General features: G+C 58.1%; 49 protein-coding genes and 3 tRNA genes (1 of these 52 cut by a window edge). 29 read left to right on the forward strand and 23 right to left on the reverse strand.

The genetic code is table 11. The features are described 5' to 3' along the window. Window positions 1–4: 4 nt before the first annotated feature. The 6 genes from HMPREF1292_RS02095 to HMPREF1292_RS02120 all read right to left on the reverse strand — a co-directional run bounded on the left by HMPREF1292_RS02095 (window position 5) and on the right by HMPREF1292_RS02120 (window position 5,738). Window positions 5–77, reverse strand: a tRNA-Arg gene (locus tag HMPREF1292_RS02095). Between the two features lie 157 nt (window positions 78–234). Then, complete coding sequence (locus HMPREF1292_RS02100) at window positions 235–1,818, reverse strand: DASS family sodium-coupled anion symporter (RefSeq protein ID WP_023018533.1); 1,584 nt, start codon at window positions 1,816–1,818, stop codon at window positions 235–237. A 66-nt stretch (window positions 1,819–1,884) separates the two neighbouring features. Continuing rightward, window positions 1,885–3,249, reverse strand: coding sequence for a magnesium transporter (gene mgtE / locus HMPREF1292_RS02105; protein ID WP_021353155.1), 1,365 nt, complete (start codon window positions 3,247–3,249; stop codon window positions 1,885–1,887). 146 nt (window positions 3,250–3,395) lie between these two features. Beyond that, window positions 3,396–4,136, reverse strand: coding sequence for a hypothetical protein (locus tag HMPREF1292_RS02110; protein ID WP_023018534.1), 741 nt, complete (start codon window positions 4,134–4,136; stop codon window positions 3,396–3,398). A gap of 29 nt (window positions 4,137–4,165) precedes the next feature. After that, window positions 4,166–5,554: a heparan-alpha-glucosaminide N-acetyltransferase domain-containing protein gene (locus HMPREF1292_RS02115; RefSeq protein ID WP_023018535.1), complete on the reverse strand. Its 1,389-nt coding sequence runs from the start codon at window positions 5,552–5,554 to the stop codon at window positions 4,166–4,168. A gap of 95 nt (window positions 5,555–5,649) precedes the next feature. Then, window positions 5,650–5,738 (reverse strand) — tRNA-Ser (locus HMPREF1292_RS02120). A gap of 80 nt (window positions 5,739–5,818) precedes the next feature. Here HMPREF1292_RS02120 and hisC point away from each other — a divergent pair. The 3 genes from hisC to HMPREF1292_RS02135 all read left to right on the forward strand — a co-directional run bounded on the left by hisC (window position 5,819) and on the right by HMPREF1292_RS02135 (window position 7,680). After that, window positions 5,819–6,853 (forward strand): histidinol-phosphate transaminase, encoded by a 1,035-nt coding sequence (gene hisC, locus HMPREF1292_RS02125; protein ID WP_023018536.1) that lies wholly within the window; start codon window positions 5,819–5,821, stop codon window positions 6,851–6,853. Then, on the forward strand, window positions 6,853–7,272 hold the full coding sequence (locus HMPREF1292_RS02130; protein ID WP_023018537.1) for a phage holin family protein: 420 nt from the start codon (window positions 6,853–6,855) through the stop codon (window positions 7,270–7,272). The genes hisC and HMPREF1292_RS02130 overlap by 1 nt, the downstream gene beginning before the upstream one ends. A gap of 186 nt (window positions 7,273–7,458) precedes the next feature. Continuing rightward, window positions 7,459–7,680, forward strand: coding sequence for a hypothetical protein (locus HMPREF1292_RS02135; RefSeq protein WP_023018538.1), 222 nt, complete (start codon window positions 7,459–7,461; stop codon window positions 7,678–7,680). Between the two features lie 167 nt (window positions 7,681–7,847). On the opposite strand, the gene HMPREF1292_RS02140 is transcribed toward HMPREF1292_RS02135, so the two are convergent. Further along, window positions 7,848–7,935: transfer RNA gene (locus HMPREF1292_RS02140), tRNA-Ser, on the reverse strand. A gap of 105 nt (window positions 7,936–8,040) precedes the next feature. Between HMPREF1292_RS02140 and HMPREF1292_RS02145 the strand changes: the two genes are divergently transcribed. Then, window positions 8,041–9,003 carry an NAD(P)H-quinone oxidoreductase gene (locus HMPREF1292_RS02145; protein ID WP_034645533.1) on the forward strand — a complete coding sequence of 321 codons (963 nt, stop codon included), beginning with the start codon at window positions 8,041–8,043 and terminating at the stop codon, window positions 9,001–9,003. On the opposite strand, the gene HMPREF1292_RS02150 is transcribed toward HMPREF1292_RS02145, so the two are convergent. Beyond that, complete coding sequence (locus tag HMPREF1292_RS02150) at window positions 9,000–10,235, reverse strand: aminotransferase class V-fold PLP-dependent enzyme (protein WP_023018540.1); 1,236 nt, start codon at window positions 10,233–10,235, stop codon at window positions 9,000–9,002. The two genes, HMPREF1292_RS02145 and HMPREF1292_RS02150, sit on opposite strands and share 4 nt — an antisense overlap. A gap of 222 nt (window positions 10,236–10,457) precedes the next feature. On the opposite strand from HMPREF1292_RS02150, the gene HMPREF1292_RS02155 reads away from it, so the two are divergent. Genes HMPREF1292_RS02155 through HMPREF1292_RS02165 form a run of 3 tightly spaced genes read left to right on the forward strand, consistent with a single transcriptional unit; the run spans window position 10,458 to window position 13,145 of the window. Next, window positions 10,458–11,309: an ABC transporter permease gene (locus HMPREF1292_RS02155; protein ID WP_152514631.1), complete on the forward strand. Its 852-nt coding sequence runs from the start codon at window positions 10,458–10,460 to the stop codon at window positions 11,307–11,309. A gap of 45 nt (window positions 11,310–11,354) precedes the next feature. Further along, complete coding sequence (locus tag HMPREF1292_RS02160; RefSeq protein WP_023018542.1) at window positions 11,355–12,140, forward strand: ABC transporter ATP-binding protein; 786 nt, start codon at window positions 11,355–11,357, stop codon at window positions 12,138–12,140. 60 nt (window positions 12,141–12,200) lie between these two features. Continuing rightward, entirely contained in the window at window positions 12,201–13,145 is a 945-nt protein-coding gene (locus tag HMPREF1292_RS02165) for a glycosyltransferase (protein ID WP_023018543.1), read from the forward strand. Between the two features lie 76 nt (window positions 13,146–13,221). On the opposite strand, the gene HMPREF1292_RS11340 is transcribed toward HMPREF1292_RS02165, so the two are convergent. The 3 genes from HMPREF1292_RS11340 to HMPREF1292_RS02180 all read right to left on the reverse strand — a co-directional run bounded on the left by HMPREF1292_RS11340 (window position 13,222) and on the right by HMPREF1292_RS02180 (window position 15,209). Beyond that, a complete protein-coding gene (locus HMPREF1292_RS11340; protein ID WP_023018544.1) occupies window positions 13,222–13,758 on the reverse strand; it encodes a hypothetical protein in 537 nt (178 codons plus the stop codon). Window positions 13,759–13,794: 36 nt separating this feature from the next. Then, window positions 13,795–14,262 (reverse strand): GtrA family protein, encoded by a 468-nt coding sequence (locus HMPREF1292_RS02175; protein ID WP_023018545.1) that lies wholly within the window; start codon window positions 14,260–14,262, stop codon window positions 13,795–13,797. 68 nt (window positions 14,263–14,330) lie between these two features. Then, window positions 14,331–15,209: a hypothetical protein gene (locus tag HMPREF1292_RS02180; protein ID WP_152514650.1), complete on the reverse strand. Its 879-nt coding sequence runs from the start codon at window positions 15,207–15,209 to the stop codon at window positions 14,331–14,333. Window positions 15,210–15,254: 45 nt separating this feature from the next. Between HMPREF1292_RS02180 and HMPREF1292_RS02185 the strand changes: the two genes are divergently transcribed. From HMPREF1292_RS02185 to HMPREF1292_RS02215, 7 genes are all read left to right on the forward strand, one after another. Next, the gene (locus HMPREF1292_RS02185; protein ID WP_021353564.1) at window positions 15,255–15,503 is read left to right on the forward strand and encodes a hypothetical protein; all 249 of its coding nucleotides are present in this window, start codon (window positions 15,255–15,257) and stop codon (window positions 15,501–15,503) included. A gap of 8 nt (window positions 15,504–15,511) precedes the next feature. After that, the gene (locus HMPREF1292_RS02190) at window positions 15,512–16,927 is read left to right on the forward strand and encodes an FAD-binding oxidoreductase (protein WP_023018546.1); all 1,416 of its coding nucleotides are present in this window, start codon (window positions 15,512–15,514) and stop codon (window positions 16,925–16,927) included. Window positions 16,928–16,994: 67 nt separating this feature from the next. Continuing rightward, on the forward strand, window positions 16,995–17,756 hold the full coding sequence (locus HMPREF1292_RS02195) for a decaprenylphospho-beta-D-erythro-pentofuranosid-2-ulose 2-reductase (protein ID WP_023018547.1): 762 nt from the start codon (window positions 16,995–16,997) through the stop codon (window positions 17,754–17,756). A gap of 30 nt (window positions 17,757–17,786) precedes the next feature. Next, window positions 17,787–19,700, forward strand: a complete 1,914-nt coding sequence (locus tag HMPREF1292_RS02200) for a galactan 5-O-arabinofuranosyltransferase (protein ID WP_023018548.1) — start codon at window positions 17,787–17,789, stop codon at window positions 19,698–19,700. Between the two features lie 90 nt (window positions 19,701–19,790). Continuing rightward, window positions 19,791–23,126: an arabinosyltransferase domain-containing protein gene (locus HMPREF1292_RS02205; RefSeq protein ID WP_023018549.1), complete on the forward strand. Its 3,336-nt coding sequence runs from the start codon at window positions 19,791–19,793 to the stop codon at window positions 23,124–23,126. Window positions 23,127–23,129: 3 nt separating this feature from the next. Further along, window positions 23,130–25,154, forward strand: a complete 2,025-nt coding sequence (locus HMPREF1292_RS02210) for a DUF6541 family protein (RefSeq protein ID WP_023018550.1) — start codon at window positions 23,130–23,132, stop codon at window positions 25,152–25,154. A gap of 24 nt (window positions 25,155–25,178) precedes the next feature. Next, window positions 25,179–26,111 (forward strand): GDP-mannose 4,6-dehydratase, encoded by a 933-nt coding sequence (locus HMPREF1292_RS02215; protein ID WP_023018551.1) that lies wholly within the window; start codon window positions 25,179–25,181, stop codon window positions 26,109–26,111. A gap of 60 nt (window positions 26,112–26,171) precedes the next feature. On the opposite strand, the gene HMPREF1292_RS02220 is transcribed toward HMPREF1292_RS02215, so the two are convergent. The 5 genes from HMPREF1292_RS02220 to HMPREF1292_RS02240 are packed head-to-tail and all read right to left on the reverse strand — an operon-like array spanning window position 26,172 to window position 30,440. Next, window positions 26,172–26,579 (reverse strand): DUF2304 domain-containing protein, encoded by a 408-nt coding sequence (locus tag HMPREF1292_RS02220; RefSeq protein ID WP_021352076.1) that lies wholly within the window; start codon window positions 26,577–26,579, stop codon window positions 26,172–26,174. After that, window positions 26,580–27,272 carry a glycosyltransferase family 2 protein gene (locus HMPREF1292_RS02225; protein WP_021352075.1) on the reverse strand — a complete coding sequence of 231 codons (693 nt, stop codon included), beginning with the start codon at window positions 27,270–27,272 and terminating at the stop codon, window positions 26,580–26,582. It lies immediately after the preceding gene. A gap of 16 nt (window positions 27,273–27,288) precedes the next feature. Then, window positions 27,289–28,629, reverse strand: a complete 1,341-nt coding sequence (locus HMPREF1292_RS02230; RefSeq protein ID WP_023018552.1) for a hypothetical protein — start codon at window positions 28,627–28,629, stop codon at window positions 27,289–27,291. A 12-nt stretch (window positions 28,630–28,641) separates the two neighbouring features. Further along, window positions 28,642–29,535 carry a glycosyltransferase gene (locus HMPREF1292_RS02235; RefSeq protein ID WP_023018553.1) on the reverse strand — a complete coding sequence of 298 codons (894 nt, stop codon included), beginning with the start codon at window positions 29,533–29,535 and terminating at the stop codon, window positions 28,642–28,644. Next, window positions 29,535–30,440: a hypothetical protein gene (locus HMPREF1292_RS02240; protein ID WP_023018554.1), complete on the reverse strand. Its 906-nt coding sequence runs from the start codon at window positions 30,438–30,440 to the stop codon at window positions 29,535–29,537. Before HMPREF1292_RS02240 ends, HMPREF1292_RS02235 begins: the two co-directional genes overlap by 1 nt. A 182-nt stretch (window positions 30,441–30,622) precedes the next feature. Here HMPREF1292_RS02240 and HMPREF1292_RS02245 point away from each other — a divergent pair, with 182 nt between their 5' ends. Next, window positions 30,623–31,237, forward strand: a complete 615-nt coding sequence (locus HMPREF1292_RS02245; protein WP_021352071.1) for an ADP-ribosylglycohydrolase family protein — start codon at window positions 30,623–30,625, stop codon at window positions 31,235–31,237. Between the two features lie 45 nt (window positions 31,238–31,282). Here HMPREF1292_RS02245 and HMPREF1292_RS02250 read toward each other — a convergent pair whose 3' ends face one another. Then, window positions 31,283–33,268, reverse strand: coding sequence for a M13 family metallopeptidase (locus tag HMPREF1292_RS02250; protein WP_023018555.1), 1,986 nt, complete (start codon window positions 33,266–33,268; stop codon window positions 31,283–31,285). Between the two features lie 28 nt (window positions 33,269–33,296). On the opposite strand from HMPREF1292_RS02250, the gene HMPREF1292_RS02255 reads away from it, so the two are divergent. Both HMPREF1292_RS02255 and HMPREF1292_RS02260 read left to right on the forward strand, forming a co-directional pair. Further along, window positions 33,297–34,016 (forward strand): hypothetical protein, encoded by a 720-nt coding sequence (locus HMPREF1292_RS02255; RefSeq protein ID WP_023018556.1) that lies wholly within the window; start codon window positions 33,297–33,299, stop codon window positions 34,014–34,016. Between the two features lie 2 nt (window positions 34,017–34,018). After that, complete coding sequence (locus HMPREF1292_RS02260) at window positions 34,019–34,873, forward strand: PrsW family intramembrane metalloprotease (RefSeq protein WP_023018557.1); 855 nt, start codon at window positions 34,019–34,021, stop codon at window positions 34,871–34,873. On the opposite strand, the gene HMPREF1292_RS02265 is transcribed toward HMPREF1292_RS02260, so the two are convergent. The 3 genes from HMPREF1292_RS02265 to HMPREF1292_RS02275 form a co-directional block, all read right to left on the reverse strand. Continuing rightward, entirely contained in the window at window positions 34,874–36,472 is a 1,599-nt protein-coding gene (locus HMPREF1292_RS02265) for an aldehyde dehydrogenase family protein (protein ID WP_021352067.1), read from the reverse strand. Window positions 36,473–36,554: 82 nt separating this feature from the next. Next, entirely contained in the window at window positions 36,555–37,307 is a 753-nt protein-coding gene (locus tag HMPREF1292_RS02270) for a S1 family peptidase (protein WP_232218000.1), read from the reverse strand. A 169-nt stretch (window positions 37,308–37,476) separates the two neighbouring features. Beyond that, window positions 37,477–38,418, reverse strand: a complete 942-nt coding sequence (locus HMPREF1292_RS02275) for a trypsin-like serine protease (protein ID WP_023018559.1) — start codon at window positions 38,416–38,418, stop codon at window positions 37,477–37,479. Window positions 38,419–38,545: 127 nt separating this feature from the next. Here HMPREF1292_RS02275 and HMPREF1292_RS10985 point away from each other — a divergent pair, with 127 nt between their 5' ends. Then, the gene (locus tag HMPREF1292_RS10985) at window positions 38,546–38,719 is read left to right on the forward strand and encodes a hypothetical protein (protein WP_023018560.1); all 174 of its coding nucleotides are present in this window, start codon (window positions 38,546–38,548) and stop codon (window positions 38,717–38,719) included. Between the two features lie 136 nt (window positions 38,720–38,855). On the opposite strand, the gene betT is transcribed toward HMPREF1292_RS10985, so the two are convergent. Then, complete coding sequence (gene betT, locus HMPREF1292_RS02280) at window positions 38,856–41,021, reverse strand: choline BCCT transporter BetT (protein WP_024272634.1); 2,166 nt, start codon at window positions 41,019–41,021, stop codon at window positions 38,856–38,858. A 242-nt stretch (window positions 41,022–41,263) separates the two neighbouring features. Here betT and betA point away from each other — a divergent pair, with 242 nt between their 5' ends. Next, window positions 41,264–43,036 carry a choline dehydrogenase gene (gene betA / locus HMPREF1292_RS02285; protein WP_034645552.1) on the forward strand — a complete coding sequence of 591 codons (1,773 nt, stop codon included), beginning with the start codon at window positions 41,264–41,266 and terminating at the stop codon, window positions 43,034–43,036. Between the two features lie 16 nt (window positions 43,037–43,052). Here betA and HMPREF1292_RS02290 read toward each other — a convergent pair whose 3' ends face one another. After that, window positions 43,053–44,651 (reverse strand): PepSY domain-containing protein, encoded by a 1,599-nt coding sequence (locus tag HMPREF1292_RS02290; protein WP_023018562.1) that lies wholly within the window; start codon window positions 44,649–44,651, stop codon window positions 43,053–43,055. A 226-nt stretch (window positions 44,652–44,877) separates the two neighbouring features. Between HMPREF1292_RS02290 and HMPREF1292_RS02295 the strand changes: the two genes are divergently transcribed. The 7 genes from HMPREF1292_RS02295 to HMPREF1292_RS02325 all read left to right on the forward strand — a co-directional run bounded on the left by HMPREF1292_RS02295 (window position 44,878) and on the right by HMPREF1292_RS02325 (window position 52,556). After that, complete coding sequence (locus HMPREF1292_RS02295; protein WP_034645558.1) at window positions 44,878–45,828, forward strand: hypothetical protein; 951 nt, start codon at window positions 44,878–44,880, stop codon at window positions 45,826–45,828. A gap of 168 nt (window positions 45,829–45,996) precedes the next feature. Next, window positions 45,997–47,652, forward strand: coding sequence for a sodium:solute symporter family protein (locus HMPREF1292_RS02300; protein ID WP_023018564.1), 1,656 nt, complete (start codon window positions 45,997–45,999; stop codon window positions 47,650–47,652). Window positions 47,653–47,670: 18 nt separating this feature from the next. Continuing rightward, window positions 47,671–48,003, forward strand: coding sequence for a hypothetical protein (locus HMPREF1292_RS02305; RefSeq protein WP_023018565.1), 333 nt, complete (start codon window positions 47,671–47,673; stop codon window positions 48,001–48,003). Window positions 48,004–48,017: 14 nt separating this feature from the next. Continuing rightward, window positions 48,018–49,244 carry a galactose-1-phosphate uridylyltransferase gene (galT, locus tag HMPREF1292_RS02310; RefSeq protein WP_023018566.1) on the forward strand — a complete coding sequence of 409 codons (1,227 nt, stop codon included), beginning with the start codon at window positions 48,018–48,020 and terminating at the stop codon, window positions 49,242–49,244. After that, window positions 49,237–50,538, forward strand: a complete 1,302-nt coding sequence (galK, locus tag HMPREF1292_RS02315) for a galactokinase (protein ID WP_023018567.1) — start codon at window positions 49,237–49,239, stop codon at window positions 50,536–50,538. The genes galT and galK overlap by 8 nt, the downstream gene beginning before the upstream one ends. Before the next feature lie 139 nt (window positions 50,539–50,677). Then, window positions 50,678–51,094 carry an aspartate 1-decarboxylase gene (panD, locus tag HMPREF1292_RS02320; RefSeq protein WP_034644993.1) on the forward strand — a complete coding sequence of 139 codons (417 nt, stop codon included), beginning with the start codon at window positions 50,678–50,680 and terminating at the stop codon, window positions 51,092–51,094. A 1-nt stretch (window position 51,095) separates the two neighbouring features. Continuing rightward, window positions 51,096–52,556: a DASS family sodium-coupled anion symporter gene (locus HMPREF1292_RS02325; protein WP_023018569.1), complete on the forward strand. Its 1,461-nt coding sequence runs from the start codon at window positions 51,096–51,098 to the stop codon at window positions 52,554–52,556. Window positions 52,557–52,572: 16 nt separating this feature from the next. Here HMPREF1292_RS02325 and HMPREF1292_RS02330 read toward each other — a convergent pair whose 3' ends face one another. Then, a complete protein-coding gene (locus HMPREF1292_RS02330; protein WP_034645561.1) occupies window positions 52,573–53,880 on the reverse strand; it encodes an anaerobic C4-dicarboxylate transporter in 1,308 nt (435 codons plus the stop codon). A gap of 535 nt (window positions 53,881–54,415) precedes the next feature. On the opposite strand from HMPREF1292_RS02330, the gene HMPREF1292_RS02335 reads away from it, so the two are divergent. The 3 genes from HMPREF1292_RS02335 to HMPREF1292_RS02345 all read left to right on the forward strand — a co-directional run. Next, window positions 54,416–56,053 carry an HNH endonuclease signature motif containing protein gene (locus tag HMPREF1292_RS02335; protein WP_023018571.1) on the forward strand — a complete coding sequence of 546 codons (1,638 nt, stop codon included), beginning with the start codon at window positions 54,416–54,418 and terminating at the stop codon, window positions 56,051–56,053. A gap of 353 nt (window positions 56,054–56,406) precedes the next feature. Beyond that, window positions 56,407–57,072 (forward strand): MOSC domain-containing protein, encoded by a 666-nt coding sequence (locus tag HMPREF1292_RS02340; protein WP_034644995.1) that lies wholly within the window; start codon window positions 56,407–56,409, stop codon window positions 57,070–57,072. Between the two features lie 126 nt (window positions 57,073–57,198). Further along, window positions 57,199–57,671: the start of an MFS transporter gene (locus tag HMPREF1292_RS02345; RefSeq protein WP_023018573.1), read on the forward strand. It continues 892 nt past the right edge of the window; 473 of the gene's 1,365 nt are visible here — the first part of the coding sequence; the start codon lies at window positions 57,199–57,201; its stop codon lies beyond the right edge, outside the window.

The following is a 57,671-nucleotide window of genomic DNA, read 5'->3' on the forward strand; positions in this document are numbered from 1 at the left end:
TGTGTGCGCCCGGAGGGATTCGAACCCCCAACCTTCTGATCCGTAGTCAGATGCTCTATCCGTTGAGCTACGGGCGCTTCCCGCTACACTTTGAGAAAACCTTTCGATCACTCTCCTGTGCAACGAGAATATACTCTACTAACCATTCCAGCTTTTACCAAATCGCCAGCATAAAGGCCCAAAACGAACAATTACTGCACAGCTAAAGCCCGGTTACGGGCAACTACCATGCAACTACAGCACGATATCGAAAACTGGGATGGCAACGAAGTAGACCACCAGCGTCGTCAAGATCACGGCCACGACGTTCAGCCACACGCCACCCTTGATCATGTCGCCGATGCGCACGTAGCCAGAACCGAAAGCAATCGCGTTTGGCGGGGTAGCCACCGGCAGCATGAACGCACAAGTTGCCGCCAGCGCAACCGGGATGGCCAGTACTAACACGTTGTGCTCGGCATTTGCAGTCAGGCCAATGCCGACGGCAACACCACCCATGATCGGCAGGAACGTCGCCGCGGTTGCCGTGTTAGAAGTAAATTCCGTCAAGATCAGCACCAGACCAGCGACGGCGAAAATCAGCAGGAACAGCGGCAACGAGCCCAGCCCTTTGGCGATCTCACCGATCCACAGCGACAGCCCCGTCTTCGTAAACATGGACGACAACGCCAGACCACCACCGAACAGCAGCAGCACATCCCACGGCAGCTCGTTCGCGGTTTTCCAATCCATCAGGCGGGTGCCCTTTTTATCTGCCGGGAGAGCAAACATCAGCAGGCCTGCAGCGATACCGACGATGGCGTCCTCGTAGCCGGTTTCAATTTCTAGCCACTGATCTAGAATCAGCGGCACTAGAATCCACGACACCGCAGCCAACACAAAGATGATGCTGACGCCGATCTGCGGGCCGGTCCACTTGCCCATCTCGTGCAGCTCTTTTTTAATCAGCTCACGGCCACCGGGGATTTCCGTCATCTCTGGTTTGAATACCGTCACCAGCACCGCCCAGGCGATGAACACGAAAACCACCGCGATCGGCATACCGACCATCATCCACTGTGCAAACCCGATGGTGTAGCCGTGCGCCTCGCTCATATAACCAGCCAGCAGCGCGTTCGGCGGAGTACCAATCAAGGTGCCCAGCGAACCAATCGACGCCGAATACGCAATGGCCAGCATCAAGCCGGTAGCAAATTTCGCCTGCTTGCGCATGCCACCAACCACGTCTGCGGTCAGTTGCAGCACCGACATACCAATGGGCAACATGACGACGGCCGTGGCGGTATTGGACACCCACATGGACAAAAAGCCGGTAGCCAACATGAAGCCCAAAATCAGCTTCTTCGGCGAGGTGCCTACCAACAACACCACCATGAGCGCGATGCGACGGTGCACGTTCCAACGTTGCAGGCCGAGTGCGATCAAGAAGCCACCCAAGAACAGGAAGATAGTCGCCGAAGCATAAGGCGTGGCGACGTCAGAAAACTCGCCAACCTGGAACAGTGGGAACACCACTAGCGGAACCATCGCGGTCGCGGCCAACGGAATGGCCTCTGTCATCCACCAGCTGCCCATCAGCACCGTTACCGCGGCTACCAACCGCAACGACTGCAGATTGTAATCAACTTCCGGGTCCGCACCAGCGGATTGGCTCAGCGTTTCCACCGCATTCGACGGAAAAATCAAATACACCAGAACCGACAGCGCAATACCAACGAGCAAGCCGGTGTACTGGCGGGTGGTTTCGCGACGCTCACGAACCTCGGAGTCCTGGCCTTCGGCCTTCGAGGTGCTCTCGTGTATGTGAGGAGTACTCATACGAGTCCATTTCTTGATCTATGACATACGGGCTAGGGTGCCTAAATCCTAACCCATGAGCAACGCCTAAATCCCCAAAATGGTTTTCGCAATCAAGAAATAGATAATCAGGCCCGTCGCATCGCAGAACGTCGAAATGAACGGGTTAGAAAATACCGCAGGGTCCGCGCCGACGGTCTTGGCGACGATCGGCATCGCGCCACCGACGGTTGCAGACATCGCGCACACACTCAACAGCGTCAGGCCGATCACGAATCCAATATCCGAGCCATAGACCAGCGTCGCCAAGACCAACCCCAGCGTGCCCAAGGTGATGCCAAGCATCAGGCCCACACGCAGCTCACGCCACATAACCTGGGCGATATCGCGTTTTCGCACATCGCCCAGCGCCAACGCGCGGGTGACCGTCGTCGCAGCCTGGTTACCCGTGTTACCGCCGGTACCGGTCAGCAGCGGAATAAACAGCGACAGCACCACGGCTTTTTCCAACGTGCCTTCAAAAGCATCCAATACCTGCACTGTCAGCAGTGCAGACACAGCCAGCACCAGCAGCCAGACGATACGCGAACGCATGATCTTCACCAGTGGCGTCGACATGTACGGCTGCTGCAGTGGCTCAGCACCACCGGCACGGGCGGAGTCCTCGCTGTCTTCTTCCTCCACGATGTCCTGCGCATCGTCGAAGGTCAGAATGCCCACCAGGCGGTCAGTGTGATCGACAATCGGCATCGCCAGCAAGTCCAATGGCAAGAACCAACGCGCGGTTTCCTCGGCGTCGTCGTTCGCATGGGCAAAAATCGGATCCGCCATCACAGACTTCACCTTGCGATCCCCATGCGCCAAGAACAGCTCACGCAAGGAAGTCACGCCCACCAGGCGGCGATCCCGGCGCGTCACCGGAATGGAATACAGCGTTTCCAGGTCATCAGCCTCTTTGCGCAGCAGCGTCATGGCCTCATTTACCGTCATATCCTCATGGATTTCCGGCACCTCTGGCGACATGCGGCGGCCAATCGATCCCTTGGGGTAGCCCAAGATGACGCCGGTGACATCGCGTTCGGTTTTATCCAGGTTCTTCAGCAGCCGGTCGGCGATTTCCGCTGGCAGCTCGTCGATCAGCGAAACCCTGTCATCCGGGTCCAGCTCATCGAAGAAGGAATAGACGTCTTTATTGCCCAGCGCGCCAATCACGTCGGCCTGATGAGCAGCGTCCAAAGCATCGAAAACCGCGATGGAACGATCCCGCGATAGCAGACGCAGCACTACCGCCGCACGGGTGGCGTTCGAGCGTTCTACCAGCGCAACAATGTCTTTGATCTGAGGTTCGTCCAGCAGCTTGCGTAATCGCAGCGCCTCCCGCGGAGGTACGTCGTCATGACTCCTCAGCAGACCTTCTAGTTCGTCAATTGCTTCTACTGCTGCATCGTGCATAACGCACCTCCCTTACAGGATTATTGAGCGCCTCTATAGGCCGGACTAAACCCCTGGGCATGCGGTATACCCAGTAAGCTCCGGCTAGAATATACCGGTTGGGCGGTTATCAAAAATCCTGCCGGGGTGCTGGTACAACGCTACCGCTAGCCCGCCACAGCTTTTACTGCGGTTTCAAAATTCACCAGTCCCTGTGCCGGGCTGGCAAAACCCACCATGGTCACGCTCATACGGTCATCGCCCGTCGCGATCAGCATGAATCCACATTCGTTCACGTCGGCAACCCAGACTTGCCCATTCCAGTGCGGGCACATGGGCTGGGTCCGATCACTAAGCACCAATCCGTCGGTCACCCCCGCCATCACCTCTTCGTGCAGGGTGGCTAGGCGGCGCTTGCCGACGACATCGAGTACCTCACGCGCGGCAAACTCGTCGAGTCGCTCTTGCCCGGCGGCCCGCTGTGCATCGCCGTCTTGTAGCTCCGCCATCCGCACCAAGCTTGCGCCGCAGGGCCAGTGCAAGTGCGCGTGGTCCAAAGTCACGATTCCGAAGCGCAGAAACGGGGTGGGTTCTTCCACCAGGTCTTGCGCCGCATACCAGCCGGCTTGCCATTCCACTTCTGCCACGGCGTGCAGGCTGGCGATAGTGATGTCGGTACTGAACTCCAAGGCCTTCTTAATGCCGTCCAGGCGCACACGCCCGTCGCCAAGACAGGCAACATCGTCGACATGGCAGGCGATCACCATCTGGCCATGGTGGTCAAAGCCGTGGGCGGCTACCGCGATAGACACGGTGGCATCTACATCCAGCGGGACCAGTGAAAGCGTGCCAGCGCCACCCAGAATGCGTCTGGTTAGGCTTTGCGCACATATTTCCGGCGTGAGCATACAACCTCCATCTTTAAGGTATGGCTACCCTATTGCATGCTGACCTCTTTACGCAACACTGCTTTGTTAATAAGCCGCGCCACAACCCATTCCAGCGGACCACGTCGGAAAAACACCTTCCACACCGCCGCGAACACAATCAGCCCCAGGGCATTCCACGCGGCGGTAGCCCAATTATGGATCTGACCAGTGTCTTTCACATCCAGCTCATCGGGATCGAACTCGTCGTCACCCAGAACCCAGCCTTTGGACTTGCCATCCCAGAATTCCGCGGTCAGCTCGTCATATTCCTGCCAGGTATCCGCTTCTTGAATAATTTTTTGGTAACGCTGAAAGCTCGGGTCAGGTTCGTCGGGTTTGGCAGGCTTGTTAATTTCGTCAGGTTTCTCAGGTTTGTCAGTTTCGGCTACACTTTCGGATTCCGTACTTTCATGCACGCTGCCCTCAGCGGGCTCAACCCGCGAATACTGCACCGGGCCAGTACCGCTGATATCGAAAGTCTTGCCCGCATCCAACGGAATGCCACCGAGCATGAAAAAGCCCGCGATAAACACGTGTGCGACGTACGTCGTCAAGGCCATCGCACCCACCGCGCGCAACGGATAGGCAAGAATATTCGCCCAGCGCACCTGGCACAACAGGCAGCACAGGCAGATCACCGCGATGGCGCAGGTGATGCTCGCCAACAGATCACCGAACAATCCCGTGTGCGGCTCGAAGCTCTGCGTCAACAGCAATTGCACAAGCGGTTCTTTATCAAACTGCGGCTCAGTGTAGTCGGCAAGCGGGTCATACGGAAACACCGCGGCATTGTTCACACGAATAACAAACCCCACGGCCGCAAGCAGCAACGCAGGAACCACCGCAATGGCCTGGGCCTTCGTGTTGCCCACCAGGAAGCGGTGCACCAGAACGCCCACGGCACCGTAGGTCAGCCACGCCAGCACCGGGTACGGCGGCATGAACAGCTCAAAACCGAATGGCACGAGATCCACCAGCACAAACCCCACCGAAGAAACCGTCGCCAGCACCGCGATAACCACGGAAATCACCCAGGTTTTACAACGAGGCAACCAGAACAACAGCAGGTAAATCACGGCAATGGTGCTGAGCACGATCGCGATGGTGGACTGCACCATCGACATCAACGTGCCCGCGACCAAAAGAATCACACCCCGCACCAGCGTCGCCAGGCGCGTGCGCACAGGGTCATCGGCCCCGCGCTCGTGGAAAAGGCCCAAAGAAACGCCCGCCAGCACCGCGAACAGTGCCGAGGGGTAGCCGGCAAAAGCGGTGCTCGTGTAGTCCGCAACAACCCCGCCATCAAAACCGGTGGGGCCCAGGTGCGCAAACACCATGCCGACGATGGCGAGGCCGCGGGCTAAATCAATGCCGTCAAAGCGAAAAGCTGCTTTCATGCGCTAAGCATAGATCAAGCCAGCGTGAGCCATGCAACCGAAAATTACGCGATACCAAAAGCCCCGGTAAGAAAAATCCTACCGGGGCCAAGCTGCGGAGATGAGAGGATTCGAACCTCCGGCCCGCTGTTAAGCAGGCAACTCATTAGCAGTGAGTCCCATTCGGCCACTCTGGCACATCTCCAACGCGATCTAGCATAACTGTTAGCATGCCCTCGCGCAATTAATCCCGTGCGCCCGCTAGATGAGACTACACTTACACGCATGTTGCGAGAAGATCTGGAATCACTGCCCGCCTACGTCCCCGGTAAACGCATGCCGGATGCAGTCAAGCTTTCTTCTAACGAATCTGCCCACTCACCACTGCCGAGCACCACCCAGGCCATCGCCGAATCCGCTGCGCAATCCCACCGTTACCCGGATATGGGAGCCGTGGAGCTGCGCAAGAAGCTCGCCGCACATCTGGGGCTTGCCGACGAAACCAGCGTCACCGTCGGCACGGGTTCTTCCGCATTGTGTCAGCAGCTAGTGACCATCACCTGCCAGCCGGGTGATGAAGTCATCTTCCCGTGGCGCAGCTTCGAGGCCTATCCGATTTTCACGCAGGTCACCGGTGCCACTGCCGTGCCGGTCCCCTTGCGCGAGCTGCGTAATGACCTCCCCGCCATGGCCGACGCCATCAGCGAACGCACTCGCCTGATTTTCGTGTGCAACCCGAACAATCCCACCGGCACCACCATCAGCACCGAGGAATTCCGCGAGTTCATGGACCGGGTGCCCGCCGACGTCGTCGTCGCGCTAGACGAGGCTTATGTGGAATACAACACCGCCGATAACACCCCGCTGGCCACCGAAGCCGTGCAGCAGTACCCGAACGTGATCGGCCTGCGCACGTTTTCGAAGGCCTACGGGTTGGCGGGTTTGCGCGTCGGCTATGCCTTCGGCAACCCAGAAATCATCGCTACGCTGGGCAAAGTGGCAATTCCCTTCAGCGTGTCCGCAGTAGCGCAAGCTGCAGCAATAGCTTCTTTGGAGGCTGCCGACGAGCTCAACGAACGCATCACCGAAACTAATCAGCAGCGCGACCGGCTTGCCGACGAGCTGGCGCTCACGCAATCTTTCGCTAATTTCGTGTGGGTTCCGGCCGAATCTTTACACGACAGCCCACAAGAAGTGGCTGCACAGTTGGCTGAATCTGGGGTTCTGGTGCGTGCTTTCGACGAAGGTCTGCGCATCACCGCCACCACTGCAGAAGAGACCGACGCCTTGCTTACCGCGTGGAAGAAGGTGCGTGCATAATGCGTGCGCTCGCGCTGCTACTCAATATCATCACCATTGCCGCGGCCCTCGCCGTGACTGTTTGGCTGGTACCGGGCGTGAATTACACGGGCCCGAATAAACTGCTTGTCGACGAATCCTTCGATCCTGCTATCGCGCTGGGTATCGTCGCTATCGCGTTCATGCTGGTCAACTCCACCGTCGGCCCGATCGTGCGCACAGTGGGCGCACCGATTAACTGCCTGACGCTCGGTTTGTTTTCTTTCGTCGTCAATATCGCGATCCTGTGGCTGGCTTCGGTGATTACCAACGCCATCAACATTTGGGGTATCACTTTCACCATCGACGGTTTCTGGTCCGCCGCCTTTGGCGCCGGCATTTTCGCTTTCGCGCGCAGCATCGTTGCGATGATCACCAACCCGGTACGCGCCCGGGGATAAAGTGACGACGCTGCGCAGATGAAACCGCTAGTCAAACCCCGTTCTGCCCTGGTAAAGCCGCTACATCTTAGCGTTAGCACAAACAACGCAACAGGGCAATGAAGTCAAATCAGCATTGACTTCATCACAGTTTGCGGACAATATTGACTTCACCAAGGTTTGCGGAGGACCGAAAGGAGAACATCAATGTCTAACTTCACTGAGCCCAAGAGAATCATTCGATCATTCGCTGCGGTCATCGCCGGTAGCTGGATCTACTGCCTAGTCCTAGCACCAGCTTTTTCTGCACAAAATTATGCCGATGTCGCGGCGGAAAAATCAAAAGAAATCGGTATCGGATTCACAGTCGTGGCACTGCTCGTAGGAGCAATTTGGTTCTTTATCGCCACTAAAAAATCAAGATCCTAGCGCTCTGTCCCTTGGTGTTATGCCCGGGGATTTTTCTTTGCCTGGAATCCAAGCCAAGTCAGGCGAATTCTTGCTCAGGGTATTGCACATAAAAACAATCGGTAGCACCTGAGATAGAAACAACCGGTGGCACCTAAAATAAAAATAGGCGCCACCGGCATGTCCACTGGCGGAGGCGGCGGGATTTGAACCCGCGGTGAGTTTCCCCACGCTGGTTTTCAAGACCAGTGCATTCGGCCGCTCTGCCACGCCTCCAGCGACATTAACCTACCATGGAATTCTATGACTCCGAAAAAGTCCCAGAAAAATGTAACCACCAACACTGCAAAAGCCACCACAGACGCGACTATCCCGGCCGCCATGCACGCCATCGTGCAAACCGATGCCGACGACCCACAGTCGCTAGAACTCACCCAAGTGGACGTGCCAACCCTGCGCGCGGGCGAGGTACTGGTCAAGGTGGCAGCATCTGGCGTGAACCGTGCGGACTTACTCCAGGCCAAGGGCGCATACCCACCACCACCGGGGGCATCCGAACTCATCGGCCTGGAAGCCGCCGGCACCATCGTCGACGCAGGTGATACCGGCCGCTTAGTAGGCGAAGAAGTCGGCGCGTTGCTCGCCGGTGGCGGTTATGCGGAATACGTCGCTGTGCCCGAAGGTCAACTCACGCCAATCCCAGAGGGCTATTCCCTGGAAGATACTGCTTCTGTCGTGGAGGTAGCCTGCACTGTCTGGTCCAACCTGGTGATGACGGCTGGCCTGCGCTCTGGCCAAACCATTCTGATTCACGGCGGCGGTGGCGGCATCGGCACCTTCGCCATTCAGGTCGCGAAAAAACTGGGCGCGAAAGTCGCCGTCACTGCAGGCTCGGCGGAAAAGCTGGAAACCTGCAAGAAATACGGCGCGGATATCTTAATCAACTACAAAGAAGAGGATTTCGTCGACAAGCTGCAAGGCTCCTGCGACGTCATCTTGGACATCATCGGCGCGAAATACCTGAAGCAAAACCTGAAATCGCTGGCCAAAGACGGCAAGCTGGTGATCATCGGCATGCAAGGTGGCACGAAAGAAGAAATCAACCTGGGCGCGGTGCTGGCTAATCGCCTAAGTATTTTCGGCACCACACTGCGTTCCCGCGACACCGAGGCAAAAGCCGAGATCGTGCGCGAAACTGTTGCCAACGTCTGGCCTTGGCTTGCCGACGGCTCCATCACCCACCACCGGCACGCCAGCTACCCGCTTGCCGACGCCGCTACCGCGCACCAAGCACTCGATTCTGGCGAAGTCACCGGCACGCTGGTGCTCACGCAGAACAGTTAAGCCAGCGAAGCCACCACGCGCGTGAGGTGCGCAATATCGGCCTCAGTATTAAATGGTGCGGCGGAAATCGTCACCGCGCCACCGATCTCACCGACCCCCATGTTTTCCAGCAGCGGGGTATTCGGCGCGATGGTCGTCACCAGTCCGTTATCGAATAGGCGTTGATGCACCGTCGCCGCCGGTACTCCGTGCACGGCAAACGACAAACGCGGCAGCCGGTCCGCCGTCGACCCAGCTGCGGCCTCACCAGTCACACCAACGATGTGTGCGGCGGGCAACGTGCCCAAAAACGTATACATCTGGTTGGTCAGCCGCGCCATGTACGCATCCAACTCCGCCATGGACTGCTGCACACGCTTGCGCCGTGATCCAGCAGCCGCAGAACCCAGCCGCGCCACGTGATCCACCGCCGGGCTGACGCCACCGGCCAGACCAGCAGAAAACGGAGATTCCAGCTTCGCGTAGGTATCACAGTCTTGTGTCGGTGCAATCGGCGCAATGCGTTTAAACATCGCGGTATCGCGGAAGACCAGCGCCGCTAGCTGCGGGCCACCAATCTGCGCCAGGTCGATAGCCAAGATATTGCAGTCCCAGTCATCAGCCACGATCGGCCGGTACATCGCGATGCTGGAGACGTCGACAAGCGTCCAGGCCCGCGAACGCGAACGCACGTGCTCCACGATCTCACTGACCGGCGCGACGGTGCCCAGCAAATCATGCGCGGCGGACAGTGCGACAAAGCGCGTGTGGCCGTCGACCAGATCTTTATACTGAAACGCCGGCAACTCGCCCGTGGCTAAATCCGGCAAGGCCCAGCGGGTGTCGTCGACAAGCCCAGAAAACGGGGCAGAAACCTCCGGGGCATCCAAACCCGACAACACCACCGAGGTGCCACGGCGCGCGAGCATCGGCTCCATCGCCCGCGCTAAAGACTGATACAGCACCGGCAGGCTCGAACCCAGGACGACGCGATCGGCGCGCACCCCCAGCAAATCCGCCACGGCTCCACGGGCATTCTCGATGTACACATCGCCTTCTAACCGCCCGGCATGCTGGCGCTGCGAATGGCTCCCGGTCGGGCCGGTACTCACAGAGGTGGCATTACGGAAAGCGCGGGCAACACCCACCGCCACGCGTTCCGGGACCTGCGGAGTGGCATGCGCATTCAGATACGTCCAGCCCTCAGATAGCGTGGTGTACAAACCACGCACGCTGTAGACGTCATAAGCCATGCCTGTCTCAGCTCCCTTCTGCCTTGCCCGCTAATACTGTATACCGAAAATTGCGGCGCATTCAATCCTCCTGGCCGAAGCCTGTCACCCAAGAAATTCCCAGCTCACGCAAAGAATAACGGCAGGCTGGTGCGCGTTGTAGCCTCGCCAGCCAGCATGCAACTGCTAAGGTTTGCCCTTGTGCAGGACAACAATACGCAGCTTGACCAAGATATTGCCCGGATGACCTCTGGCGCCGACGGCGATGCACCCCAGTCTAAGTCCATGACCTTCGGGGCTGCCTGGCGCGATCTGTCACATGGCCTGAAGCAGCACGAATTGTGGCTGCTGCTGGGTTTGCAGGATATGAAGCAGCGCTACCGACGCTCGGTATTAGGGCCGTTCTGGATCACCATTGCTACCGGCGCTATGGCTACTGCGCTGGGTTTTTTGTATTCCATGCTGTTTGATATCCCCACCGCGGAATTCTTGCCACACGTGACTGTGGGCTTGATCATGTGGACGTTCATTTCGGGCTGCCTGAAAGAAGGCGCGTTGATCTTCATTGACAATGAGGGGCTGATCAAACAGCTCCCCGCCGCGATTTCTGTGCACGTCTACCGGCTGGTGTGGCGCCAGCTGTTGTTCCTGGCGCACAACATGATCATCTGGGTCGCGCTGATCATCATCTTCCCGCGCCACCTGGGCTGGGAGCTGCTGCTGGCGATTCCCGGGCTGGTGTTGTTAGTGCTCAATGGCGCGTGGGTATCGATGTTCTTCGGCATCGTCGCCACCCGTTTCCGTGACGTCGCCCCACTGCTGGAAGCCCTGACCCAGCTGCTGTTTTATGTCACCCCCATCGTGTGGACGGTGCGCACGCTGGAAGAACAAGGCGGCGACGGCATCGAAGGCCCAGCCCGCCTGGTGGAGCTGAATCCACTATTCCACTACCTCGAAATCGTCCGCGGCCCGCTGATCGGCCAGCCTGTCGACGCCTACCACTGGTGGGTTGTGCTGGGCTGCACCGTCGCCGGATTTGGTCTGGCGTTGCTGGCGATGAAGCGCTGGCGTTTCCGCGTTAGCTACTGGGTTTAATTTAGCTGGGTTTCATCCTGCGGGATTGTTTAAGGAGTTTCCACCATGGTCTCAATCGATACCTACAACGCCTGCGTCGATTTCCCGATCTTCGATGCCAAGTCGCGCTCACTGAAAAAAGCAATGCTGTCCACCGCCGGCGGCGCGTTGGGCAAAAACGCCAGCAACACCGTCGTCGTCGAAGCGCTGCGTGACGTCAACTTGCACCTGCGCGAAGGCGACCGCGTCGGGCTCGTCGGCCACAACGGCGCAGGTAAATCTACCTTGCTGCGCCTGCTGTCCGGCATCTACGAGCCCACCCGTGGCAGCGCCGATGTTCGTGGCCGCGTCGCGCCTGTTTTTGACTTGGGCGTGGGCATGGACCCGGAGATTTCGGGTTACGACAACATCATCATCCGCGGGTTGTTTTTGGGCCAGTCGCGCAAGCAGATGGAAAAGAAAATGGACGAGATCGCGGAGTTCTCCGAGCTCGGCGACTACCTGCGCATGCCGCTGCGTACCTATTCCACGGGTATGCGGGTGCGCTTGGCGCTGGGTGTGGTCACGTCCATTGAGCCGGAAATTTTGCTTCTCGACGAAGGTATCGGCGCCGTGGATGCCGCCTTCATGGCCAAAGCCCGCGTGCGCCTGCAAGAGCTGGTCAAACGCGCCGGTATTTTGGTGTTTGCTTCGCACTCCAACGATTTCTTGGCGCAGTTGTGCAACACGGCGTTATGGGTGGACAAGGGCGAGATCCGTTCCGTGGGCCGCGTGGAGGACGTCGTCGAGGATTACGAAGGCGTCGATGCCGGTAATTACGTGCGTGATCTGGTACGACGCTTCCAGAACTAAGCGTTTCCAGAGCTAAACGCTTCCAGAGTTACCCCCAACCTCAGCAATAGGATGGATTCCATGACAGCTTCTTCTGCTTCGCCAGAGCCGACCTCTACGTCGTCGCTGCACCGTACAGGCACGACCGCCGCGGTGATCGTGACCCACCGGCGTGCCGAATTATTGCGCGCCTCGCTTGAGCAGGTGGTTGCGCAAACGCACCCGGTTGACTGGATCATCGTCGTCGACAATGGCGCGGAAGCTGCGGTGGAAACGCTTGTCGACGAATTAGCTGGCGCGCGTGGCCACTATTTGCCGAGCCACACGAACCTAGGTGGTGCCGGCGGTTTCGCTTATGGTTTTCTCACGGCCCTCGCGCTGGGCGCGGATGCCATTTGGTGTGCCGACGACGACGGCCGCCCCGCCGATAAGCACGTGCTGGACAAGCTGTATTCCGTGGCCGAATCCCACGGGCTGCACCAGGTCAGCCCAGTCGTGTGCAATATCAACGATCCGCAGCGCCTGGCCTTTCCGCTGCGGCAGGGCCTGGTTTGGCGTCGGCGCGTGGACGAGTTGGACGGCGAGTTTTTGCCGGGCATCGCCTCGCTGTTTAACGGCGCGCTGATTTCGGCTGCCGCCATGGAACAGATCGGTGTGCCGGATTATCGTCTGTTTATCCGTGGAGATGAGGTGGAATACCACCGCCGCCTGGTCAATTCCGGTTTACGTTTTGGCACGTGCCTGACCGCGGCGTATTTACACCCGGATGGTGCCGACGAGTTCAAGCCGATTCTCGGTGGCAAGATGCACACGCAATTTCCCGATAATCCAGGCAAGCGATTTTTCACCTACCGCAACCGCGGTTATATCTTGTGGCAGCGTGGAATGAAGAAGCTGTTGCCGCAGGAGTTCGCCCGCTTTGGGTGGTTCTTCTTGGTGCAGCGCCGTGATTTCGCTGGTTTTAAAAACTGGTTGCGCCTGCATAATCGGGGACGCACGGAAGATTTCCGTCGACCTCAGGGTTAAGAAAACTGTTACCTGGGCTTTGCAGGTAGCGCTATGACACCGCTGTCGGCTGCCCGGGTCGGGAACATCGATTAATTTAAACTGTCCAAGGTTTGCCGTAGTTTATATCTGGGCTGCTGGCATGAGGAAACGGGGCAAGAAGATAAGCACTCATCCAAGGACACGGAACCCTCCAGAGATGAAGATCCTGCCGATTCCACACTATGCCACCATATTCATCTCCGGTTTCAGCTTGCGCTGGCCAAGGCCGTGGCACACCCACATAATTCATTGGAATAGTGGCTCTACGCCCCACCGGATCCATCCACTCAAAGTCTTCCTCCCAGCCCTCGCAAGTAATACCACTGAAATACACAAAAACTTCTTTTGGTGTGCCGGGGACTTCGTGAGGATTTTCCAGGATTAATTCTTCATACCAAATATCATGCTTAACTTGCTTACCTCTTTCTATCCAATCCAACACCTCATTTTCACTAAAACTGGCGCCAGCAAGGACCTGCTTACCCCACCTCATATCCATATTATCCAGCGGCTTTCGGTTGACATAAGCAAGAAAAATCTTGTCAGGTGGAGCAGGCTGCACAGTATTTTTCATTGATTCCATCGACTCCATCAAGGAACCTCACAATCTGACGTTGGGGGTTGCGCGTTAAATCGGCTCAGCGTTTTTAAAAATAAACAGGCGCTGCACGAAGAAGTTGATGACCGTGGCAGTACCCTGCGCGATCACGAACGAAACCGCCAGAGCAATCGAATCTGCCCAGCCGAAAACTTCCGAAAACAACTCGAAAAGCAGGCGCGAACCACCGACGTTAATCAGATAAGTCATCGTGTACAGCAACGCCACCGCCGCGAAGCGTCGGAAAGATTTCTGCGCCCGGAACGTCCACGCGCGGTTCAGCAAATACGCCGTCAGCGTGCCAAAAATAAAACCAACGGTACGAGCCCAAAACGGAGCCAACGCTTCCAGGCCGATCTGCAGAATCCACGTCAACGAAAAGTCCACGATCGCGGCGACGATGCCCGTGAGCAAGAATTTCAGCGACTGTGTCTGCAGCTTCTTCGAATCATCCACCGACGACGAACGCAACGCCTGCACCGCGGAAAACTTAGGCATGAAACTCACTCGACTTTCTCGGCAAACAATCTGCCAGCAACGGCAAACAACAACTGCACAGATCCTACCTAACCGGCAGCATCGGCACCGCGCAACACCACGCGATACACATCCAACCGGTCCACCGGTGCCACCGCCGCCACACACTGTGCCAACACGGAAAGCGAATCTGCGCATAACTGGCGTGGCTTAGCGCTCTGGCCTGTCTGGCCTGATTGCCCAGAATGCCCCAGCGCAGCAAACAGCACCCCAGCGATCTCGTCGGTCATTTCCGACCCACCCATGCACGAAAGCCCCAGCACACAAGCCCAAAACGCTTCCCTGCGCCGCGGCTCGGTTTCCAGCGGCAACTGTTCCAACCGCGCGCGCACCTGTGCATCGACCGTGCACTCTCGGCGCACGTCAATCGCCTGCAACAACGGCACCAGATCCGTCACGCCGGAGCGGCGAATCAACGCCCCAACTTCCGGGTTTACCTCCGCCAACACCTGATCAATGGCATCCGGCCCCGTCAACTGCGCGTTAATCGCGGTGAGATCAAATTTACTGCCCAAAAACGAACCCGAGCCACCAACGCACAACGCCACCGGGGTTTCCTTATCGCGCGGGTACGTCTCCACGGTCTGTAACTGAAAGACCCACAGGCCCCAGTGAAAATTCAAACCGGCGTGCTCTCTGCCCAGGTATTCACCAACCAGGTGCTGTGGGTCGAGCCGGGAGGTTTCTACACGCAAGCTCGTCGGCAAGCGACCCGTCGTCGTGAAGTGCCAGGGGGTTTGCTCATCACGCAGATCAAAACAAGTGGCCAACACGTCGGCAAGCTCCGCCAAATCCAGTGATTCGGAGACCCCGATATGGCGGTGAATTTCATAATCGTCACGCACCAGGGAGGCACGCACGATGACAGTCCGCTCCCGCAAATACACGACGTTGCTGTGCCTGCGCATACGCCCCAGGGTAGACGAGCAGGCCAGAACACGTAGGCTTAAAGCATGTTCGGAAAACGGAAAAAAGACTCCTATGACGCCGAAAATGACCGTCTGAACGGCTCTTATATTGCATCGCAGGAAACCAACCTGCCGCTCAATGAGTTCATGACGCGGCTGTTCGCCGAGGAGCTTCCCATGTTGGATAGCACCTCCCGGCGCGAGGTCTATCGCCTGTTGCGCGAATACGACGGAGACACGATCACCTCACAGGACGAGTTGCCTGCCCCCATCCGCCATTTGATGGACTTATAGTAGTAATTATGGAATTACACACCAGCGAAGCCACCCTGCACGGCTGGGGCCGCACGGCCCCGACCCGCGCGCAAGTTCTGAGCACGGAAGACCTCGACACCATCGTCGCGGCCGTCAAGCAGGTTGCCGACGACAACGCTGACAAGCCCGACCACCTCAAGCGCGGCGTCATCGCCCGCGGCATGGGCCGCTCCTACGGCGACCCGGCCCAAAACGCGGGTGGTTTGGTCATCGATATGCAGCGCTTCAACAAGATCCATTCCATCGACCCGGACACCGCCTTGGTGGTCGTCGATGGTGGCGTGACCCTGGATCAGTTGATGAAGGCCGCCCTGCCGTATGGCCTGTGGGTTCCCGTGCTGCCTGGTACGCGCCAGGTGACCATCGGTGGTGCGATCGGGCCGGATATTCACGGCAAAAACCACCACTCGGCTGGTTCTTTTGGTGACCACGTCGTATCCATGGATCTGCTGGTAGCCAGTGGCGATATCCTGACGCTGAAGCCGGAAGGCTCCGAGGATGATCCAGACGGCGAGCTGTTCTGGGCGACGGTTGGCGGCATGGGATTGACCGGCATCATCGTGCATGCAACGATCCGCATGACCAAAACCGAAACCGCGTTTTTCATTGCCGATGGCGATTTGACCAGCAACTTTGATGAGACCATCGAGTTTCATGCCGACGGCTCCGAGCACAACTACACCTATTCCTCGGCCTGGTTCGACGCCATCAGCCCGGAACCGAAACTAGGCCGCGCCGCGATTTCCCGTGGCAGCTTGGCGACGTTGGATCAACTGAAAGAGCTTTCCCCGAAGCTGGCGAAGGACCCGTTGAAGTTCAGCGCACCGCAGCTTGTGACCGTGCCAGATATTTTCCCAAACTTCACCATGAATAAACTGACGATGAAAGCCGTCGGCCAGGCCTGGTGGCTGAAATCCGGTGAATACCGCGGCCAGGTGCAGAACCTGACGCAGTTTTATCAGCCGCTGGATTTGATCGGCGAGTGGAACCGCGGCTATGGTTCGCGCGGCTTTTTGCAGTACCAGTTCGTGGTACCACGCGAAGCCACGAGTGAATTGAAGTCCATCGTCCGTTCCATCCAGGCCTCGGGCCACTACAGTGCACTGAACGTCTTCAAGCTCTTCGGCGAAGGCAACCGCGCTCCGTTGTCCTTCCCGATGCCGGGCTGGAATATTTGTGTGGACTTCCCCATCAAACCGGGCCTGGGGCACTTCTTGGACGAGTTGGACAAGCGCGTGCTGGATTTCGGCGGCCGCTTGTACTTGGCAAAGGAATCGCGTACCTCGGCGGAGAAATTCCACCAGATGTACCCACAGATGCAGTCGTGGTTGGATACCCGTAATCAGATTGACCCGACCGGCGTATTCGCTTCGGATATGTCTCGTCGTCTGGAACTGCACTAAACCCACAAGCTACGCTAAGCCCACAAGCTGCATTAATCCCCAAAAATTTTTTAAGGACCCTATTTTTATGTTGAATGCTGTAGGTCAAGCCCAGCACATTTTGTTGCTCGGCGGAACCAGTGAAATTGGCGTCGGCATCGCCCGCGAATTGCTGGCGGCCGGCCCAGCCAAGGTCACTCTGGCTGCGCGTAAGGATTCGCCGCGCGTGGCTGATTCTAAGCGCACCCTGGAAAATGCCGGTGCCAGCGAGGTCAACGTCATTGATTTCGACGCCACCGATTACGATTCCCACCCTGGCGTGTTGGACGAAGCCTTTGCTGCCGGCGATGTGGATGTCGCGGTGGTTGCCTTCGGCACCTTGGGCGACCAGGAAGAATTGTGGCAATCCCACGAAGCCGCGGTGGCTTCGGCCCAGGTGAATTACACCGGCCCAGTGTCGGTGGGCGTGGCACTCGGCCAGAAAATGCGCCAGCAGGGCCACGGCACCATCGTCGCGTTGTCGTCGGTGGCGGGTATGCGTGTGCGTCGTTCCAACTTCGTCTACGGTGCCGCCAAGGCAGGCATGGACGGGTTCTACGTCAACTTGGGTGAAGCCCTACGCGATTCCGGCGTGAACGTGCTGGTCGTGCGCCCAGGCCAGGTACGCACCAAGATGTCAGCGGAAGCCGGCGAGGCCCCTCTGACCGTCAACGTCGACGACGTCGCCAAGGCCACCGTCGAGGCGATCAAAGACGGCAAGGACAATATCTTCGTCCACCCGCTGTTCCGCTACGTCTCGCTGGCGTTCCAGTTCATCCCACAGGCGATTTTCCGTCGCCTGCCGTTCTAAGCTTCCTGCCTGCCCGACAAGAAACCCTGAATGAACAAACCAGACCAACTCACCCGGCCCCAGATTTTCACGGCCCTAGCCTGCACGGGGCTGGGCAGTTTTGTCGTCGCACTCGTCGCCTGGATCATCCTGGATCGAACGAATCTACCGGCTTTTAATACCTCTATGGTCACCCGCGCGCTGGCCACCGCATTCGCGGTCGGCTTGCTCGTGCTGGTGGCCGTGTTGTTGTGGCAGTGGCGCAAAACTGACAACCGCGCACAGCCCCAATGGCGTACCGCGCTGACTTACCTAGTCAGCTATCTCTCGCCTGCCGGGCTGACCATCGCTACGCTGGGTATTCCGCTTTCTGCCACTCGCCTGTGGCTTGACGGCCTGCAAGTAGACCAGCTGTTCCGCACACAGTTCCTCACCCGCACCGCCACCAACTTGGGCTACCAGGACATGAATTACCTGGATATGCCCACTTACTACCCACTGGGCTGGTTCTGGGGTGGCGGGCGTTTGGCGAACCTGCTGGATATGCCCGGTTGGGAGGTTTATCAGCCGTGGGCGCTAGTGTCCTTGGCGACGGCCGCCGCGCTGCTCGTTCCCGTGTGGCAAGCCTTAACCGGATCGTTGCCCCTGGCGACGACTTTGGCGCTCGCGAATACTGCGGTGACGCTTTCTATGGCGGCAGATGAACCTTATGCTGCCATCGTCGGCATGGGTATCGCTCCGGCGGTAGTGATGGCTGCCCGCGCAGTGCGTGGCTCCTGGTTGGCTGTCGCTGGTGTGGCGGTCTACCTGGGAGTTTCCGCCACAATGTACACGCTGTTCGTCGGCGTGACTGCACTGATCACCATTGTGCTGACCATCCACTATTTCTGGACCAGCCAACCGGGTCGGCGCAACCTCGGACCGTTTATCCGCCTGGCGGTCATGGGGCTGGGCTCTATGGCTATCGCTGCCATCTCATGGGGCCCATACCTGTATTTGGTAGCCACGGCAGACTACAAACCGTCGTCAGTCGCTCAGCACTTCCTGCCGTCCGAAGGAACGCAGGTTCCGCTGCCATTTTTCGAGTTTTCCGCGCTCGGCTTCTTCAGCTTGCTCGGCTTGCTCTACTTGGTGCTGCGCAGCAAGCGCCGTCCGTTGTTAATCGCCACCATCGTGCTCTACGGCTGGGTGCTGGCCTCAATGTTGATGACGCTGTTGGGCTCCACGCTGCTGGGCTTCCGCATCGAACTACCGATCGCACTGATCTTGTCAACCGCAGGCTTTTTCGCCTTCGCCGATGCCGACCGCACCGCGGTGGTGCGCTTTTTCGAGTCTCGGAAGCTCACGTTGTCCGCCCGCCAGCTCTCCGGCGCTTTCACAGTGCTACTGGTGGCAATCAGCATTGGCTATGCGCAGCAGATTTCCGTAACCAACGAAGATGAAATTGACCACGCCTATACCGACACTGACGGCTACGGCGAACGCGCCGACCAATTCGCCCCAGGTTCGGCGAAATACTTCCAGAAGATCGTCGCGACGCTCGGTGCTGCAGGCCACTCCCCACAGCAAACGGTTGTGCTAACCGACGAAAACCTGCTGCTGTCTTATTACCCGTTCTATGGGTTCAATGGTTTCACCTCGCACTATGCCAACCCGATGGGGCAATTCACAGAGCGCAACGACACCATCAAGCATTGGGCGGAAGCGTCATTCGAAGAGCTTTCCGACCCCCAGGATTTCGCCGCCGCTCTGGAGGATGAGCAGTGGAAGGGCCCGGATGTTTTCGTCTTCCGCGGCGATAAAAACGACGAGGAATACAAGACGCACATCGCGGTGGATCTGTACCCGAATAACCCGAATGTGGCCTATCAAGGGGTATTTTTCAACGCCGAGGTTTTCGCAGACCAAAGTTTGTGGGATGTCGAACAGATCGGGCCTTATGTGGTGATTAATCGCACCAAGTAAGCACACCCAATAGTGCGCTGGTCACATGGGCCAGAACAAGGGCCCAGTCAAGACCAATTTTCGGCTGCGGCTGGGCTAAACTGACACGTTGTGTCACCTCAACCTCTCAACCCCCAGTCAGTCGGAACCGAGGAATCAGCACAGCGAGCAGCCAGTGCCCACAGCGCCTCGAACCCCACCGCAGCCGCACATGCAAAAAAGCTCCAACTCACGGCGATCATCACCGGCGTCGTGGGCTTTTTGCTGTTTATTGCCACTCCGCTGCTGCCGGTCACCCAAACGCAATCCTCGTTTGCTTGGCCGCAAAATGACTCACTGAATTCCGTCAACGCACCACTGATTTCCGTGGCCCCGGAATCTTTCCATGCCACGATTCCGGTTTCTGCGCTGGATCAGCTGCGCGACGAACAAACCCTGGTGTTAGGCACGGTCCCGGAGGATTCCACTGAGGCCTCCAACCGCGGGCTATTCGTGCGTTCTACCGATGGTGGCTTGGACGTTTTTGCGCTCGACGAGGTGCTACTGAGCCTGCAGGAATCGCAGGTCGCTGCGCTTGCCGACGACGCACTGATCGATATTGCGGTTACTGCAGACGGTGCTGAGGTAGCCGTCGGCAAGCATTCCGCGGAGACGGAAGATGATCTGCGCCCGCAGGTCACCGGCATTTACACCGAGATCGAGGACACTCCGGAAAATGTGGCCACGCTGACCGCAGCAGGCCTGGATGTGGACGTGGAGATCAACTCGCGGTTTACCTCCACCCCAACGCTCGCGAAATCGCTGGCGATGGGGCTGGGTGTGTTCTTCATGGTGCTTTCGCTGATCGCTTTGGCGCGGATGGATCTGCTGGATGGCCGAAAGGACCTGCGGGTGCTGCCGCCGCATTGGTTTAAGTTGCGCCCGCTGGATGGCCTAGTGGTGGCGGTGCTGGCGTTCTGGCACGTTTTTGGTGCAAACACCTCGGACGACGGCTATATCCTGACGATGGCGCGGGTGACTGAACACGCCGATTATATGGCGAATTATTACCGCTGGTATGGCGTGCCGGAATCACCGTTTGGTACCCCGTACTACGATCTGCTGGCGCTTTTTGCTTCGGTATCCACGAACTCGCTGTGGATGCGCCTGCCTGCGCTGCTGTGTGGTCTGGCGATCTGGTGGGTACTTTCCCGCGAGATTCTGCCGCGCCTGGGCGAGATGGTGAACGAACGACGCGTGGCACATTGGACCGCCGCGCTAGTGTTTTTGGCCTTCTGGTTGCCTTTCAACAACGGTATCCGCCCGGAGCCATTCGTCGCCCTGGGAGTGGTGCTCACCTGGGTATCTTTTGAGCGGGCGATTGTGGCTCAGCGTCTGCTGCCTGCGGCGATTGGCACCTTCATCGCAACGGTCACCTTGGCCGCGGGACCGACGGGACTGTTTGCGGTCGGTTCGTTCCTGATCGCGCTGCCTTATTTGCTGCGGATTCTGTTCTACCGCCTGCAGTTGTTGGAAGGTGGCAAGCTGACGGCCGCGGCGATGATCGCACCGTTTTTGGCTGCCGGAACCATGATCATGGTGATGATCTTCAACAACCAAACCATCGCGACGGTCATGGAATCTACCCGCGTGCGCGGCGAGGTCGGTCCGTCGTTGGAGTGGTTCTTCGAGTTCGTCCGCTACCAGACCTTGTTTGAACAAACCGTGGATGGCTCGTTTACCCGCCGCTTCGGCCCGGTGGTGATGTTCGCCTGCATCGCCCTGATTCTGTACGCATTTGTGCGGGACCGGAAGATGGCGAATGGCCCGGCGTTGCGCCTGGTGTTGATCGTCTTCGTCTCGCTGTTCTTCCTCATGTTCACCCCAACGAAGTGGACCCACCACTTCGGTATTTATGCCGGTATTGCCGCCGCAATCGCCGCACTGGGTGCAGTGGTGCTTTCGCAGGTAGCGGTGCGCTCCCGGCGCGCTCGTGTGCTGTCGATCGCAGGCGTGTTGTTCCTGCTGGCGTTCACTCTGGCCGGTTGGAATGCCTGGTGGTATGTGTCGTCGTTTGGTATCCCTTGGTGGGATCGCACGATCCAGTTGCGCGGTGTCGAAGCCACCAACGTTGTGTTGCTGTTGGCTCTGATCGTGTTGCTGGTCGGCGTCGTTTATTCTTTCCGCTCACCGAAACCAGAACGCAATACGCGTTGGGCTGGTGTAATGGCGGCACCAATCGCGGTGGTTTCTGCGCTAGCGGTTGCGCTGTCGATGGCGTCATTCGCGAAAGCTTTTGTAGATCAATACCCGTCGTATTCCATCGGCAAAGGAAATCTGCAGGCGTTGACGGGGGACCATTGCGCGCTTGCCGACGACGCCTTGTTAGAAACCAATACCAATGATTCGTTCTTGCGTCCGGTTAATGGGGAACTCGGCGAATCGCTCGAGGCTGGTGACTCGCGCGGTTTCACCCCAAATGGTGTGCCTTCTGAGATCGAGCCGGATGGTGGCGATTCAGCTGCTGTCGGTGTGATCGGTGATGCCGATTCGCCAACCAGCGCGGGCCAGGGTTCGGAATCGACTGAGGAAACCGAGGACGGTACCCGTGCCGATGCCGGCGTAAACGAATCCACCATCCGTCTGCCATTCAACCTGGACTATAACCGGGTGCCAGTGTTGGGTTCGTGGGTGGATAAATCCGAGCCACAGGCAGCCGCAGAGCTGAGCACGGGCTGGTATGAACTGCCGGAACGCCGCGAGTCGGCCCCGCTGCTGGTGGTCTCTGCCGCTGGTCGCATCGCCCACCACGACATCAACGGCATCGAGCAAGAAGGCGAAGAGCTGTTGCTGGAATACGGCACCCGCGGTGCGGATGGCAAGGTCAAAAACACCAAGAAGGTGGAGATGATGGACGTCGGCCAGCGCCCGGACTGGCGCAACCTGCGCTTCCCACTGGAGGAAATCCCCGAAGACGCCGACGTGGTGCGCTTGGTGGCCGAGGACTATTCGCTGGACCCGGAAGACTGGATCGCGCTGACCCCGCCACGCAACCCGGAGTTGGAGCCGGTGAGCCAACGTTTCGACGGCGATACCCCGGCACTGCTGGACTGGTCGACGGCCTTCCAGTTCCCGTGCCAGCGCCCGTTTGACCACTACGCAGGCGTCACAGAGATCCCAGAATTCCGTGTGTTGCCGGATTCGGATGCGCAATCCCAGCTGGGTGGTTTCCAGGACTACTACGGTGGTGGTGCGATGGCCACGGCAGAAGCTGTGAACTGGTCCTATGAAATCCCCGGCTATTTGGATGGCGACTGGAACCGCGACTGGGGTGCGGTGCACAAATACGAGCTGCGACGCGATTCTGCAGGCAATGCCCCGGATGAAGCTACGATCGACTACAGCGAGCACACCCGCAGCGGTCTGTGGCACAGCTCGGATATGAAAATCCGTAAAGAACGGAGTTAAGCAATGGACGCAGCGATTTTCGTCGCCAGTCTCATCGCCGTGGTGATCTTGCCCGGGTTGCTGGTTGGCTGGCGGGCTCGCCTGTCAGTGCCAGTTGCTCTGCTGGCGGCACCGGCGATTACGTTTGGCATCGTCGCTGCTGGTGTACAAATAAGCAACGTGTTTGGGGCTGGCTGGCGCTTGCCGACGGCCGCGATCACCTTGCTGGTTGCCGTTGTGCTGGCGGAATTGTGGGGGCGTCTGGTGCCCGTACCGGTAGCGTCGACGCTAGCGCCGACGCGTCGTCGTTGGGAAGCAAAAGATTGGCTTCCGGTTGCCGGTGTGGGCGCGGGTGCACTGAGCATCGGCGGAATGTACTGGAATTACTTGGCGGATATGCCACATGGCATCAACAATGTCTTCCAAGGCTGGGACGCGCACTGGCACGCGAATGTGCTGGCGTTTATCAGTGAGGAAGGTATTGCGGCTCCGGGCGAGATGGGCGCGTTGCATCACCAGTTCACTGGCGCCCCGATGTACTACCCCACCGCGTGGCATTCGGTCGTTTCCATTCCTGCGCGCTGGGTGGATCTCACCACGATGGCCGAGTACAACCTCGGGTCCGGCATCATGCTGGCTTTGGTGACTCCTTGGGCAGTGGCTGCATTGGCTGGCCTGCTGGGTGGGCGTGCAGTGGCCGGCATCGCTGGAGCCGGCACCGCGTTTTTCCCGGCACTGCCATGGATCGAGATTCGTGTGGCAGCAATCCCCGCTGCTACCTCAATGATGCTGGGGGTCATGGCGGCGATGTTGACGATCCATTGCCTGCGCGATCGCCGAGCCATCCCGTTTGCCATCTTCGCGTTGTTTGGTGCACTGAGCAGCCAGCCCCAGGGTTTGTTGGTGGCGGTGTTCCTGGTGGTGTTCTACTGGCTTTTCCATGCGCTGTTCGCACCGACGCGCTCACGCTTGGGTGATTTCTTAACTTTGGCCGCGGTGGGCCTCGGTGCAGTGGCTACCGCCATTCCGGCTGCTGTGTTCCTGTTTGGCAACGAGGATGCAGAAGATTTCGGTGATTTCGCCCGTACCTTCGAGGTCCAGGGGATTGACCGAGCCGAAAGCTGGCGCTTAGCTGCGGGATTGCTCACGAGGCACACGAATGAATTTGGCCCTACCTGGCATTTGCTGATCATCGGTGGCATTGGTGCGCTGGTTTTGCTGGCTCGCAAAACCGTCTGGCCTATTTTGCTGTGGGCTTTTGGCGTGGCCTTGTCTGCGCACGCCATGAAGTATTTTGAAACCCCGGTGGGAGATTTCCTACAAGAGATTGTGAGCCCGTTTTATTCGGATGCCCGGCGCATCAACGTGTGGGTATCCATTCTGGTGGCGGCCACAGCTGCTCTACTGCTGGGGTGGATCATCCACAAAGTAGCCGCGGCGATGAACAAAGACCGCATCCGTAAACTACCCGTCACAGTCGGGGCCACCAGCGTCGTTATCGCTATCGTGGCGGGTACTTCCCTAATCACGTTACAAGAACCGGCCCGGGCACTATCCCAAGATTCGCGCTCTGGCCGCCTGGTGAGCGAGCGCGACCTGCGCGCCTATGATTGGTTGGCTGAACAGCCGAAAGCCTATGACGGGCACATTTTTGTGAACCCGGATGAAGGAAGCGGCTGGATGTATGCCTATAACCGGCTTCCTAGCACCGCACGGCATTATTTCTATACCGGTGCCGTAGAACCGGAGCTGACCGCGCTTTTCCACACCCTGGACCAGGCGGGTTCGGGTACTAACGACGGCCAGGAAGTCGACGCCATCCTCAAACGCATGAACATAAACTATGTGTTCATCAGTCCACCGAATTTTTGGGGTCCAGAAAAGCAACCACCCAATGACGTCTTGCTGAACTTGCGAGATACCGCGCCTGGACTCACCGAAGTGTACCGCCACCGCGAAGTCACCATCTACGCCGTCGACGAAATGTTTAGTGCCGCAGAATTGGAAAAGATCCTGGAGAATAGCCCATACCCGCCGCAGACACCATAGGGCGGAAGGCGTAACCTTAGGGGCATGAAGGCTTTGGTTACCGGCGGCGCCGGATTCATCGGTTCTACATTGGTCGATCAACTTTTGGCACGGGGCGACGAGGTTGTCGCCCTAGACAACCTCAGTCGGGGTAACCGTGCCAACTTAGAACTGGCGCGCGACCATGACGGTTTCAGTTTCGTGGAAGCCGACATCATCACCGGCGATCTCGAAAGCATCTGTGCAGAACATGAGCCAGAGGTAATTTTCCACCTGGCCGCGCAGATCGACGTGCGCCACTCCGTGACGGATCCATTGCACGATGCGCAAGCCAATATTATTGGCACGATTCGTCTGGCCGAAGCCGCACGGAAAACGGGGGTCCGCAAAATTGTTGGTACACCATCCGGTGGTTCTATTTATGGGGTTCCGGACGACTACCCAGTTGATGAATCCACAGCAATTGATCCGCACTCGCCGTATGCGGCCAGCAAGGCAGCTGGCGAGATTTATTTGAATACCTACCGGCACCTCTACGGCCTGGAGTGTTCGCATATTGCACCGGCGAATGTCTACGGCCCGCGGCAAGACCCGCACGGGGAAGCCGGCGTAGTAGCGATCTTCGCGCAGCGGTTGTTGTCCGGTGAGCCCACGAAAGTCTTCGGCACCGGCAGCAATACCCGGGATTATATTTTCGTCGACGACGTGGTCGCGGCCTACCTGGCGGCTTCTGGCACCGCAGGTGGTGGCGAGCGCTTCAATATCGGTACGGGTGTGGAAACTTCAGACCGACAGCTGCACACCTTGGTTGCCGCGGCCGCTGGGGCCCCGGATACCCCAGAATTTGCCCCGGCGCGGCTGGGCGATGTGCCACGCAGCTGCCTGAACCCAGCCAAAGCTGAGCAGTTGTTAGGTTGGCGCCCGCAGGTAGATATCGCAGAAGGTGTGGCGAAAACCGTGGAATACTTCCGCAGCTAGGACCAGTCGCAGCTAGGACTGGTAGCTACTAAGCCCGGTCACCGCTGGGCCTAATCATTATTAGGCCCGGTTTTCTCTGGCACCAGTTGGCTCCGCATTATCCGCATCATTCAAATCATCCGCGTCATTCAAATCATCCGGAGCCTGGGCATTGCTCAATGCCACCGCACGCGCCAGCCGGGCAAAGCGTAGTTCTTGTTCGCGGAAGCGCAGATACGAGCTGACCGTGACAAACACGAAGGCTACGATCAGCGCATAAAGCATCAAATCGGTTCCCCGCTGCACGCCCACCAGTTGCGCCACCCACGTCGTCGCGTCGGGGAACAGCACCGCGAAAATAGCAAGGATCAGAAATGTCACGAAGCCGATTTTCACGCCGGCTTTCGCGCGTGCCTTGCGGCGGTTGCTCAGGAAATACAGCGTCAACGCGGCAACCGCGATGACCAGCAGAATTTGAATCAACAACATTTAATCCAGCCTCTTTCCCAGTAGCCCGTCGGCAAGAATATTGACACCATTGAACAGTGACTGGCCCTTCGACATGGAATATTCGGTGTACAGCACGTCGACGGGTTCTTCGCCCACAGCCCAATCGCCGCTGCCCATAATGTCCACGAATTCACTGGCGTGGCTCATTCCGTTCATGCGTAGTTGCAGTGCATTGCCGAAGCGATGCCCCATCACGCGCAAGCCATTGTGGGCGTCGCTTAAGCCCAGGCGTTTTAACTTCGGCGACAGTGCCACCACGATGCGCAACACGATGCGCTTCAGCAGCGGAACCTGGGAAGATTCGCGTTCGTAAGCGCCAAAACGCGTACCAACAACGATGTCTAGGTCATCTTGGCGCAACCGGGCAATCATATTCTCCACGTCGTGGACCTGGTGTTGCCCGTCGGCGTCGAAGGTCACAAAAATGCGTGCACCGGGTTGTGCACGCGCGTATTCCACGCCGGTTTGGATCGCCGCCCCCTGCCCCAAGTTCACTGGGTGTTGCACCAGGTGCGCGCCGCCAGCCAGGATTTGTTCTGGTGAGCCGTCCTTGGAGCCATCATCAACCGCGACGATATTTGGAAAGGTCTTTCGCGCGTTTGCGATTACGTCACGGATCACCGTCGCTTCATTGAAGCACGGGATCACCAGCCAGACATCGGAATATTTCATCAAGCGTTACTATATCCTAATCAGACGCATATTTTGGACGAAGCCGGGCGAGTGTGGCGACATGCCAGGCCACCCCAGCCAAGGGGCCAACCGCGAGGGCCAACGCGGAACGGGTCACCAGATCCAACGGCACCAATAGCAGCAATATATAAGCAATCGCTGCTGCCCACCAGCCGAGGGTATACGAGCGGTGCCGCTGGTGCGCGAGCACCGCCGAACCGGTCAGCATCAACAGTGCAGTTCCCACCGATGCCGCTGTCAATACCGCGAGCACTGAGCCGGGCAAAATGAAATCATCATCCAAAAAGAGGCCAAACAACCACGGCCCAATTGCCCAGGCTAAACCTGCCCCGACAATACCGAGCCCAACCAGACCTGCCACCGGGGCACGCAAAGCCCCGAGTGGTTGTTCGCGGCGGCGCAAAAAGAACATGACGACGGCGGATTGGAATGCTGTCAGTGGTACCAGAAGTGGGGCGCGGGTAAGCATCACACAATACAGCAAGGCAGCGATAGGTACCGCGGTGGTCGTCGGTGAGATCGACAGGCTGAGATCCACGAGGGCCGGAAATCCAGTGACCATCAGCGCGGTGGCGACGGTAGCGGCCATGGCAGCCAGGCTGTTGCGCCACAGCTGCCGACCCGTGACATCGACCTCGGCGTGCACGATGCTCCGCCGGTCGCGGGAGGCGGCGATGACGATGATCCACGAGATCGCGCCGCAAACCGTCGCAATCATGAAGCCAATTTGGTAGCCCGCTGGTGGGATCATCTGCACGGTCAAATAATCCAGGGATAATAACCCGGCGATCGCCAAGCGGAGCGCAGCATCCATCCCCAATAAGGCGGCGTAGCGGTTCCACCGGTTTGTGCCTGATAACAAGCCTGCGACGGTTTGTTGCACGAAGATACTCGCGATGCCGACGGCCATGAGGATGCCCGCCCACCACGAATGTTCTGGCGCCACCGACGGCGCCCACCACAGGGCCGTCAATGCCGCTAATGCGCCCAGGCCAATACCGGTGATCCCGCCTGTGCGCAGTGGATTTGCTGGCTTGTTCGGGCGCGCAGCCGTGGTAGCGGCAGGTGCGGCTACTGGTTGTGCGTCTTGCGCTTTCTGCCCTTCCTGCGGTTCCTGAGCTTCTTGTGTTTTTTGTTCTTCCTGGTTTTGCGCCTCCCCCACCGCCCGAGTGGTTTCTTGCAGCATGCCGTTGGCCACAGCCGCGACCGCAAAGAACGACGACCAAAACACCAACCAACGGTCAGCCCCATCAGTGCCCAGCACGGCAGCGGCCAACACCATGACCACATATCCGCTGGCGGCAGCAAACACCATCGCCACAGTCATCCAACGCACGAATTTGCTCCTTTAGCTGTTTCCTGCCCCGGCTTCTGACCGGAACAACACCCGATACGCAAATCGCAGCAGTGGCGGCGGAAGTACCCGGAAAGTATTACGCGCGAAAAAATTAAACACGGCCCGGGGCCACGAGATCAAACCATAGCTGACCAAGTTACGCTGCAGCCGCCATTCGGAAACAAACGCCTTTTTGTGCAAGCGGCGTTGAAACATTGCATCGTTCACCCGAAAGTACAATAAAGGTTCCACTAAGTTCGCGGCCTTTGCCCCGTGTGCCAGCATGCGTGCAAGAAAGTCATAGTCTTCCAACAGCGCCACCGGACGATAGCCACCAACTGCGCGTGCGAGTTCTGTTCGCATGATGACCGTCGGATGGTTGAACGGCGTCACCGTTTTTACTTTCTTGGCAATTTCCTCGGTGGGCGTTCCCGGACGACGCGCCACGATAAGTTCTTCCGGCTCACCGTCACCATCCCCATCGAATTCATACATGGCCGCACCTACTAGGTCCAGGTTATCGTAGGCAAGCGCGGCCAATTGGAACTCGAAGCGGTGCGGCAAGCACACATCATCGGCGTCCATCACTGCGGTGTAGGTGGTTGTGACCTCATCCAAGCTACGTTGGCGCGCAATGGCAGCCCCACAGTTTGCTGGCAAACGAAACAGCGTGATGCGATCGGCATATTCCGCCAACACCGCGTCCAGCTCCTGCCCAACGGGGCCATCGACGGTAACGAGGATTTCTTCCGCCGGGCGCGTCTGGTGCAGTAAAGAATCCAGGCACGCACGCAAGGCATCGGGCTGGTCCCTGTGATAAACCGACATGATCACGCTGAGATCGGTCTGCAGCCGCGGAGCACTTGGCTCATTTGGCGCATTCGGCTCGTTTGGCTCAATTGGCATCAGCGAATTCCCCACAACTCCGCAATTTCCCGGACTGCCGCACGCGCCGTGGTAGGCGTGGCAACGTGGCGGTGTGCGGTAAGTTGCTGCCGCACCACCCGCTTGCCGACGCCCGCAACCGCAGAAGAATCTGCACTCCCGAAAGTGAGCACCAGTGCGTCAACCAGGTCAGCGTGCTCCAGCAACAAATCGGCCCCAGCCCACTTGCCCCACGCGAGCAATTCGTTGCTTTCTGCAGTGGTTTCCGCGGAAGCACGCACTGCCTCCACCGCACGGCGTACAAATGCACTAGCTTCTGCAACAGAAGCCTCCGGCAGCAAAGGAAAATGCACGCTGAAAATTGCCCGCTGCGAATAACCAGCCAATGCGGCGATCTCCGGCTCCCACGACATTTCGCGGGCAGCACCGGCATACCACCAGCCACCAACCACCGCGACGGCCACCCCACGTGGGTTTTCTGGCAGGTACCACCGGCCAAACTCATCGTCCCGTGTCTCGATTCCTTGGGCATAGGCCGTAACTGGCAACGAATGATCCACTGCGCTTCCCAGCATGATCATCGCAGCGTGGGTGATGCGGTCCGGCAGGCGGGCCAGATAATTTTCGATTTCTGCGCGCGCGTCGGCAAGCTGGTTACTGGGGCGGTCAGTTCCCGACTGGGCTGCGTCGGCCTGTGCAGATGCAGCATACTCAGAGGCATTTTTCCCGGCCTCTGCCTCCCAACCAGCGGGTTTATCGTAGTGAGCATCAATAAACGACGCCAGCTGCTCCAAGCGTTCGCTTTCCGGCATCTCGCGCTCGTGGCCCCCGATCTGAAAATCGTCGTACATGCGTGCTTCTTCCGCACTTAAACCTTCTGGGCGCTGCTTGCTGACGTTTTTATTGATCGCACTATTTTCCGTCATGGGTTGTAGTTTACGTGGCTAGTCCAGCTGACTAGTCCAGCCGGCTAGTCCAAACTTCTAATCCAGGCGTCGGGTCCAGCCGTCTAATCCAGGCGTCGGGTCCAGCCGTCTAATCCAGACGTCGGGCAGGCCTGGCTCGGTACTATGGGGCCCAACAGTGATCCATGTGAAAGGAGTCCCTGATGACCGCAGTCGCAGAAATTTTTAATGCGAAGTTACAGCCAGGCAAAGAAGAAATCGCCGCACAATACGGCAATATCACCGATTTGCAGGGCTTTTACCGCCTGGTGGACCCGGCCGGGGAAGTCGGCATCGAGGTCTATGTGGGCACCGACGATTCCGAACAGCTCCGCCAACTATCACTCAGCTACCGCGCCGCAGACAACCTGGACCCACGCGCGGCAGATAACCCGATCGTGTCCATGCAACATTCTGTACTGGGGCAACGCTCCGTAGCCTACGGACTATGCGATTCCGTCGCCGTCGAACAGTGGGTACGCGCCATGATGACTGGGCAGCGGGGTGCGGCGTTTTCCAACGGCATCATCCCGATTTTCGCCATCCGCGGCACCGGAAAATCCCCCGATGCCCACATCAGCGCAGTACACCTAGACAAGGGCACCGTTGATTTCGCGGAAGGCACCGTCAACGTCGACGGTGAAGTGAAAAACTTTGAGCTGCACTTCCGCACAGAATTAACGCCCAGCGAGCAAGATGAAAAAGACACCTATGGCTTGCTGGGCGTGCACCGCGACAATGGCGAAGAGTATGTCCTCGCCAGCCTCACGGTGAAATAACGCAGGCAGCTGCGTGCTGCATGCTACGAGCTACTTGCGCAGTAGTTACCAAATACTGACGCGCTGCTCCGGCGGCAAATACATCGGCGAATCCGTGTCGACTTCTTCGAAGGCCTCGTAGAATTCATCGATGTTTGCTGCGATCTGGTTACAGCGGAATTCCGCTGGTGAGTGTGGGTCAATGGCCAAGTACTGCTTCGCCATTTCTGGGCGAATCGCAGTGCGCCAGACCCGCCCCCAGGCCAGGAACAACCGCTGTAGGCCGTTGAACTTCCGCTCATAAAGCTCAGGCTGCGCGCCTTCAACCGCAAAGGCTTCCACGGCGGTGTCGTCGTAGCTCATGCCGCGATCCTGCAGATACAACCGGTACGCCACCACGGCGATACCCAATCCTCCCAGGTCGCCAATGTTTTCACCCAAGGTGAACTCACCGTTCACGCCCGGCTTCTCAACGCTGTCGGTGCTCTCAGCGTTGTCGGCAGAACCGTCTGTACCGCTTCCCGCGGCCTGCAGTACTGATGGCACCAAACCATCGAATTGCTGCACTAGTTTCTCGGTCAGCTCGTCAAAAGCCGCGCGGTCTTCATCCGACCACCACTGGTTCAGGTTGCCCTGGCCGTCGTAATTCGAGCCCTGGTCGTCAAAACCATGACCAATCTCGTGCCCGATGACGGAACCAATCGCACCGAAGTTCTCCGCGGCATCCGCCTCTGGGTTATAAAACGGCGCGCGCAAAATCGCGGCCGGGAAGGTGATGTCGTTGACCACTGGGTTATAAAACGCGTTGACAGTCTGCGGGTTCGCCACCCACTCGTCACGACGCGCCGGTTTGCCAACCTTGCCCAGCTCATAGTCATGGCTAAACGCAGCCCCGGCGCGCACGTTTGCCACCAGATCGGCACCTTTCGGGGAGAACTCCAAGCCGGAATAGTCCCGCCAGGTATCCGGGTACCCGATTTTCGCCTTAAACTGTTCCAGTTTCTCCAACGCACGTTCACGAGTAGCTTGCGTCATCCACTCCAGCTCAGAGATGCGCTGGCGGTAGGCGCGAATCAGGTAATCCACCAGCTCCAGCATGTCTTCCTTAGACGAGGCCGGGAAATGCTTGTCGACGAAGAGTTTGCCGATCTCCTGCCCCACCACAGATTCCACGATTCCGACAGCACGCTTCCAACGATCGCGCTGCTCGGTGGAACCAGTGAGCTGGCGGCCGTAGAAATTGAAGTTCGCCTCGGTCACTTCTTCCGGCAGAATGCCCGCGCGGGAGAGCAGAATGTGCCAGGTGGCCCACAGCTGCCAGTCCGCTAACCGGTCGTCGGTAAGCAGCCCAACCAGATGTTCCACATAACTCGGCATCATGTTCACCAGGCGGTGCTCCGGCAAGTTGCCACCACGTAGCAAGCGCTGGATCAACTCTGGCAGCTCGTCGAAATCCGTCGGGTTGTAGGTTTTCAGGGCATCGCGGCTAGCAACCACATCCCAATGCCCAGAGGCGATTTCGGTTTCCAGGGCCACGATGCGCTCTGCGGCCACGTCGGCATCCAACCCGAACAGCTTCGCGGGATCCACAAAGCCCAGCATCTTTGCGACGTGCTCGCGGTAGGCAGCCAAGGTTTCCGCATGGGTTTCGCTGCGATAGTAGGCCTCATCCGGGAGACCAAGCCCGGATTGCACCAGGTAGGCCACCGAATCTTCACTGCCAGAATCCTTTTCTACCCAGAACGTCAGCGGGCTGCCGACGCCGACGCGTTCCAGTGCACCCAGGTTTTCTACGAACTCACCAATATCAGCGACAGAAAGCTTGGCGAAGTCGTCGGCAAGCGGTTCCAACCCAGCAGCATTGACGCCTTCGGTATCCATGAAAGAGGCAAACAGGTTACCGGCGCGGCCGTTGTCCTCGTTCACGATCTCGCGAACATCTTCTTCGGCCTGATCACGTAATTTGTGAAAGGTGCCATCCACGGCGCGATCGTCCGGGATCACATGGTTTTCCAACCACGGGCCGTTGACATAGCTATATAGGTCATTCATGTTTGCCTAGTTTACTAGGCTGGCTAGCATGCCCGCTCCAGTTTCTCTGCCCAATCTGCACCCCACCCAACTGCGCTTGTACCGTAGCCAGCCGCAACGCACCACGTTGCTGTGGGTGGTGCTTGTCCTGGTGGTCGTCGCCGCCATGCTCGCTCCGGTGGTGCTCAACAAGGTCACCCCGTCGGCGCAGCAGGCCACCACTCCCCTGGTGGTGAAAGACCCTGTGGCCGGTGCAGAGATACGCCTAGCGGACCGGGAATGCCCCGTTGATGCCATGGCGCTGACCGGACAGGGCTGGAACTGCCCTGGTCTACATATTGAATCGCTGACCACCCCGCACGCCGGTGATCCGGACCTGACGCTGCGCCGCATGTTTCGTTTTGTGGCGGGCACCGACCTGCCCGAAGGCGATATTCTGCGCGCAGGCGAACAGCGTTTGCTTATCGAGCCCAACGGCCACGGTATCGCCATGTCGACGAGCCAACTCGGCGCTTCCCAGGTCATCGTGTTCCGTGGGCGCATCAACGAAAACTTAGATATTGTCACCGGCTCCTGGCGGGAAATTTCCGGCGAGGAACTGCCAGAAATCGTCCGCGAGCTGCTACAAAGCTATACCGGAACGGGCAGCGATGCGGCGGACAATCCGCTGCGAGCCCCAGAACCACAACCCGTGCATAACGCAGCACCACATCCGAGCGCACAAACACACAGCAACACACAAGCACACACCGTCAGGCGGGTCGCATAATCATGAGTAAATTATTCCGCTATTCGCTATTTTTGTTCATCCTGCTGGGCTTGCCATTCATGGCTCTGCCGGTGCTGACGCATGCTCTCGCCCTCCCCGTGCCAGCGGTAATCAGCACAGTGTTCACTGTGTTGTATCTGGGTATTCTCATCGCAGTGGTTCGCAAGACCCGCCTGTGGCCATACCAGGGCTGGGCACCCGCGTTGTTGGCGGTGCTGTGGGGTGCGGGCACCAGCTACGCGCTGGTGTCGGTGAGCGCACCGTCGATTATTGACCTTGCCGCACATACCGGCGCCACGACAACAGCCGCGTCCTGGGGCGGGGCGTACCCAGAAGAAATCGCGAAAGCCACCGGCGTAGTTTTTATTTTATTGGCGTTTAAGCAGCTCAACCGCCCGTGGCATGGTTTTGTCATCGGCATGCTGGTTGGCTTAGGTTTTGAATCTTTTGAAAATCTGCTTTACGGCATCGTGATGTCGCCGATCCACCCATCCTCAGACATCATGGGGGTTCTGCAGATTTGGGGTGCGCGAGTGTTCCTCGGCCCGTTTTTACATATCGCGTTCACCGGTCTGGCCGGTTGGGGCATCGGTTGGGCATTGTTTGCCGCTGACCGGAGCCTGGGGTGGCGGCTCACGCACGCGCTGGGTTGGTTTGCCGTGGCGTTCGCCTGCCACTTCGGCTGGAATATTCTTGGTGACGACCTCGTGCTGCTCATCGGCAGCAAGATCGTCACCGGAATCGTGCTGTATGTGTCGTTTATCTACGCCTGGGTGGCCGCCTACAAAGCGGCCAAACCCCACGACGAGTTGTATACGGCGGTCAGCCAGTTACCGAATAAGCAACCGACTCACTAGTTACTGCTGGCCAAACTGACCGTGCACGGTAGGCGTCAGGTTGTGGTACACGTGCTTGTGCTCCTGGTATTCCGCCAAGCCGACCTCACCTAGTTCGCGGCCGTTACCGGATTGCTTGTAACCGCCCCACTCTGCCTGCGGCAGGTATGGGTGGTAGTCGTTGATCCAGATGGTGCAGTGCCGCAGCCCGCGCACGATGCGCTCGGCTTTGCCGGCATCGGTGGTAAATACTGCGCCGGTCAGGCCGTAGATGGTGTCGTTGGCGATCTCCAGGGCTTCGTCTTCATCGCGGAAAGTCTCGATGGTGACGACTGGGCCGAAGGCTTCGTCGTAAACGAAATCCATGTCGGCATTGCGGTCGACGCCGTCGATGACCGTCGGCAAGTAATAAAAACCTGCGCCCAGATCCGACTGCCCGGTGCCGTGCTGGCCGTTGGTGTCCTCGCTGGTGGCAACGCGACCGCCAGAGAGGATCTTCGCGCCGTGTTCGCGGGCTTCTTCTACATAACCGGCGACTTTCTCGCGGTGCTCGGCGGAAATCAGCGGGCCGGTTTCTGCCTTGTCGTCGGTTGGGCCACCCAACTTGATGTTGTTGGCGCGCTTGGCAAATTCTTCGACGAATTTATCGTGCAGCGATTCCTCCACCAGAATGCGCGAACCCGCCGAGCAAACCTGGCCGGAGTGGAAGAACGCGCCGTTCAACGCGTTGTCGACGGCAACGTCGAAGTCTGCATCCGCGAAGATGATGTTCGGGTTCTTGCCGCCCAGCTCCAGGGCCACGCGCTTGACGGTTTCTGCCGCGTTGCGGGCGATGAGCTTACCGGTTTGCAGGCCACCGGTGAACGAGACCATGTCCACGTCAGGGTGCGTAGACAATGGGTTACCGCAGTTTGCGCCTGCACCGGTGATCAGGTTAGCCACACCGTCAGGCAGGCCGAGTTCCTTGGTGACGGCCATCAACAGCATTGCGGTGTGCGGGGTCAGTTCTGCCTGCTTGAGCACGAAGGTATTACCAGCAGCGATGGCCGGTGCGACCTTATAGGCGACCTGCAGCAGCGGGTAGTTCCATGGGGTAACCATGCCGACGACGCCGACTGGTTCGTGATCAATGCGCGAGCGCACATTATCCATGCCCGGGTCGATCACGCGGCCGGCCTGGTGGCCGATCAAGGTGCCGAAATGTTCGAAGGCTGCGGCGATATCGTCCATATCCACCAGAGAATCTTCGAAGCGCTTACCGGTGTCTGCGGATTCTGCGGCGGCGAAGAGTTCTTTATTTTCCCGGATTTTATCTGCAATACCGATGACCAAACGGCCACGGTCCCGGGCTGGCACCGACGACCACACGCCGGAGTCAAAAGTTTCACGGGCTACCTTGATAGCCGCGATGGTGTCGTCATCCGTGGCTTCCGAGACCATGCCCACCGTGGTGCCATCAGCAGGGCAGTTAATGGTGCGAGTGCCGCCTTTTTGCGCCTGGCGCCACTGCCCACCAATGAACAAGCTGGCTGGGGCGTCGTTTCCGGCGCGGTAGACGTCGGCAAGCAAGTCCGTGGTGGTGGGGTCAAACAGCGTGCTGCGGTTATTCGCGTTGGTCAAAATGACACCTTTCGCTTGGATTTTTCATGTCTGAATATCCCAATTTTACTGCGAAAGGTGGCCCCGCGCTGTGCAAGTTTGCTCACGCCCGTGGCAAGAAACCTTTCAACCGCAACAGTTTATCCATCCCATTGACCGCTCCATTGCCTAGATTTGGTTCATCTCCATTGCGCGCCATAGTCTGCTTGATCCAGTTGATCTCAGCTGAGATATCGGCCAAGTTCATCGGCGTTCCGTTGCCAGAAATCGCGGAGGCTACGCCGGATAGCTTTCCGTCAATGAACAATGGTCCGCCGGAATCACCAGGCTGTGCATACGCTCCGTCTTTGTGGTGAACGGTGTACATTTTGCCGTTGTTATAGCTGCCGTTTTGATATAAGTTTTTCACTTCTGCCTGGGAGTACGGCAGCCGCTTGTGCGCGGTGCTATCCCAGCCGTAGAAGGTACCCACTTGTCCTGGCTTGGGCGCTTCAGTAGCTAGCTCTGGGTAGCTGTCGAATGTGAATGCGGAATGCGTGGACATACGCACCAGGGCAATATCGCCGGTTGGTGCGTGGTAGGCCTCTTCAGTGCCATCCACTCCAGTCTTTTCGACACCGGTGTGCAACAGGTGCGCCGTGGTGCCGTTGCCGAAGCAGTGTTTTGCTGCCAAAACCCAGTGCGGGCTGATGGCAGTTCCGGTACATCCGCCAACGATGACGACGTTTTTCGCCAGTGCATCGTCATCCGAGACCGGAGTGCCGCCCTGCACGGCATGAGCGGACGGGGCGGCAATGATGCTTGCTGCCATTGTTACGGCAGCAGCTAAAGATAGCGCAATCTTATTTATGTTCATGCGGGACATAATACTTCATTTGGAAAAGTCTCCATTTCGACTAAAAACCATATGAGAGTAATTTAACAATCCGTTAAGCCCCGCATACCCCCTGTGTAAACCGCATCAGACGATTCCTCTGCGGTTCATTTCAGCGTGGTCCAAAAAAAAGAAATTCCCGGACAGAAATTTACAGGCTGGACGACGACAGCAGCGGACTGCCCTGGTTAGGCCGTGCAGGTTTCGCTGGCTGCTGCTTTCCAGGCTTTGGCTGGGCAGGTTTTGGTTCCTGCTTCTCTGGCTGCGCAGGTTGCGGCTGTGGTTGCTCTGGATTTGGTGCCTGCTCCTGAGTTTGCTGCCCGTTCTCTTTATCTTTTTCTGCCCCCGGCTTCTTCAGCCCCTTCTCCTGCAAAATTTTGTCCATGCCATTAACCGCGCCATTGCCCAGGTTTGGCTCGTCACCGTTTTTCGCCATGGTCTGTTTGATCCAGTCCAGCTGCGCAGAAATATCGGCCAAATTCAGTGGCACGCCGTCACCGGAAATTGCGGAAGCCACACCAGAGAGCTTGCCGTTGATGAAGAACGGCCCACCGGAATCACCTGGCTGCGAGTACGCACCGTCTTTGTGGTGCACGGTATACATCTTGCCATTGTCGTAGCTACCGTCCTGGTACATACCTTGCACCTCAGCCTGGGAGTGTGGCAGCCGCTTATGCGAGGTGTTATCCCAACCGTAGAAGGTTCCTACCTGGCCTGGCTTCGGTTCCTCCGTGGCCAGCTCTGGGTAGCTGTCAAAATCAAATGAGGAGTGCGTGGACATGCGCACCAAGGAAATATCGCCACTCGGTGCGTGATAGACCTCTTCGGAGCCTTTAGTGCCGGTCTTTTCAATTCCGGTGCGTACCAGCTTTGCGGTGGTGCCGTCACCGAAGCAATGCCGTGCTGCCAGCACCCAGTGTGGGCTGATGGCGGTGCCGGTGCATCCAGAGACGATGACGACGTTTTTCGCGTTTGCATCGTCATCGGAAACTGGAGTTCCGCCCTGTACGGCGTGAGCGGCTGGAGCGGTAATGATGCTTGCTGCCATCGTTGCGGCAGCAGCTAAGGACAGCACAATCTTTTTTGTATTCATGCGCATTACAATACTTTATTCGGAGAAGTCTTGTACTGAGCTGAATGTGGGTCGCAAGTTATTTAATGAATGCGATAATTTACACACTGCTAACACCGGAGCTGCTGCTTTTTGCTAAGGAGTCCTCATGAGCTATTCAAAACTGGCACAGTCGTGCATCATTGCCGCATGGGCAGCATTGATCATCCCTATACTGTTGATGATTTTTGTTGACTCCACCGGCGGACTGTGGCTTTTGGTTCCAACTTTCCTGACAGCTGCTGCTGTTACTTCTTTTTGGACAATAAAAGCCACACAATAGCTTCATCCGAACAGCAAGAAACCCCCGGAATCACAGCGGACTGTTGCCTACAAGGTGATCTGGGGGCTTCGCTATAGCTGTACTGCTGACGCGCTAATCGCACCGCGGTTACTAGCCAGGGTCAATAACACCGGCTTTATTCGGAGAAGTCTTCCTTCCAGCTGCGAACCGGATCCGAATTATCCGACAGGTCCGAAGAACCACGCAGCGGCGCCTGCATGTGCAGGTACTCCAAGTGGCGATCGTAGAGGTCAAGTACGTTATTGATCAGCTGATCTTCGTCGTAGCCATAGACGTCAAAGCCCATGGATCCGTTGTTATCGAAGACCTCCAAGCGATAATAATCACTATTTCCGTCCACGAAATCCGGGCTTTCAGTCTGGATTGGGTACAGCTGATAACGGAACTCGCGCTCGTCACCCAGCTGAATTTCCAGGTCCAGCTGCGGCAACTGACACTCTGGTACCAAGCTGGTGAGCAAACGGGCATCCAGGCCTTCGTTGCGCAACTCGGTGCAGAGTTTCTCCAGCGCAGGAGTGGCGGTGTTCTCGAAGTACGCGGTAATTTCCTCGCCGTTTGGCCAGCGGTTGGCACGACCAATCCGGGATTTCCACCGGGCACCGGCAACACGACCGGCAATCGCGGAGTGCAGCGCCACCGCGCGGGAATCGCGTTGGATATTTTCTTGCCGCAGGGACTTCCACAGCGAGAACATCACCATCCACATCACGAAAGCGAACGGCAAGCCCATGATCACCGTGGCCGCCTGCACCGCGGCCACACCACCAATCCCCAGCATGCCCAGCGTCAATACGCCGACGGTCAGCGACCAGAACACGCGCAACCACGGCGCGCCATCCTGACGATGGTCAATGATGTGCGAGGTGAAGTTCGCCATCACCAGCGCACCGGAGTCCGCCGAGGTGATGTACAACAACAGACCACACAAGGTAGCCAGCAAAATCAGTGCGGACGCACCCGGGTAAGTACCCAGCAGTTCATAGAAACCGGACTCCGGCTGTGCCATGGCGGTTTCGGCAAATTCTTCATTGTTGCCACCCATGACCAAATCCAGTGCCGAGTTACCAAAAAACGACATCCACAGCACGATGAATAGGAATGGGAACATCAAAGTACCGATGACGAATTGGCGCAGGGTGCGGCCGCGGGAAATGCGTGCCAGGAACAGGCCGACGAAGGTCGCCCAAGCAATCCACCAGGCCCAGAAGAACAGCGTCCAGGCTTCCATCCACGCGCTGACGGCTTCCTGATCATCCGCGTAGGCGTAGGTGTCCATCACCCAAGCCGGGAAACTCGCCAGCATCGTGCCGACGTTATCGATCAGCGAGTTCAGCAACCAGGCGGTCTTACCGGCGATAAGCACGTACAAGCCCAAGAAAATGGCGACGGCCACGTTGAGCTCCGAAAGACGGCGAATACCCTTGTCGACGCCGGAAATAGCGGAAATCGTCGCCACGATCACGCCGACGGCAACCAAGGTAGCCTGCAAGCCCATGGTCACCTCAAAGCCGAAGATAATGTGCAAACCGTAGCTGAGCTGGACCACACCGATGCCCAGCGACGCCGCGATACCGAAAACGGTACCCAGCATCGCGGCAACTTCCACGGAATGCCCAGCAGCACCGTGAATACGCTTGCCGATGATGGGATACAGCGCCGAGCGGATCGCCAACGGCATGTTCAAGCGGTAGGCGAAGTAACCAAAAGCCATGCCCATCAACGCGTACATGGCCCAACCGACGATTCCGTAGTGGAACATAGCCCAGGCCACGGCTTCTTTTGCCGCAGCGTAGGTTTCTGGGTCCGTTGTTGGCGGCTCAAAGTATTGTGTAAGAGGCTCAGCGACACCGAAGAACATCAGGTCGACGCCGATACCGGCAGCGAACAACATCGATGCCCAGGTGTACAGGCTGTACTTCGGACGGGAGTGGTCCGGCCCCAGCCGGATACTGCCGGTGCGAGAAAATGCTACGACCAACACGAAGATGACCACCGCGGTGGCAGTTAAAATATAAAACCAGCCAAAATTACCGGCGATCCAGCTGGTGATCGCGTTCAGGTTGTTTTCCGCAGATTCCGTAGCAATGAAGGTGTAGAGCGCGATTGCCAAGATGATCGCACTGGAAAAACCAAACACCATCCAGTTCGGCTTCGCCACTGGGACGTCATCGCCGTGATCATAGCCGGTTTCTACACGGAAGGTTCCCACCAGCGCCCGCGGGATAAACCGCGAAGCTCTAGTATTTGTCGATTGCGGCTCAGCTTGTTCAGCCACCACCATCTCCTTATTTTACTGTTACGCATATGCCGCTGCGTTGTGCGGATGCGTTGTGCGGATTTTTTGATTCCATTTTGAACCAATTCTCAGTTTTCAAGCTTTTTGACTGTATACCATCACACAGTCATTGGCTAGGGCTATTTTTCACCGCTAGGCTGGAATATTGTTCCGCACACGGCTACCGCCGTGGGCTCTAGCAGTAGAAAGGACACAGCGTGAGCATTTTTTCGCGACTGTTTAATTCCATGAATGCCGCGACCTCGGCCAAAAAAGCGTCGAAAAACTCGGCGCCAGTTACCGACGAGGTCAGCGATGTCGTAGTCGTCGGCGGTGGATCTGCAGGATCGGTGGTTGCTAACCGCTTGACCGAAGACCCTGATACCCGCGTCGTCGTCCTGGAAGCCGGACGCCCAGACAGCATCTGGGACCTTTTCATCCACATGCCTTCGGGCTTCTCCTTCCCCATCGGCGATAAAGACTACGACTGGCTCTACGAAACCGAGCCAGAGCCAGAGATGAATGGCCGCCGCGTACCCCACGCCCGCGGCAAAGTCTTGGGTGGTTCCGGTTCCATCAACGGCATGATTTTCCAGCGCGGCAACCCGCTGGATTATGAAAAGTGGGCAGAAAACCCAGGTCTAGAGCACTGGGACTACGCACACTGCCTGCCTTATTTCAACAAAATGGAAACCGCGAAAGGCGCCGACGCCAACGATCCGCGCCGTGGCCACAACGGCCCGCTGTACCTGTCCCGCGGCCCGGCCACCAGCCCGCTGTTCCAGGCACTGTTCAAATCCGTGCAGGAATCCGGCTACGAGCTGACCAACGACGTCAACGGCTACCGGCAGGAAGGCTTCGCGCCTTTCGACCGCAATATTAAAAAAGGCCGCCGCCATTCGTCGGCACGCGCCTACCTGCACCCAATCTTGCAGCGGGAAAATCTGGAAGTACGCACCCAGGCTTTCACTCGTCGCGTGATTTTCGACGGCACCACCGCCAAGGGCGTGGAATACGAATGGCGGGGCGCTACCCGCCGAATCTACGCGGACAAGGTCATCCTGGCTTCCGGCGCTATCAACACGCCACAGCTGCTGCAGCTTTCCGGCGTGGGCCCACGCGAATTGCTGGAAGAGCACGGCATTGACGTCGTCAAGGAACTGCCAGGCGTGGGTGAAAACCTGCAGGATCACCTGGAAGTCTATATCCAGTATGAGGTAGATACGCCGCATTCCTCGCAGCCTTACCTGCGCAAGTGGCGCTGGCCTTTCATGGGCCTGCAGTGGTTGCTGACCCACAAGGGCCCTGTGGCAACTTCCCACTTTGAGGCCGGTGGCTTCGTGCGCTCCAACGACGACGAAGAATACCCGAACCTGATGTTCCACTTCCTGCCTATGGCAGTGCGTTACGACGGCACCCCAGCCAAGGTCAAGCATGGTTTCCAGTGGCACGTCGGCCCAATGTTCTCCGATACCAAGGGCTGGGTGCGCATCCAATCGGCAGACCCACACGTCAAGCCCAAGATGCTGTTCAACTACCTGCGTACCGAGCAAGACCGCCGCGAATGGGTCGAGGCTGTGCACAAGGCACGTGAGCTGATGGCCACCGACGCGATGGCCGAGCACGGCACCCGCGAATTCTCCCCTGGCCCGGCCGTGCAAACCGACGAGGAGATCCTGGAGTGGGTCCGCAACGACGGCGAAACCGCTTTGCACCCTTCCTGTACTGCAAAGATGGGCGCTGAGGACGACCCAATGGCAGTGGTGGACCCAGACACCATGCAGGTGTGGGGCACCGAAGGCTTGTACGTCGTCGACGCTTCGGTCTTCCCATCAATCACCAACGGCAATATTTACGCGCCGACGATGATGGTCGCGGAGAAGGCAGCAGACCTGATCAAGGGCAAGAACCCACTGCCAGCAAACAACGCGCCGTTCTACCGTGCCGGTCAGGACATGCCGTTGTACGCCGAAGGAGAAGAACGCCGCGACCACGTCGAGGCGCCTAGCTCCTGGGAGTAATGAAAACCGATGCTAATTAAGCACGTGCGCCGTCGACAGCTGCACGCCTGGTTTCATGCCCAACGTGCCCAGTGTGCCCGGCGCGCTTGCTCAGCAAGACGTCGGCAAACAGCATCGCTGCCAAGCTAATTCCGAATAGCGGCAAGAAACCGCCCACGGCAACCAGGAGTACTGCGACGATGATCCACTGCTTGGTGCTCAGCTTCGTGCGTGGCCCCGGGATGCCTGCGGTTGCGCCTGGGGTTGGGCGGCGCTTCCACCAGATCATGTAGCCCAGCACCACCAGGCCCGCGATGGCCAGCGCGGTGACCAACAGCAGGATCTGCAGTGGCAGGCCGAACATGATGCCCATGTGCAGGTAAATGCCCCAAGAAGTCAGCTTGGAAAACAGTGGCAGCTCGGAAAATGGCAGGCGGTCGATGACTTCGCCGGTCTCACCATCGACGGAAATGGCATCCGAGGTGGTGCGCCATTCGGTCCAGCGCTCGCTGGCCTGCCAGCCGTGCTCCACGCTTTCGCCTGGGTACATGCGCAATGAACCAGTCAGGCCCTCTTCACGAGCCGTCGCCAAGACCTGATCGGCCTGTTCGGCAATTTCCTCCGGGGTCCAGGTGCGAGCTTCTGCCTCTGCTTCCGCGCCACCGCCACCGCCGTGGCCAGCGTGTTCTGCGTGCGGGTCTGCGGCTTCTGCTGATTCACCGCTGAGTTCCGTGGTGATCGGATCCGCCCGCCACTGCAACGCTTCCACGGTGCGGTTTACGTTTCCGCCAGCGTAAGTGGACCACGTAATTCCGGTGACCGACAGCGCCAGCATGCCGATGAGCATCCAGGTTCCCGTCACGCCGTGCAGGTTGACCAGGCGACGACGTCCGCTGCCTTTGTTTTTGGTGTCCTTGGCATCCTTGCCCTCTTGGGCGCCACCATTTTTCACTTCTTTGCCGGTACGCGCGTTACCGAACCCGAATAGCTGCTGCACCTTTTTATTGCGGGAAGCCCACAACACCAGGCCACCCAAGGCGAAAAACCACAACCAGCTGGCAGCCAGCTCCGAGTACAGCTCGCCTACTGGCCCCAGGTGCATGCTCTCATGCAGGTGTGAAATCCACCGGCGCAGAGGCAACTCGCCCAGACCGGAATAAGATGGCTCGTCACCAACGACGGCTCCGGTGTACGGGTTGACGAACACACTGCGCAGTTCTGCCTCGTCAATGGTTTCGTCGATAAGCAGCACGCGGGTGGTCTCACCAGGTTCCGAGGACGGCCACACCTGGGCAATATCCAAATCCGGGAAGGCTTCGTGGGCGTTATTTACTTGCTTTTCCAACGAGATGGTGTTGGTAACGCCTTCTGCTCCGGGTGGCGGGGTGACGGTCAGTACGTCCTGGTACACCAGCTTTTCTGCGGTGGGTGCGACTGCATACAGTGCACCGCTGATGGCGGCGATGAGCAGGAACGGTCCGATGAACATGCCAGCATAGAAATGCAGGCGTCGGAGCAGCGCAACCAGTGCATTGGGTTTGCGTGCGCCACGTTTATTGCGCGCAGAGGTCTCGTCGACGGCGCCAGCAGGCATCGTGGTAGATGCTTGCGCTGGGCGATCTTGGCGTAGAGTCATGGACAAAAGCCTTCGGGTTCGGGGACTAAAACTTGTTAAGTGAAGTTCTCGTCTGCAGCCGCGAACTACACAAAGTAGTCGCACCCCGAGTGGGAAAAGTTCCCAAGCAATTTTTAAAGTTTCGGGTTGATGATCTTTTCAAGTCAACCGGTTGAAACTTCCCAGCAAAATAGGCATGAGACACACCACCGCGATGCTTTCCACCACACGACTTAAACTGCTGGGCATGACCTCTCACGCTGCAGTACAGATCTCCGCTGGCACCTACACCGCCACGATCGACCCGCATGGTGCTGGCCTGGCAACCTTGCTTTACGACGGAAAACCCCTGGTAGCGGGCTATACGCGCACCCGTCCGATGACCGCCGGAGCACTCCTCGCACCGTGGCCCAACCGTACCGGCGACGGCATCTTTTCCCACCACGGCAGCATCCACCGTCTAGCCTGCAACGAGGCCGACCGCAACAACGCTTTGCATGGCTTTGCCGCCGAAGCTGCGTGGGAAATCACCGACCGCTCGCCCGGTTGCGTCACTTTGCAGTGGCAGGGCCCGGCGCGCACCGAATGGGCCTGGCCGCTGCACTATTCCATCACCTGGGCGCTTGCCGGCGATGGCCTGTCCGCAGAACTCACTGTCACCAATACCGGCACCGAATCTGCCCACCCCGGCACCGAGTCCAGCCCCTTCGGCCTGGGCTGGCACCCGTACCTCAGCGCGCTGGGTGCACCGCTGGATGAGTGCACCTTATCTATGTCAGCAGCCACGAATCTACCGCTCGACCCTGACCGCTTGCTTCCGGCGGGGCCGGAAATCCCGGCCACGGAAATCGTCGACAAGCAGCAACACATGGCGGGAATAGAATTGGACCATTGTTTTCGACTGGAAGCACCCCAAACCAGCAGCGATCACGCAGCCCACCGGATCGAACTGCGCAATGCCGACGGCCACGGCGCCATACTGTGGGCGGATGAGCATTTCAGTTGGTGTCAGGTCTACACTTCACCGGAATCTGCCCCGAGCATCGGCAGGGCTGTCGCCGTGGAGCCGATGACGTGCCCGCCAAATGCACTGCGCAGTGGCGAAAGTTTGCTGCAGTTGGCGTCGGCAAGCAGCATGAGGTTCCGTTTCGGAATTTCCGCCACTTCGACCCCACCTCACCCTAAACCAACCCTTTAGGGTTATGATGAATGCGCCGCAAAGCATCTTTCATGTGATGGTTACCTAACTTGGGTAGTTTTCGCTGCTGGGTGCACATCCATTTTCCTTCACACAGGGACCGAGCGGGCCAGCAATGCAGGTCTTCCTCGGCTTTGGGGAAGGCCTATTTTCCGGGAGGTTCCCGTTATGCAGGAAGACGCCCTGCTTTTGAATGCATCCTGGGTGGACTACACCCTGGTGGCGATTTATTTCTTGTTCGTGCTGGGCATCGGCTGGGCAGCGAAGTCAAAGGTGTCGAGTTCCATCGACTTCTTCTTGTCCGGACGCTCTCTACCAGCCTGGGTAACGGGCCTAGCGTTTATTTCCGCCAACCTGGGTGCTGTCGAAATCGTCGGTATGTCCGCAAACGGTGTGCAGTACGGCTTCGAGACGATGCACTACTTCTGGATCGGAGCAATCCCAGCAATGGTATTCCTGGGTATCGTGATGATGCCGTTCTACTACGGCTCCAAGGTTCGTTCGGTTCCAGAGTTCATGCGCCGTCGTTTCGGTAATGGTGCGCACCTGGTCAACGCCTTGTCATTTGCCTTGGCGCAGCTGCTGATCGCCGGTATTAACCTGTTGCTGCTGGCCAAGGTCGTCAACTCGCTGCTGGGTTGGCCGCTGTGGGTCACGCTGGTGATCGCCGCCGTCATCGTGCTCTCCTACATCACCTTGGGCGGCCTGTCTGCTGCCATCTACAACGAGGTGCTGCAGTTCTTCGTCATCATCGCTGCCCTGCTACCACTAACCTTGATTGGCCTGCACAGCGTCGGCGGTTGGTCTGGTCTGAAGGAAAAAGTAGCTGATCCAAGCCACTTCAGCGCTTGGCCCGGTACGGAAATTTCTGGTTTCGACCACCCAATCGTTTCCGCGATTGGCCTGGTCTTCGGCCTAGGCTTCGTGCTTTCGTTCGGTTACTGGACCACCAACTTCGTTGAGGTGCAGCGCTCCATGGCAGCGGATTCGCTGTCGTCGGCACGCAAAACCCCGATCATTGGTGCGTTCCCGAAGATGTTCGTGCCGTTCATCGTCGTCATCCCTGGCATGATCGCCGGCGCCACCGTCACCCCGCTGATGGATGGTTCCGCGGAACCGAACGACGCCATGCTGTACCTGATGCGCGATCTTCTGCCAAACGGCCTGCTGGGTATCGCTTTGGCTGGTCTGCTGGCTGCATTCATGGCTGGTATGGCCGCGAATATTTCCGCATTCAACACCGTGTTCTCCTATGACCTGTGGCAAACCTACATGGTCAAAGACCGGGAAGACGACTACTACACCCGCGTCGGCCGCTTGGCGACGATCGGCGCCACCGTCATCGCCGTGTTCACCGCGCTGCTGGCGTCGAACTTCGGCAACGTCATGGACTACCTGCAAACCTTGTTCGGCTTCTTCAACGCGCCGCTGTTCGCCACCTTCATCCTGGGTATGTTCTGGAAGCGCATGACCCCAACCGCTGGTTGGGCTGGTCTGGTCGCCGGTACTGGTTCTGCGATTGTTTATTGGGCGATTGCTACCTTCTCTGCTGTCGAATCCGGCCTGTTCAACCTGCCGGGCCAAGGCACCGCGTTTGTCGCAGCATCGCTGGCCTTCGTCGTGGACATCCTGGTTTCCATCGTCGTGTCCCTGGTCACCAAGCCAAAGCCGGACGAGGAGCTGGTGGGCTTCGTCAAGTCCGTCACCCCGAAGGAAAACCTGACCGACGCCACCGAAGATGGCCTACCGTGGTACCGCCGCACTGTCCCGTTGGGTGTGCTGTGCCTGGTGTTGGTCGTTATCCTCAACATCATCTTCATCTAGCAAGGAGCACGCATAATCATGAGTACACAAGGATCGCAGCGCTCCCACACCGCCGGCGCATTCGACATCCGTAACGTCATCGGCGCACTGCTGGGCCTGTACGGCCTGATCTTGCTGCTGAGCTTCTTCTTCCTGGACCCGGGCGTGGATGCCGCGACGGGTGCAGCGAAGGATTCCTCATATAACCTGTGGACCGGCGTGGCGATGCTGGTTGCCGCCGGTGTGTTCTTCTGGTGGACGAAGGCCAACCCGATCAAAATCGACGAGACTGAAGCTGGCGCTGAGGCTAGCAACAACACTGAGGCTAGCGCTGCAGCTGAGCCACAATCCGGCGATTCCACCACCCGTTAAGTCTGGAGTTTTCCATGCAGCATCCGATGCGCATTACCCGCACCCAGCTTGCCGACGGCCGCGAGCTGCTCTACTTCGATGACACGCCAGAGTTCGTCTCCGGCGAGCGCACCCGCACGCTTGTCGACGAACGCGAGTTGCCCGCCGCCACCAGCGCTTCGGAGCTGCGCCAGGATCCACTGACCGGCGCCTGGTATACCTATGCCGCGCACCGGATGAACCGCACTTTTTTGCCGCCGGCGAATGAAAACCCGCTGGCACCGACGCGCCCTGGTCAGCTGCCCACCGAGATTCCTGCCGACGACTACGACGTCGTGGTTTTTCAAAACCGATTCCCGTCGCTGGCGCAGTCGGAATCACAGGCTGGTTTGGGTGCTGATTCTGGTTTGGGTGCTGGCTCTAGCCCTGCAACAGGCACGGCCAAGCCTGCTTTCGTGCCCAGCAAACCAGGCCATGGGCGCTGCGAAGTGGTGTGTTTTACCCCGGATTCGCAGGTTTCTTTCCGGGACCTGCCGTATACCCGGGCCCGCACCATCGTCGAGGCCTGGGCGCACCGAACCAAAGAACTTTCCGCGCTGCCTGGCATCGAGTACGTCTACCCGTTTGAAAACCGGGGCGAGGAAATCGGTGTCACCCTGCAGCACCCGCACGGCCAGATTTATGCTTATCCGTTCGTTCCGGAGCGCGCCGCGCAGATCGCTGCCCGCACGCAGGAATTTCGGGAAGCGCAAGGCGGGTCTGGCGCTGGCGCTGGCACTGGTGGCGCTGAAACCGGCCCAGATCTGTTCGACCACATCCTGGAATGCGAGCATGCCGACGGCCAGCGCGTCGTCGTCCAGGGCGAGTATTTCACCGCTTTCGTGCCCGTCGCGGCGAAATGGCCCGTCGAAATCATGTTGGTCCCGCACCGCGCGGTGCCGAATTTTGCGGAACTGCACGATGCCGAAAAACACGAGCTGACCCAGATGTACCTGGATATTCTCGGGCGCATGGATCGCTTTTTCGACGGCGTCGAACGCACCCCGTATATTGCGTCGTGGAATCAGGCCCCAGTCAATGCACCGGAGGATGGTCGGTTACACCTGCAGCTGTTTTCGCTGATGCGTTCGCCGGGCCGTATGAAGTTCTTGGCTGGTAGTGAGTCCGGCCAGGGTGCCTGGATTTCCGATACCACCCCGGAGCGCATCGCCGCACGATTCCGAGAAGTCGCAGAAAACGAGGTCGCCGATCACGATGGTTAATTGGTTTTCCACCCGCAGCAACGAGCAGGCAATCGCCGATGTCACCGCGCTGTTCCGCGAGCACTTTGGCCAGGACGCACAAGACAATACTGGGCCGGGGCGCTCCAGCACCGAACCCGCTGGTGTGTGGTCTGCGCCGGGGCGGGTGAACCTGATCGGTGAGCACGTCGACTATGCCGGTGGTATCTGCCTACCGTTTGCGTTGTCACAGCGTACCTACGTGGCTGCGGCGCTGAACCACGATGGCGTCTACCGTGTGGTCTCGCAGTTTGGTGCTGAAAACACGCAGGCAGAAATCATGCACGAAGAAATCGCCATGGACCAGGTTTGCCCTGGTTATCCGGATAATTGGGTGGGCTATGTCGTCGGCACGGTCTGGGCCGCGGGCCTCGAGGTGCCGGGCCTAGATATCGCGATTGTCTCGGACGTGCCGGTGGGCGCCGGGTTGTCGAGTTCCGCAGCGCTGGAGTGTTCGGTGGCGTTGGCGGCAGCAGATTTGGCCGCAGGCCTGGCAGCAGATCCGGCGTCGGATCTAACCGAAACCAGTACTGACCGCACCGCTTTGATGCACGCTGCCATCCGCGCGGAAAACGAGGTCGTCGGGGCCTCCACTGGTGGTTTGGACCAGCGCATTGCGTTATTCGCCGAGCCGGGCCACGCACTCGCGATTGACTTCGCCACCGATTCCACCCACCAGGTGCCGTTCCAGATCGCCGACCGTGGCTTGGCCGTGCTGATCACTAATACAAACGCACCGCATTCACTTGCCGACGGCCAGTACGCCTCACGTCGTGCCGTCGTCGATGGCGTGACCGCTGATCTGGGCGTGGATAGCCTGCGGTATGCCGACGATGCCGAGGCCGCATCTGCGCGCTGGGCGGAGGCCAACACCCCCGAAGATGTCGATGCTGCTTCGTGGCAGGAGGTCGTCGGCAAACGGGTGCGGCATATCGTCAGTGAAATCTCCCGGACGGCGGAAGCGATCGAGCAACTACGGGCTGGTGATCTGGCAGGCTTTGGCGAATCTATGCAGGCCAGCCACGCGTCACTACGCGATGACTATGAGGTCAGCGTGGCGCAGTTGGATGTTTCGGTAGACGTCGCGATGCAACATGGTGCGCTGGGGGCGCGCATGACCGGCGGCGGTTTTGGTGGCTCATCAATTGCTTTGTTGCCTGCTGAGAAGGTGGAGCTGGCCGCGGAGGCCATCGCGCGGGCTTTTGCCGAGGCCGGTTTTGCCGAACCCGAGTTTGCGGTGGCGCTTCCGGGGGCGGGTGCGCGGCGCGAAGCGTAGCGTGAGCTGCGGGTTTTATTCCTACTAGTCTATTTATCGCTTTTCTACCCGACCGTTTATCACCCCATTAGCACGCCGTTTATCACGCCTTTATCCGACCATTTATCACCACACCACCACGACGACTAAGGTATGTGCCGTGTTGCGTACCATGCTGAAATCCAAGATCCACCGAGCCACGGTCACCCAGGCTGACCTGCATTATGTCGGTTCCTGCACCATCGACGCCGCGCTGATGGAGGCCGCGGATATTCTCGAAGGCGAGCAGATCGACATCGTCGACATCAACAACGGCAACCGCCTGACCACTTATGCGATCACCGGTGAGCGCGGGTCGGGCATCATTGGAATCAATGGTGCAGCCGCGCGGCTGATTAATCCGGGAGACCTGGTGATCATCATCGCGTATGCGCAGTACAGCAACGAGGAACTACGCGACTACCGTTCTCGCGTGATCTTCGTCGACGAGCACAATAAGCAGCTGGAGGCCGGCGCCGATCCCGCACATGCACCGGAGGGCTCGGATCTGCTAAACCCGCGACACCCGGAGGGCTAAGATGTCGACAAGCGCGAAGCAGTCTGACCAGGAACAAGCACCCAAACGGTCCGCGAAAACCGCCATCCACGTTGCGCTGATCGTCGCGGTCACCGCGATCATTTACTTCCTACCCGCACCCGAGGGCGTCGACCCGCGCGGCATGCACATGGCGGGGATTTTTGTCGGCACGATTTTGGGCTTGATTTTACAACCCTTGCCGACGGCTTCTGTTGCGTTGATTGGCCTGGCTGTGGCCATGATTACCGGCACGATGGATGCCAAGGAAGAGGCGCTGCAAGGCTTCGGCAACTCCACGATTTGGCTGATCGTCGCCGCGTTTTTCATTGCTGATGGTTTCTTGATCACCGGTTTTGGTCGGCGCATCGCGTTGTTGTTTGTGTCGGCGTTGGGGCGGAGTTCGCTCGGGCTGTCTTATGGCATGGCGCTGACGGATTTGGTGTTGGCTCCGGCGACGCCGTCGAATACCGCGCGTGCTGGTGGTGTGGTCTACCCGATTATTAAGTCGCTGGCGCACGTGAATAATTCCCGGCCGGATACGGATGAATCGCGTAGGCGGCTGGGATCTTATCTCTCGTTGACTGCGCTGCAGGTCAACACGATTACTTCCGCGATGTTTATTACCGCTATGGCGGGTAACCCGGTGGCGGTGAATCTCGCTGCTGACCAGGGCATCGACATCAGCTGGGGCACATGGGCATTGGCTGGTGTGGTTCCGGGCCTGGTGGCTTTGGCCGTGATGCCGTGGGCCATGTCGAAGGTGTACCCGCCGACGTTGAAGAAGACCCCGAATGCGCCGGGCCACGCCCGTGCTGAACTGCGCGACCTGGGACCGATGACCACCGCCGAGTGGATCATGCTGGCGACGTTCGCGCTGTTGCTGGGGCTGTGGATGTTTGGTTCACAGTTAGGTGTTTCGGCTACCTCGGCGGCGTTTTTGGGGATCGCTATTTTGTTGGTGACGAAGGTGTTGACCTGGAAGACGATGGCTGCGAATAATGGCGCCTGGTCGACGTTAATTTTCTTCTCCGTGCTGGTGGGCATGGCTAGCCAGCTCAACGAGTTGGGGGTCGTCGACTGGATTGGTGCAGGTGTCGCTGGTGTGATCGGCGGAATGCACTGGATTGCGGCCTTTGCGATCTTGGCGCTGGTGTATTTTTACGTGCACTACCTGTTTGCTTCGAATACCGCGCAGATCATTGCACTGTATTCCGTATTTTTGGGTGCGGCTGTCGCAGCGGGTGCGCCGCCACTGTTTGCCGCGCTCATGTTGGGTTTTGCCAGCAACTTGATTGGCGCGTTGACGCACTATGCTTCCGGCCCAGCTGGGCTGATTTACGGTTCCGGCTTCGTGAAAACCGCCGAGTGGTTCCGTGTCTCATTTATCGCTTCGGTGATCAACATCGTCATCTTTGGCGTTGTCGGCACCGCCTGGCTCATGCTGCTAGGCATGATGAGCTAGCAGCGGTCACCGAGTATTAGAGAATCACAGAACCAAAGAGGTAGCCCAGCAGCACAGAGCTGGCGATGCTGACCACGCCCGGGATCAGGAATGGGTGGTTGAACACTGCTTTGCCGATGCGCGTGGTTCCGGTGTCGTCCATTTCGACGGCCGCCAGCAGCGTTGGGTACGTCGGCAAGATAAAGAGTGCGGATACTGCCGGGAAGGCTGCGACGGCTGTGACCGGGTTGACGCCCAGGGCGAGGGCCGCTGGCATGAGCGCTTTGGTCGTCGCTGCTTGCGAGTACAGCAGTGCCGCGCCGAAGAAGAGGACCACCGCAAGCAACCATGGCGAAGATTCCAGAACACCACCGGCGAGGTTTTGAATGTCGTCCAGGTAGTGGTTGATCAGCGTGGTTCCGAGCCAAGCCACACCCAATACGCACACGCAGGCAGACATGCCTGATTTGAAAACCGGGGTATTGAGAACGTCGCCAGCGGGGACTTTGGTGAGCATGACGATGATCGTCGCCGCCGTCAGCATGACCGTCATGATGGCTTCATTTCGCGGCAAGGTTGGCTCGGCGATGAGGCCGACCTGATCGGAGGTGATGGTTGCCCAGGCCATGACGATGACGATAGCGGCGAGGAAAATCAAAACAGAGGCTTTGGCACCAGCTTGCGGCTGGTAGTTTTTTGCCCCGAGTGGTTCTGCCACCAAGCCTTGTGCTTTGCGCTCCAGGTAGACGGGGTCGTCGACAAGTTCTTTGCCGAATTTATTGGCTAACCAGGCGGCCGGGAAGATTGAAATAAAAGTTGCTGGGATGACAACCGCGAGCACCTGCAGGTAGCCAACGCCCATCGGTTCCAGCAGGCCAGCCAGCAAAACGACGGCGGCGGAGATCGGTGAGGCACAGATGGCCATTTGCGAGGCAACAACAGCTACCGACAGGGGGCGTGATGGGCGCACCTTGCCTTCTTTTGCAACTTCCACGATGACCGGAAGCGTCGAAAAAGCCGTGTGACCAGTACCTGCGAGGACCGTCATCAGCCAGGTAACGATGGGTGCGTAGAAGGTAATGCGCTTGGGGTGTTTGCGCAGGAAACGCTCGGCAATGTGCACGAGGTAGTCCATGCCGCCAGCACGTTGCATCGCTGCGATCGCCGCGATGACCGTCATGATGATGGCGATGACGTCGAAAGGAATATCTTCCCGGGTTACGGGAATTCCAGAAAGGCCCAGCAGAACGACGCCTAAACCGCCGGCCATACCGATGCCGATGGAACCAATTCGTGCGCCGAGGAAGATGGCGCCGAGCACGATAGCAATGTGAACAATAATCACGCCCATGCTCCCTTTCATTTTCTTGTAGCTGCTTGTAGTTGCCTGTGGCTGCTTTGACTGCTTGTAACTCTATTTAGTTGTTTACAGTTATGCCCGCACTTCCATTGTCTCGCACTCAGTCGGTTTGATTTTCAAAATCAGGGCATTTGTGGTGCGCCCCATATGTGTTTTATCCCTCCTCACGCCGACGGATTTTTAGCCAAACGCCTGCCAAAAACCAGCCCGCAACGGTTCGAACATAAATAACCTTTCATATTCAGCACACTAGCAGACCGATGCGACAAATACGAACATGCCTTCTAGTTTAACAAAATAGCCATGATCTCGTGGATTCTCGAGAAACAACCCCAAAACCTTGCCATTATCAGCAGTTTTACATGCATATTCACACACAACACCCAAGTTCGCCAGGGTTCCATAGCATTGTGTCCCAAATTTATGGGGCATACTTTAATTCGAACACCATTGCTTTTTAGCCTTTTCATCGCTAGACTAAAATCATTCTAGTTAGCAATCACGTTCGGGGAGGGACGTCGTGGCAAAGAACAACCATCGCCGCAAGAGCCAGCAAGGCGTCCAGCATTCTTCTGGGTTCCCAGAGGTATATTTCACCCACTGCAATCCACACGATAAAGACGCCATGACGATGCTGGAGCTGCGTCGTCACGCTTATTTTGCGTGGAAACGAATCACTGATCTTGCCAGCGATGATTACGACCTCATGTTGCGGTATATCACTGCAGCCAGCGGTGTTGGCAGCCACAAGGCCGGTGACATCGCCAGCGCGTTTTACCGCATGTCAGACCTTCCGCAGCTGCGCGAGCTAGCAACCTCGATGTGGCAATTAGATCTCGAACATTGGATCACCATTGATCGTGCTCTGAATAAAGCAGGTGCCGTCAATGCCAGCCTGTTTGCCGCCATCGATGAGCTGCTCGTAGATCTCCTCACTCCTACCAAACCTAACCAGCAGATGGCGTCGAGAAGAGTCATAAGAAACCGGATCATTCGCGAAATTGATGCCCTTGATTCCTCGGTGCACAAAGACAAGAAGAAGGAATCACCCAGGAAAACCTACGATGTTAACGATATTCCCGATTTTGAGCGAAACGATACCGATACGCATGAAATTCGCTTCGATACTGACGCCGCCACTGCAGTCACAATCGATGCGCACATCCGTGAGCATGCGAAACAAGCCGGACTTTCGCTTCGCGACGCCACTATCGATCTGCTCTTGGGCAAAACACAAACATCCGTGACCCTAAATTGCTACCGTGCCAACGACGTTGCCGACGCCCCACTGTTCGTCTCCACGGATACCGGTGCCGGTATAACCACGCTGTTTGGCACCGCTGCCGACAACCTAGCCGACCAAGCTTGCAAGCACCACGACATGGATGCCGCTGCGAACCACGAGGTCACAGGCTATGCCACCACACCAGCCATGCGCGCTGCCGTAACCGGCCGCGATGGACACTGCCGCTACCCAGGCTGTGAGGAACCCGCAACCATATGCCAAATGGACCACGTCATCGAATACAACGACGGCGGGCCCACAACCCCAGCCAACCTCATTTCACTGTGCCAGCACCACCACAACATCAAAACCGACAAACGCACCCGCCCCATCTTCGAACCAGCCACCGGAACCATCGTGTGGTTATTCGCCGACGGCACCTGGCAATCCACCGAAGCAGAAGGCCCACTAGCTAAGCCAAACCGCCGGTGGGTACAAACCGTGGCACAGAAAATGTCGTGCTACCGCAATTCCCAGCGCGAGGAAGCACAAAAAATGCAGCGCCTGGCCGCAGAGAACAACCAAACAGATACACCGGGCATGTCGAACTCGTCGCAAACCCCGAAAGCATCCGGAACTTCGAGATCATCCAGAACATCGGAAACAATGACGGAAGAGCAACAGCTCTGGTACAGCGACATTTTAAAACTACAAAGCATGCTGAATCACGACAGTTTCCGCACGATCAAAATTGCCGCCTGCCGGAAACACATCAACAAAATCCAACAAGCAATCACTGCGATACGAAACCTCGACCCAGTGGCTGAATCCCGGGATCGCACAGACGAGTGCACAATCACTCAACCCAAGGTTGCAGGCGACCCCTGGGTGGCAGCCGCCCGGCAGAAGTCTGACGATCCACCACCGTTTTAAACTTTGAGGTGTTATTTCAATCATTATTCGTCGTGTTCACGCCCATTGAGTCAGCGATCGCCGCTCGTTTAACATAAGGAGTTTCGTGCTCCGCCATCACAGCCAAAAAATCCATCTCCCGCTTCGTAGCATTCTTCCAGCGGGCAAATTCGCCAAATACGTATACTTAAACCGTTCAGCGAAACTCACCACATCAATAATCACATCCTGAGTATGGCTTAGCCCCGCACATAGGGTCATCAACGGCAGCTCTGATGACTCTGATTGCACATGTTGCCAAGCACAATCGTGCCAGTACTTCTCGATTCAGAACACCACGCATTCAGGCCATCAGACTCTGCCAGAATGAAACCATGAAGGTCATCTCCACCAACGTCGCCGTCCGCCGGGCTGATCCGAGTAGAAGGCATACATACACCGGCATCGACAAACAGCCACAACCAGCCATTGAATTATCCACTCCCGGCCCACACTATGGCGACGGGTCCGGGATCATCGGTGATTCCATCGGCGACCACGAACACCACGGAGGCGCCGACAAGGCCATCTACGCCTTCGCCCGCGAAGAACTCGACTACTGGGAAACCGAACTACACCGTGACTTTCGCAATGGATTCTTCGGCGAAAACCTCACCACCAGCGGAATCAGCCTGGCAAACCTTCTGATTAACCAACAAATCTCCATCGGCGACGCACTCTTAGAAGTCTCTATTCCACGCAGCCCCTGCGCCACGTTCGCCGGCTGGATCAACGAAAAAGGTTTTCTGAAATCCTTCACCAACCACGGCGACTGCGGTGCGTACCTGCGCATCATCACACCAGGAACCATCACCGCAGGTGACGGCATGGAGCTCGTCGGCAAGCCAGACCACGACGTGACCATGGGTATGGCCTTCCGCGCGAAAATGGGCGATATGGACTTAGCCCGGCACGTCGTCAAGATCGGTTGCCTAGCGCCGGTGCATCACAAGCAGCTGGAAGCAAAGCTCACGAAGTACGATACGCAGGCCCGAGGCTAGCGACGAGGCAGAATCAAGAAGAACGTGCAACACATTAGCCACAGTTCACGATTACTCAATGCACGACCCTAACTCATACACAAGACTCATATACAAGCAAGCCCCGCCCCTCCCGAAAGGACGTCTATGACGATAACCACGGCACCGACGATCTCAGCGAAAGAACGTCGCCGCGTAATCGCGGCAACCACCATCGGCACAGCAATCGAATGGTACGACTACTTCCTTTACGCTGCCGTCGCTGGCCTGGTCTTCAACCAGCTTATGTTCGGCCCCCTAGAAGGCGGCTTAGCGACGATCATCTCCTTCGCCTCGGTCGGCCTTTCATTCCTATTCCGCCCGCTCGGCGCGATCCTTGCTGGTCACTTCGGTGACAAACTAGGCCGACGCACCGTCTTGATGGTCACGCTGTTTGCCATGGGTGGTGCCACCACCCTGATTGGTTTGCTGCCAACGTACGACACCTGGGGAATCTGGGCTCCAATTCTGCTGATCACACTGCGCATCATTCAGGGAATTTCCGCTGGTGGTGAATGGGGCTCAGCTGTACTGCTGGCCGTAGAGCACGCTCCAAACAACAAACGTGGCGTATACGGCGC

It is taken from the genome of Corynebacterium sp. KPL1995 (assembly GCF_000477935.1).
Classification (GTDB): Bacteria; Actinomycetota; Actinomycetes; order Mycobacteriales; family Mycobacteriaceae; genus Corynebacterium; species Corynebacterium pseudodiphtheriticum.

Coding starts and splice junctions, on each gene's coding strand:
- HMPREF1292_RS02190 (WP_023018546.1), top strand. CDS start 15,512: ATGGAATTACACACCAGCGAAGCCACCCTGCACGGCTGGGGCCGCACG.
- HMPREF1292_RS02215 (WP_023018551.1), top strand. CDS start 25,179: ATGAAGGCTTTGGTTACCGGCGGCGCCGGATTCATCGGTTCTACATTG.
- HMPREF1292_RS11340 (WP_023018544.1), bottom strand. CDS start 13,758: ATGGAGTCGATGGAATCAATGAAAAATACTGTGCAGCCTGCTCCACCT.
- HMPREF1292_RS02340 (WP_034644995.1), top strand. CDS start 56,407: ATGAAGGTCATCTCCACCAACGTCGCCGTCCGCCGGGCTGATCCGAGT.
- HMPREF1292_RS02195 (WP_023018547.1), top strand. CDS start 16,995: ATGTTGAATGCTGTAGGTCAAGCCCAGCACATTTTGTTGCTCGGCGGA.
- HMPREF1292_RS02225 (WP_021352075.1), bottom strand. CDS start 27,272: ATGAAATATTCCGATGTCTGGCTGGTGATCCCGTGCTTCAATGAAGCG.
- HMPREF1292_RS02220 (WP_021352076.1), bottom strand. CDS start 26,579: ATGTTGTTGATTCAAATTCTGCTGGTCATCGCGGTTGCCGCGTTGACG.
- HMPREF1292_RS02180 (WP_152514650.1), bottom strand. CDS start 15,209: ATGCGCAGGCACAGCAACGTCGTGTATTTGCGGGAGCGGACTGTCATC.
- HMPREF1292_RS02250 (WP_023018555.1), bottom strand. CDS start 33,268: ATGAATGACCTATATAGCTATGTCAACGGCCCGTGGTTGGAAAACCAT.
- HMPREF1292_RS02240 (WP_023018554.1), bottom strand. CDS start 30,440: ATGACGGAAAATAGTGCGATCAATAAAAACGTCAGCAAGCAGCGCCCA.
- betA (WP_034645552.1), top strand. CDS start 41,264: ATGAATGCCGCGACCTCGGCCAAAAAAGCGTCGAAAAACTCGGCGCCA.
- mgtE (WP_021353155.1), bottom strand. CDS start 3,249: ATGCACGATGCAGCAGTAGAAGCAATTGACGAACTAGAAGGTCTGCTG.
- HMPREF1292_RS02245 (WP_021352071.1), top strand. CDS start 30,623: ATGACCGCAGTCGCAGAAATTTTTAATGCGAAGTTACAGCCAGGCAAA.
- HMPREF1292_RS02145 (WP_034645533.1), top strand. CDS start 8,041: ATGCACGCCATCGTGCAAACCGATGCCGACGACCCACAGTCGCTAGAA.
- HMPREF1292_RS02100 (WP_023018533.1), bottom strand. CDS start 1,818: ATGAGTACTCCTCACATACACGAGAGCACCTCGAAGGCCGAAGGCCAG.
- HMPREF1292_RS10985 (WP_023018560.1), top strand. CDS start 38,546: ATGAGCTATTCAAAACTGGCACAGTCGTGCATCATTGCCGCATGGGCA.
- HMPREF1292_RS02325 (WP_023018569.1), top strand. CDS start 51,096: ATGTCGACAAGCGCGAAGCAGTCTGACCAGGAACAAGCACCCAAACGG.
- HMPREF1292_RS02200 (WP_023018548.1), top strand. CDS start 17,787: ATGAACAAACCAGACCAACTCACCCGGCCCCAGATTTTCACGGCCCTA.
- HMPREF1292_RS02135 (WP_023018538.1), top strand. CDS start 7,459: ATGTCTAACTTCACTGAGCCCAAGAGAATCATTCGATCATTCGCTGCG.
- betT (WP_024272634.1), bottom strand. CDS start 41,021: ATGGTGGTGGCTGAACAAGCTGAGCCGCAATCGACAAATACTAGAGCT.
- HMPREF1292_RS02260 (WP_023018557.1), top strand. CDS start 34,019: ATGAGTAAATTATTCCGCTATTCGCTATTTTTGTTCATCCTGCTGGGC.
- HMPREF1292_RS02150 (WP_023018540.1), bottom strand. CDS start 10,235: ATGGCTTATGACGTCTACAGCGTGCGTGGTTTGTACACCACGCTATCT.
- HMPREF1292_RS02255 (WP_023018556.1), top strand. CDS start 33,297: ATGCCCGCTCCAGTTTCTCTGCCCAATCTGCACCCCACCCAACTGCGC.
- galT (WP_023018566.1), top strand. CDS start 48,018: ATGCAGCATCCGATGCGCATTACCCGCACCCAGCTTGCCGACGGCCGC.
- HMPREF1292_RS02155 (WP_152514631.1), top strand. CDS start 10,458: ATGACCTCTGGCGCCGACGGCGATGCACCCCAGTCTAAGTCCATGACC.
- HMPREF1292_RS02210 (WP_023018550.1), top strand. CDS start 23,130: ATGGACGCAGCGATTTTCGTCGCCAGTCTCATCGCCGTGGTGATCTTG.
- galK (WP_023018567.1), top strand. CDS start 49,237: ATGGTTAATTGGTTTTCCACCCGCAGCAACGAGCAGGCAATCGCCGAT.
- HMPREF1292_RS02300 (WP_023018564.1), top strand. CDS start 45,997: ATGCAGGAAGACGCCCTGCTTTTGAATGCATCCTGGGTGGACTACACC.
- HMPREF1292_RS02185 (WP_021353564.1), top strand. CDS start 15,255: ATGTTCGGAAAACGGAAAAAAGACTCCTATGACGCCGAAAATGACCGT.
- HMPREF1292_RS02110 (WP_023018534.1), bottom strand. CDS start 4,136: ATGCTCACGCCGGAAATATGTGCGCAAAGCCTAACCAGACGCATTCTG.
- HMPREF1292_RS02270 (WP_232218000.1), bottom strand. CDS start 37,307: ATGAACATAAATAAGATTGCGCTATCTTTAGCTGCTGCCGTAACAATG.
- HMPREF1292_RS02160 (WP_023018542.1), top strand. CDS start 11,355: ATGGTCTCAATCGATACCTACAACGCCTGCGTCGATTTCCCGATCTTC.
- HMPREF1292_RS02305 (WP_023018565.1), top strand. CDS start 47,671: ATGAGTACACAAGGATCGCAGCGCTCCCACACCGCCGGCGCATTCGAC.
- HMPREF1292_RS02275 (WP_023018559.1), bottom strand. CDS start 38,418: ATGAATACAAAAAAGATTGTGCTGTCCTTAGCTGCTGCCGCAACGATG.
- HMPREF1292_RS02115 (WP_023018535.1), bottom strand. CDS start 5,554: ATGAAAGCAGCTTTTCGCTTTGACGGCATTGATTTAGCCCGCGGCCTC.
- HMPREF1292_RS02175 (WP_023018545.1), bottom strand. CDS start 14,262: ATGCCTAAGTTTTCCGCGGTGCAGGCGTTGCGTTCGTCGTCGGTGGAT.
- hisC (WP_023018536.1), top strand. CDS start 5,819: ATGTTGCGAGAAGATCTGGAATCACTGCCCGCCTACGTCCCCGGTAAA.
- HMPREF1292_RS02165 (WP_023018543.1), top strand. CDS start 12,201: ATGACAGCTTCTTCTGCTTCGCCAGAGCCGACCTCTACGTCGTCGCTG.
- HMPREF1292_RS02290 (WP_023018562.1), bottom strand. CDS start 44,651: ATGACTCTACGCCAAGATCGCCCAGCGCAAGCATCTACCACGATGCCT.
- HMPREF1292_RS02295 (WP_034645558.1), top strand. CDS start 44,878: ATGACCTCTCACGCTGCAGTACAGATCTCCGCTGGCACCTACACCGCC.
- HMPREF1292_RS02130 (WP_023018537.1), top strand. CDS start 6,853: ATGCGTGCGCTCGCGCTGCTACTCAATATCATCACCATTGCCGCGGCC.
- HMPREF1292_RS02235 (WP_023018553.1), bottom strand. CDS start 29,535: ATGCCAATTGAGCCAAACGAGCCGAATGCGCCAAATGAGCCAAGTGCT.